The 55852-nt window shown below is 67.9% G+C and carries 55 protein-coding genes, 1 pseudogene and 1 riboswitch (2 of these 57 only partly in view); of the genes and pseudogenes, 38 read left to right on the top strand and 18 right to left on the bottom strand.

Going from position 1 to position 55852, the window contains the following annotated elements:
* The 3 genes in view from MAA8898_RS11440 to MAA8898_RS11430 are tightly spaced (at most 47 nt apart) and all read right to left on the bottom strand, a layout consistent with a single transcriptional unit that may run on beyond the window.
* Positions 1-376 carry the 5' end (the start) of a dimethylsulfoniopropionate demethylase gene (locus tag MAA8898_RS11440; RefSeq protein ID WP_094021143.1) on the bottom strand. The gene continues 728 nt to the left of window position 1, outside the view, so 376 of the gene's 1104 nt are visible here — the first part of the coding sequence; it begins with the start codon at positions 374-376; its stop codon lies off the left edge, out of view.
* A 47-nt stretch (positions 377-423) separates the two neighbouring features.
* The gene (locus tag MAA8898_RS11435; RefSeq protein ID WP_094021142.1) at positions 424-1053 is read right to left on the bottom strand and encodes a DUF1326 domain-containing protein; all 630 of its coding nucleotides are present in this window, start codon (positions 1051-1053) and stop codon (positions 424-426) included.
* 27 nt (positions 1054-1080) lie between these two features.
* Positions 1081-1824, bottom strand: a complete 744-nt coding sequence (locus tag MAA8898_RS11430; RefSeq protein ID WP_094021141.1) for a DUF2182 domain-containing protein — start codon at positions 1822-1824, stop codon at positions 1081-1083.
* An 80-nt stretch (positions 1825-1904) separates the two neighbouring features.
* Here MAA8898_RS11430 and MAA8898_RS11425 point away from each other — a divergent pair, with 80 nt between their 5' ends.
* Complete coding sequence (locus MAA8898_RS11425) at positions 1905-2642, top strand: FadR/GntR family transcriptional regulator (protein ID WP_094021140.1); 738 nt, start codon at positions 1905-1907, stop codon at positions 2640-2642.
* 7 nt (positions 2643-2649) lie between these two features.
* Here the strand turns inward: MAA8898_RS11425 and MAA8898_RS11420 are convergent, their stop codons facing one another.
* On the bottom strand, positions 2650-3294 hold the full coding sequence (locus MAA8898_RS11420) for a TetR/AcrR family transcriptional regulator (RefSeq protein ID WP_094021139.1): 645 nt from the start codon (positions 3292-3294) through the stop codon (positions 2650-2652).
* A 134-nt stretch (positions 3295-3428) separates the two neighbouring features.
* On the opposite strand from MAA8898_RS11420, the gene MAA8898_RS11415 reads away from it, so the two are divergent.
* The 6 genes from MAA8898_RS11415 (at position 3429) to MAA8898_RS11390 (ending at position 10232) form a co-directional block, all read left to right on the top strand.
* Positions 3429-4253 (top strand): FAD binding domain-containing protein, encoded by an 825-nt coding sequence (locus tag MAA8898_RS11415; RefSeq protein WP_094021138.1) that lies wholly within the window; start codon positions 3429-3431, stop codon positions 4251-4253.
* A gap of 4 nt (positions 4254-4257) precedes the next feature.
* Entirely contained in the window at positions 4258-4782 is a 525-nt protein-coding gene (locus tag MAA8898_RS11410; protein WP_094021137.1) for a (2Fe-2S)-binding protein, read from the top strand.
* Complete coding sequence (locus tag MAA8898_RS11405; protein WP_094021136.1) at positions 4779-7160, top strand: xanthine dehydrogenase family protein molybdopterin-binding subunit; 2382 nt, start codon at positions 4779-4781, stop codon at positions 7158-7160. Before MAA8898_RS11410 ends, MAA8898_RS11405 begins: the two co-directional genes overlap by 4 nt.
* Before the next feature lie 44 nt (positions 7161-7204).
* Entirely contained in the window at positions 7205-8257 is a 1053-nt protein-coding gene (locus MAA8898_RS11400; RefSeq protein ID WP_094021135.1) for a C4-dicarboxylate TRAP transporter substrate-binding protein, read from the top strand.
* Positions 8258-8343: 86 nt separating this feature from the next.
* Positions 8344-8907, top strand: coding sequence for a TRAP transporter small permease subunit (locus tag MAA8898_RS11395; protein WP_094021134.1), 564 nt, complete (start codon positions 8344-8346; stop codon positions 8905-8907).
* Positions 8904-10232 carry a TRAP transporter large permease gene (locus tag MAA8898_RS11390; RefSeq protein ID WP_094021133.1) on the top strand — a complete coding sequence of 443 codons (1329 nt, stop codon included), beginning with the start codon at positions 8904-8906 and terminating at the stop codon, positions 10230-10232. Before MAA8898_RS11395 ends, MAA8898_RS11390 begins: the two co-directional genes overlap by 4 nt.
* A gap of 6 nt (positions 10233-10238) precedes the next feature.
* On the opposite strand, the gene MAA8898_RS11385 is transcribed toward MAA8898_RS11390, so the two are convergent.
* The gene (locus MAA8898_RS11385; RefSeq protein ID WP_094021132.1) at positions 10239-11087 is read right to left on the bottom strand and encodes a LysR family transcriptional regulator; all 849 of its coding nucleotides are present in this window, start codon (positions 11085-11087) and stop codon (positions 10239-10241) included.
* A 102-nt stretch (positions 11088-11189) separates the two neighbouring features.
* Between MAA8898_RS11385 and tmpA the strand changes: the two genes are divergently transcribed.
* The 3 genes from tmpA to MAA8898_RS11370 are packed head-to-tail and all read left to right on the top strand — an operon-like array spanning position 11190 to position 13499.
* On the top strand, positions 11190-12338 hold the full coding sequence (gene tmpA / locus MAA8898_RS11380) for a 2-trimethylaminoethylphosphonate dioxygenase (protein ID WP_094021131.1): 1149 nt from the start codon (positions 11190-11192) through the stop codon (positions 12336-12338).
* Positions 12335-12922, top strand: a complete 588-nt coding sequence (gene tmpB, locus MAA8898_RS11375; protein WP_094021130.1) for a (R)-1-hydroxy-2-trimethylaminoethylphosphonate oxygenase — start codon at positions 12335-12337, stop codon at positions 12920-12922. Before tmpA ends, tmpB begins: the two co-directional genes overlap by 4 nt.
* 40 nt (positions 12923-12962) lie before the next feature.
* On the top strand, positions 12963-13499 hold the full coding sequence (locus MAA8898_RS11370; RefSeq protein WP_094021129.1) for an antibiotic biosynthesis monooxygenase family protein: 537 nt from the start codon (positions 12963-12965) through the stop codon (positions 13497-13499).
* 6 nt (positions 13500-13505) lie between these two features.
* On the opposite strand, the gene MAA8898_RS11365 is transcribed toward MAA8898_RS11370, so the two are convergent.
* Together MAA8898_RS11365 and MAA8898_RS11360 are read right to left on the bottom strand one after the other, a co-directional pair.
* A complete protein-coding gene (locus MAA8898_RS11365; RefSeq protein ID WP_094021128.1) occupies positions 13506-14564 on the bottom strand; it encodes an ABC transporter ATP-binding protein in 1059 nt (352 codons plus the stop codon).
* Position 14565: 1 nt separating this feature from the next.
* The gene (locus MAA8898_RS11360) at positions 14566-15378 is read right to left on the bottom strand and encodes an IclR family transcriptional regulator (protein ID WP_094021127.1); all 813 of its coding nucleotides are present in this window, start codon (positions 15376-15378) and stop codon (positions 14566-14568) included.
* 159 nt (positions 15379-15537) lie between these two features.
* Here MAA8898_RS11360 and MAA8898_RS11355 point away from each other — a divergent pair, with 159 nt between their 5' ends.
* The 10 genes from MAA8898_RS11355 to MAA8898_RS11310 all read left to right on the top strand — a co-directional run bounded on the left by MAA8898_RS11355 (position 15538) and on the right by MAA8898_RS11310 (position 28960).
* Complete coding sequence (locus tag MAA8898_RS11355; protein WP_094021126.1) at positions 15538-16776, top strand: ABC transporter substrate-binding protein; 1239 nt, start codon at positions 15538-15540, stop codon at positions 16774-16776.
* Positions 16777-16839: 63 nt separating this feature from the next.
* Positions 16840-17766: a carbohydrate ABC transporter permease gene (locus tag MAA8898_RS11350; protein WP_094021125.1), complete on the top strand. Its 927-nt coding sequence runs from the start codon at positions 16840-16842 to the stop codon at positions 17764-17766.
* Positions 17766-18125, top strand: coding sequence for an MmcQ/YjbR family DNA-binding protein (locus MAA8898_RS11345; protein ID WP_094021124.1), 360 nt, complete (start codon positions 17766-17768; stop codon positions 18123-18125). Before MAA8898_RS11350 ends, MAA8898_RS11345 begins: the two co-directional genes overlap by 1 nt.
* Positions 18126-18128: 3 nt before the next feature.
* Positions 18129-18974 (top strand): carbohydrate ABC transporter permease, encoded by an 846-nt coding sequence (locus tag MAA8898_RS11340; RefSeq protein WP_094021123.1) that lies wholly within the window; start codon positions 18129-18131, stop codon positions 18972-18974.
* On the top strand, positions 18971-21055 hold the full coding sequence (locus MAA8898_RS11335) for an alpha-galactosidase (protein WP_094021122.1): 2085 nt from the start codon (positions 18971-18973) through the stop codon (positions 21053-21055). The genes MAA8898_RS11340 and MAA8898_RS11335 overlap by 4 nt, the downstream gene beginning before the upstream one ends.
* 34 nt (positions 21056-21089) lie before the next feature.
* Positions 21090-23000 (top strand): beta-galactosidase, encoded by a 1911-nt coding sequence (locus tag MAA8898_RS11330; RefSeq protein ID WP_094021121.1) that lies wholly within the window; start codon positions 21090-21092, stop codon positions 22998-23000.
* A 108-nt stretch (positions 23001-23108) separates the two neighbouring features.
* Positions 23109-24560, top strand: coding sequence for a citrate lyase subunit alpha (locus MAA8898_RS11325; protein ID WP_245853372.1), 1452 nt, complete (start codon positions 23109-23111; stop codon positions 24558-24560).
* 9 nt (positions 24561-24569) lie between these two features.
* Positions 24570-26075 (top strand): fumarate hydratase, encoded by a 1506-nt coding sequence (locus tag MAA8898_RS11320; RefSeq protein WP_094021119.1) that lies wholly within the window; start codon positions 24570-24572, stop codon positions 26073-26075.
* Positions 26076-26187: 112 nt separating this feature from the next.
* Complete coding sequence (locus MAA8898_RS11315; RefSeq protein ID WP_370738622.1) at positions 26188-27579, top strand: aspartate aminotransferase family protein; 1392 nt, start codon at positions 26188-26190, stop codon at positions 27577-27579.
* Entirely contained in the window at positions 27572-28960 is a 1389-nt protein-coding gene (locus MAA8898_RS11310) for a glutamine synthetase family protein (protein ID WP_094021117.1), read from the top strand. Before MAA8898_RS11315 ends, MAA8898_RS11310 begins: the two co-directional genes overlap by 8 nt.
* Before the next feature lie 10 nt (positions 28961-28970).
* Here the strand turns inward: MAA8898_RS11310 and MAA8898_RS11305 are convergent, their stop codons facing one another.
* Entirely contained in the window at positions 28971-29840 is an 870-nt protein-coding gene (locus MAA8898_RS11305) for a glycosyltransferase family protein (protein WP_094021116.1), read from the bottom strand.
* Positions 29841-29948: 108 nt separating this feature from the next.
* On the opposite strand from MAA8898_RS11305, the gene miaB reads away from it, so the two are divergent.
* The 12 genes and pseudogenes from miaB to trmB all read left to right on the top strand — a co-directional run bounded on the left by miaB (position 29949) and on the right by trmB (position 40957).
* Positions 29949-31259 (top strand): tRNA (N6-isopentenyl adenosine(37)-C2)-methylthiotransferase MiaB, encoded by a 1311-nt coding sequence (miaB, locus tag MAA8898_RS11300; protein WP_094021115.1) that lies wholly within the window; start codon positions 29949-29951, stop codon positions 31257-31259.
* Positions 31260-31511: 252 nt separating this feature from the next.
* Positions 31512-32075: an OmpA family protein gene (locus MAA8898_RS11295; protein ID WP_094021215.1), complete on the top strand. Its 564-nt coding sequence runs from the start codon at positions 31512-31514 to the stop codon at positions 32073-32075.
* Between the two features lie 19 nt (positions 32076-32094).
* Positions 32095-32409 (top strand): hypothetical protein, encoded by a 315-nt coding sequence (locus tag MAA8898_RS11290; RefSeq protein ID WP_094021114.1) that lies wholly within the window; start codon positions 32095-32097, stop codon positions 32407-32409.
* A 204-nt stretch (positions 32410-32613) separates the two neighbouring features.
* Positions 32614-33594, top strand: coding sequence for a PhoH family protein (locus MAA8898_RS11285; protein ID WP_094021113.1), 981 nt, complete (start codon positions 32614-32616; stop codon positions 33592-33594).
* Positions 33595-33637: 43 nt separating this feature from the next.
* Positions 33638-34165 carry an rRNA maturation RNase YbeY gene (gene ybeY, locus MAA8898_RS11280; protein WP_094021112.1) on the top strand — a complete coding sequence of 176 codons (528 nt, stop codon included), beginning with the start codon at positions 33638-33640 and terminating at the stop codon, positions 34163-34165.
* A 196-nt stretch (positions 34166-34361) separates the two neighbouring features.
* A pseudogene (locus MAA8898_RS11275) lies at positions 34362-35060 on the top strand (hemolysin family protein); the annotation flags it as partial.
* A 166-nt stretch (positions 35061-35226) separates the two neighbouring features.
* Entirely contained in the window at positions 35227-36780 is a 1554-nt protein-coding gene (lnt, locus tag MAA8898_RS11270) for an apolipoprotein N-acyltransferase (RefSeq protein WP_245853369.1), read from the top strand.
* 39 nt (positions 36781-36819) lie between these two features.
* Positions 36820-36866: riboswitch (SAM-SAH riboswitch) on the top strand.
* Positions 36867-36874: 8 nt separating this feature from the next.
* Entirely contained in the window at positions 36875-38041 is a 1167-nt protein-coding gene (metK, locus tag MAA8898_RS11265) for a methionine adenosyltransferase (protein ID WP_094021109.1), read from the top strand.
* 165 nt (positions 38042-38206) lie between these two features.
* Positions 38207-38950 (top strand): dienelactone hydrolase family protein, encoded by a 744-nt coding sequence (locus tag MAA8898_RS11260; RefSeq protein ID WP_094021108.1) that lies wholly within the window; start codon positions 38207-38209, stop codon positions 38948-38950.
* Positions 38947-39495 carry a histidine phosphatase family protein gene (locus MAA8898_RS11255; RefSeq protein ID WP_245853368.1) on the top strand — a complete coding sequence of 183 codons (549 nt, stop codon included), beginning with the start codon at positions 38947-38949 and terminating at the stop codon, positions 39493-39495. The genes MAA8898_RS11260 and MAA8898_RS11255 overlap by 4 nt, the downstream gene beginning before the upstream one ends.
* Positions 39496-39575: 80 nt before the next feature.
* On the top strand, positions 39576-40214 hold the full coding sequence (locus MAA8898_RS11250; protein ID WP_245853367.1) for a COG3904 family protein: 639 nt from the start codon (positions 39576-39578) through the stop codon (positions 40212-40214).
* A gap of 26 nt (positions 40215-40240) precedes the next feature.
* Positions 40241-40957: a tRNA (guanine(46)-N(7))-methyltransferase TrmB gene (gene trmB / locus MAA8898_RS11245; protein WP_094021107.1), complete on the top strand. Its 717-nt coding sequence runs from the start codon at positions 40241-40243 to the stop codon at positions 40955-40957.
* Between the two features lie 23 nt (positions 40958-40980).
* Here trmB and MAA8898_RS11240 read toward each other — a convergent pair whose 3' ends face one another.
* Together MAA8898_RS11240 and MAA8898_RS11235 are read right to left on the bottom strand one after the other, a co-directional pair.
* On the bottom strand, positions 40981-41685 hold the full coding sequence (locus MAA8898_RS11240) for a winged helix-turn-helix domain-containing protein (RefSeq protein ID WP_094021106.1): 705 nt from the start codon (positions 41683-41685) through the stop codon (positions 40981-40983).
* Complete coding sequence (locus tag MAA8898_RS11235; protein ID WP_245853365.1) at positions 41657-41983, bottom strand: hypothetical protein; 327 nt, start codon at positions 41981-41983, stop codon at positions 41657-41659. Before MAA8898_RS11235 ends, MAA8898_RS11240 begins: the two co-directional genes overlap by 29 nt.
* A 178-nt stretch (positions 41984-42161) precedes the next feature.
* On the opposite strand from MAA8898_RS11235, the gene MAA8898_RS11230 reads away from it, so the two are divergent.
* Positions 42162-42461: a hypothetical protein gene (locus MAA8898_RS11230; protein WP_094021105.1), complete on the top strand. Its 300-nt coding sequence runs from the start codon at positions 42162-42164 to the stop codon at positions 42459-42461.
* Between the two features lie 94 nt (positions 42462-42555).
* Here the strand turns inward: MAA8898_RS11230 and MAA8898_RS11225 are convergent, their stop codons facing one another.
* Together MAA8898_RS11225 and puuE are read right to left on the bottom strand one after the other, a co-directional pair.
* The gene (locus tag MAA8898_RS11225) at positions 42556-43050 is read right to left on the bottom strand and encodes an ureidoglycolate lyase (protein ID WP_094021104.1); all 495 of its coding nucleotides are present in this window, start codon (positions 43048-43050) and stop codon (positions 42556-42558) included.
* 93 nt (positions 43051-43143) lie between these two features.
* Positions 43144-44556: an allantoinase PuuE gene (gene puuE, locus MAA8898_RS11220; protein WP_094021103.1), complete on the bottom strand. Its 1413-nt coding sequence runs from the start codon at positions 44554-44556 to the stop codon at positions 43144-43146.
* 157 nt (positions 44557-44713) lie between these two features.
* Here puuE and smpB point away from each other — a divergent pair, with 157 nt between their 5' ends.
* The 4 genes from smpB to MAA8898_RS11200 all read left to right on the top strand — a co-directional run bounded on the left by smpB (position 44714) and on the right by MAA8898_RS11200 (position 48729).
* Positions 44714-45190, top strand: coding sequence for an SsrA-binding protein SmpB (gene smpB / locus MAA8898_RS11215; protein ID WP_094021102.1), 477 nt, complete (start codon positions 44714-44716; stop codon positions 45188-45190).
* An 86-nt stretch (positions 45191-45276) separates the two neighbouring features.
* Positions 45277-46560 (top strand): alpha/beta fold hydrolase, encoded by a 1284-nt coding sequence (locus MAA8898_RS11210; RefSeq protein WP_094021101.1) that lies wholly within the window; start codon positions 45277-45279, stop codon positions 46558-46560.
* A gap of 103 nt (positions 46561-46663) precedes the next feature.
* Positions 46664-47521 (top strand): 3-mercaptopyruvate sulfurtransferase, encoded by an 858-nt coding sequence (gene sseA, locus MAA8898_RS11205; RefSeq protein WP_094021100.1) that lies wholly within the window; start codon positions 46664-46666, stop codon positions 47519-47521.
* 23 nt (positions 47522-47544) lie between these two features.
* Positions 47545-48729 (top strand): amino acid aminotransferase, encoded by a 1185-nt coding sequence (locus tag MAA8898_RS11200; protein ID WP_094021099.1) that lies wholly within the window; start codon positions 47545-47547, stop codon positions 48727-48729.
* 86 nt (positions 48730-48815) lie between these two features.
* Here the strand turns inward: MAA8898_RS11200 and MAA8898_RS11195 are convergent, their stop codons facing one another.
* The 6 genes from MAA8898_RS11195 to fzlA form a co-directional block, all read right to left on the bottom strand.
* Complete coding sequence (locus MAA8898_RS11195; protein ID WP_094021098.1) at positions 48816-51818, bottom strand: error-prone DNA polymerase; 3003 nt, start codon at positions 51816-51818, stop codon at positions 48816-48818.
* Between the two features lie 64 nt (positions 51819-51882).
* Positions 51883-52494 carry a class I SAM-dependent methyltransferase gene (locus MAA8898_RS11190; protein ID WP_094021097.1) on the bottom strand — a complete coding sequence of 204 codons (612 nt, stop codon included), beginning with the start codon at positions 52492-52494 and terminating at the stop codon, positions 51883-51885.
* A gap of 108 nt (positions 52495-52602) precedes the next feature.
* On the bottom strand, positions 52603-53109 hold the full coding sequence (msrA, locus tag MAA8898_RS11185; RefSeq protein WP_094021096.1) for a peptide-methionine (S)-S-oxide reductase MsrA: 507 nt from the start codon (positions 53107-53109) through the stop codon (positions 52603-52605).
* Entirely contained in the window at positions 53106-53555 is a 450-nt protein-coding gene (msrB, locus tag MAA8898_RS11180) for a peptide-methionine (R)-S-oxide reductase MsrB (protein WP_176445131.1), read from the bottom strand. Before msrB ends, msrA begins: the two co-directional genes overlap by 4 nt.
* 218 nt (positions 53556-53773) lie before the next feature.
* Entirely contained in the window at positions 53774-54850 is a 1077-nt protein-coding gene (queG, locus tag MAA8898_RS11175; RefSeq protein WP_094021094.1) for a tRNA epoxyqueuosine(34) reductase QueG, read from the bottom strand.
* A gap of 100 nt (positions 54851-54950) precedes the next feature.
* The gene (gene fzlA / locus MAA8898_RS11170; protein WP_094021093.1) at positions 54951-55616 is read right to left on the bottom strand and encodes an FtsZ-binding protein FzlA; all 666 of its coding nucleotides are present in this window, start codon (positions 55614-55616) and stop codon (positions 54951-54953) included.
* A 142-nt stretch (positions 55617-55758) separates the two neighbouring features.
* On the opposite strand from fzlA, the gene MAA8898_RS11165 reads away from it, so the two are divergent.
* A protein-coding gene (locus MAA8898_RS11165) for a VOC family protein (protein ID WP_094021092.1) crosses the window boundary here: on the top strand, positions 55759-55852 show its start. 308 nt of this gene lie beyond the right edge of the window; the window shows 94 of its 402 coding nt (coding positions 1-94); the start codon lies at positions 55759-55761; the stop codon falls past the right edge of the window.

Genomic DNA, 55852 nt, shown 5'->3' with positions numbered 1-55852 from the left:
GGTCACTGTCGGCGATCGAGATCCACCAGCGGTCTTCGGCCAGCTTGACGGCGACCGGGTCGTTCAGCATGCCGCCGGTCTCGTCCACGATGGGGACATAGAAACACTGCCCGGGCAGCATCCCGCGCATGTCGCGCGGCGTCAGCAGCTGCATCAGGCGGCTGGCGTCGGGTCCGCGCAGTTCGACCTGGCGTTCGCAGGCCACGTCCCAGACCTGCACCGCCTGCTTGAGGTGGTGGTAATCCTCCTGCACCGAGCGGAACACCGTCGGCAGCAGCATGTGGTTGTAGACGGTGTAGGCCTTGACGCCGGCGGCCTCGACGCCTTCGGAAAAGGGCGTGCGGCGCAGCCTGCGCGAGGGAGAGATCAGTGCCATCGGGTGTTGCTCCAGGTCCTCGACACGGTTGCTGTTCAGGGGGGCGCTCAGCGCGGTCCGTGCCAGTCGATCTGGCAGATCTCGGCCGAGCGGCCGTCGAAATCCCAGACCCGGCCAAAGGCGCGCACCTTGCCCTTGGTCGCGGTGCCCACGACGACGTCGGGGCCCATCCAGTAGTCGGTGTTCTTGATCGTGGTCTCGCGGCCCTTGGCGTCCTTGACCGGGATCACCTCGCCCTGGATCTTGCGGCCCACGGTCAGGCGGCGGGTGTCGCCGTCGTTCTCGTAGGTGACAGGGGCGGATTCGGCGCCGAGGAACTCGCTGACCAGCACGCCGAACAGCCCGGTGGTGCCGCGCGCCGCGCCGCTGAAGATGTCGACCAGCGCCTTGTGCGCGGCCTCGCTGGCACGGTCGTCGACAAAGACCGCCGCCTTCCAGTTGCCGCGCCCCATCATGCCGGGGATCTCGATCAGCAGGCCGATGTTCAGCCCCGACAGATCCACGTCGCCAAAGCTGCCCTCGTCGATGCGCACGCCGCCCCAGGTCTGGCAATAGCCTTCGGTCGGCGGGTGCTTGCCCAGCGACACGACGCAGGGGCAGAACACGGTGCAGTTGCAGTTGAGGATCAACTCGCCCTTGATCCTCCAGTCGGGAATGGTGGTCGCGTCCAGGGCCATCGGTGTCTCCTATGGGTTCGGAAGGTGTCAGATAAGGGGGAGCGCGAGGCCGGCGGCAATCAGCGCCACGCCCAGCGGATTTGTCACGTAGCGCCCGAGGTCGGGCAGTTTTTCCAGCGTCATCAGCAGCATCGCCAGCCCCATGAACACCAGGTTCATGGTCCCGCCGACAAAGCCCAGCAGCATCAGCGCCCAGCAGCAGCCGACGCAGTCCAGCCCCATGCGCAACCCGTTGCGGAACGGGCCTTCGTCCCAGTGCTGCATGAAGAAGGTCAGCGGCGCGCGGCAGCGCGACAGGCAGGCGGCCTTGATTGCGCTGAACTGGTAGACCCCTGCGCCGATCAGCAGGGCGGCGGTCAGCGGCACCGACAGGCTTTGCCCCAGCGCGCCGATCAGGCCAAGACGGAACAGCCCCACCTGCATGAGCGCCGCCAGCAGAGAAAAGCCCAGCCAGGCGGCCAGGTAGCCGCCCACCAGCCTGCCGAAGTTGGTGCTGGTCGCATGTGAGAGATCATCGTAGGTGGCCAGCGCGGGCAGGGCCGTCGGCGCCATCATCGCGGCACTCATCAGCGCCCACATGGCAAAGGCCCCGGCGAACCCCTGCGCCCCCAGCGCGCCGCTGCACAGGAAGTCGACGAAGGCCGCGCCATAGGTCGATTCGAGCGCACGCAGGTCCGACGGCACCGACATCGCGAACAGCAGGCCCCAGCACACCAGCAGCACGGCGAAAAAGGCCAGCCAGTGTGTACCGCGAAGGGATCTGATACGCATTGCGAACACGGCGACTCTCCTCTTCCCGAACGCCGATTGGTCCTTGCCATCAAAATGCCTGACATTTAAATGTAAGACAAATGAAAAGAGACAAAGAAAATCAGCAGCCTGATCTGCCGGCCCAGATCGCCAAGGCGATCCGAGACGCCATCCTGGCGGGCGACCTGACGGCGGATGACCGGTTGCCCTCCGAATCGGACCTGGCCGAGACCTTTGCCGTGTCGCGCCCGACCGTGCGCGAGGCGTTGAAACGCCTGGCCGCGCAGTCGCTGATCCGGACCGAGCGGGGGGCCTTTGGCGGGGCATTTGTACGGCGACTGTCCTACGCCGAGGCACAGGGCCAGCACGCGACCACCTCGACCCTGCTGCTGACCATCAACGAGGTTGCCTTCGACGTCGCCTGCGAGGCGCGGTATGCGCTGGAAAAGTCCTGCACCGTTCTGGCGGCGCAGCGGCGCAGCGCCGACGACCTCGCCGCGATGCGGGCCGAGATCCACCGACAGGGCCAGCCTGCGCTCAGCGACGAGGCGTTTTGCGCCTCCGACGTGGCGCTGCACCGGGCGCTGGTGGACGCGGCGGGCAACCCGATCCTGTCCTACCATCTGGCCGGGGCGGTCGAGGCGATGCAGCCCCTGATGAACATGATCACATTCGGCTTGCGCGCACGCGGGCACATCGTCGGGCTGCACACCCGGCTGGCTGACGCCATGGAGGCGCGCGACGCCTCGGCGGCGGACGTGGTGCTGACCGAGTTGGAGCGCTACACGCAGGACCTGGGCGCGCGCTTCATCGCCGCGCGCCGAACGTCGCAGGACTGAACCGCGCTCAGTCCCCGGCCTCGATGCCGAAGAACTCCAGGTACTGGTCGATCGCCCGTGCGATCGCCTGGTCCGGATCCTCGGGGGCGGGCATCCGGTAGATGTGCTGGCGGATGCCGATGTAGACGATCCCGCCGTGCAGGGTCCAGACGTCCTCCATCACCGGGCGCCGGTCACCCCGGGCCAGCGCCTCGGTCTCGGTCAGCAACGGGCGCAGGATCACGTCGCCGAGGTGTTCGAGGTAGCGGTGGTTCAGCGCCGCCCCGGCAAGGCCCGAGAACATGAAGATGCGCATCCACTCGCGTTCGAAGATCAGCGCGCTGTATTGGCGGTAAAAGGCCAGCAGCCGGTCGCGCAGCGGCACGTCGCGGTCGGTCAGCCGTTCGGGCCAGTCCGGCGACAGGCGTCCGATGTAGACCTTTTCGTAGACCGCCTCGATCAGCTCGTCCTTGGTGGCGAAGTAGTTGAACAGCAGGGACTGGGTGACGCCCAGCCGCTTGGCCAGGTCGCGCGTCTTGCCGTCCAGCCCCACCTCGGCAAAGAAACGCACCGCCTCGTCGACGATCTGCTGCCGCCGTTCCTTGGGCGGCAGGCGCCTGCGGGTGGCGCCGTCTTCACCGGGCGTTCCCGAATTGTCCGTCTGTCCGTCCATTGCGCGCCTCCGGTGGATTGCCTGCCCGAAAAAATTTTGTCTTGCAACGACTCGCGTTTTATAGATCATCTGCTCAACACAATTGATCAAGCGATGAATAAGCGCGACGGTCAAGGAAAAATGGGGGGGGAGCCATGAAGGCATCGGCGGGTGGATATGCCCGGGCGACGGACCTGCGTCACGCGCTGGACCTGTTGGCCGGCGCGCAGGGGCAGGGGCGTGTCCTGGCCGGCGGGCAAAGCCTGATCGCGGCGATGAACATGCGCCTGTCGACCGGCGACCTGCTGGTCGACATCTCGCGCCTGACTGAACTGGCGGGCGTCTGCGAGGACGACACGCACCTGCGGATCGGCGCGCTGACGCGGCACGCGCAGATCGGGACCGATGCACTGGTCCGGACCCATGCGCCGCTGCTGGCGCAGGCGGTCGACCACATCGCCCACGCGGCGATCCGCAATCGTGGGACCATCGGCGGGGCGCTGGCCCATGCCGACCCGGCGGCCGAGTTTCCCGCCTGTGCGCTGGCGCTGGGCGCCGAGATCCACGTCGAAGGGCCGGAGGGCGCGCGGGTAATCCCGGTCGAGGACTTTTTCCAGGAGGTGTTCACCACCGCGCTGGAGGAAGGCGAGATCCTCACCGGCCTGTCGGTGCCCAAGGCCGAAGCCGGCGAGGTGCAGGTGATCGAGGAGGTCGCGCGGCGGTCGGGCGATTATGCGTTGGCCGGGCTTTGCCTGGTGAAGCGGGCGGCCGGGCATCGCGTGTCGCTGTTCTCGGTCGGTCCCGTGCCGGTGCTGGCGCGCGGCGCCATGGCGGCGCTGGACGCGGGCGACCTGGACGGCGCGGTGGCGGCCTTGCAGGCCGAGATCGACCCGCCGTCCGACACGCAGGCCACCGCCGCCTACCGGCGGCACCTGGCCGGGGTTCTGTTGCGGCGCGCCGTGGCGCGCACGGGGGAGTGACGAGATGACCGAGATGTTCCGCGACAAGGTGGACGTGGCGCTGACCGTGAACGGAGAGCCGGTCGAGGCGCGCGTTCCCGCAGGCCAGCACCTGATCGATTTCCTGCGGCTGGAGCTGGGCCTGACCGGGGCGCACGCCAGCTGTGAACACGGCGTCTGCGGCGCCTGCACTGTCCGGGTGGACGGCCAGGCGGTGCGCGGCTGCCTGATGCTGGCCGCGCAGGCCGACGGCGCCGAGGTCTGGACTGTCGAAGGCTTGACCGACACCGCCGCGATTGCCGACCTCCAAGAGGCCTTTGTCGCGCGCAATGCGGCGCAATGCGGTTTCTGCACGCCGGGGATGCTGGTCGCGGCCGAGGAACTGCTGTCGCAGGGCGGCGTGCCCAGCCGCGCCGCGATCCGCGAACACCTGTCGGGCAACTATTGCCGTTGCACGGGCTACGAGGCGATCGTGGACGCGGTCGAAGGCGTGGCCCGCGCGAGAGCGCAAGACGCAACCGGCGCGCGCGCCGGAAAGGGGGCGGCATGACCATCGCATTTGGTAACCCGGACCGCCCGAACTCCTACATCGGCAAGACGGTGCCGCGCCCCAACGCGCGCAAGCTGGTCGAGGGGCGCGGACGCTACGTCGACGACATCGTGCTGCCGCGCATGGTACATGTCGCCTTTGCCCGCTCGCCCATGGCACATGCCCGGATCACCGGGATCGACACCGACGCGGCCAAGGCAGTCAAGGGCGTGCTGCGCGTCTTCACCGGCGCGGACCTGGCCGAACATTGCACCCCCTGGGTCGCCGTGCTGGCGCACCTCAAGGGGCTGAAATCCCCGCCGCAGCATCCGATGGCCCTGGACCGCGTCTGCTGGGTCGGCGAGCCGGTGGTCGCCGTCGTCGCCACCACCCGCGCCGCCGCCGAGGAAGGCGCGGCAATGGTCGAGGTGGACTACGACCCGCTGCCCGCCGTCACCGACACGATGACCGCGCTGGACAAGACCACGCCGGTCATCCACCCCGACCTGGGGGACAACCTCGCCTTTCGCCGCCTGCACGAAGAGGGCGACGTGGACGCCGCCATGGCCGCAGCGCACAAGGTGATCTCGGCCAGCTTTCGCACCGCGCGGCACACCGGCGTGACGCTCGAACCGCGCTCGATCCTTGTCGACTGGAACCCGGCCGAAGGCCAGATGACCGCCTATCACGCGACGCAGGCGCCGCACATGATGCAGACGGTCTTTGCCAAGCATCTCGACATTCCCGAAAGCCGGGTGCGGGTGATCTGCGGCGACGTCGGCGGATCCTACGGGATCAAGGTCCACGTCTACCCCGATGAGGTCGCCACCGCGACCATTGCCAAGATCATGGGCCGCCCGGTCAAGTTCATCGCCGACCGGCTGGAAAGCTTTTCCACCGACATCCACGCCCGCGACCACGAGATCGAGGCCAGGATCGCCGTGGATGCCGAGGGCAAAATCCTCGCCATCGACGTGGACGACTGGACGGGGATCGGCCCCTATTCCGTTTATCCCCGCACTTCGGCCATCGAGGGCAACCAGGTGGTGAACCTCTGCGGCGGTCCCTATGATTTCGCCAACTACCGGGCGCAGACCACCGTCGTCTTTCAGAACAAGACGCCGACCTGCCAGTACCGCGCCGTTGGCCATCCCATCGCCGTGGCGATCACCGAGGGGCTGGTCGACTTGGCCGCTGCCGCCATCGGCATGGACCCGGTCGAGATTCGCCGCCGCAACATGTACCGCGATGATGCCTACCCGGTGACCTCGCCCGCCAAGATGCGCTTTGAAGGGTTGTCGCATCATGCCTCCATGGACAAGCTCATGGAGATCATGGACTACGACGCGCTGCGCGCCGACCAGGCCGAGGCGCTGCGGCAGGGCAAGCGACGCGGCATCGGCATCGCGTCCTTCATCGAACTCACCAACCCTTCGCCCTTCATGTACGGCATCGGCGGCGCGCGCATCTCGGCGCAGGATGGCTGCACCGTGCGGATGGACCCCGACGGGTCGGTCGTGGCGCTGTCGGGCGTGACCGAGCAGGGGCAGGGCACCGAGGCGATGCTGTCCCAGGTGGTGGCCGAGGGTGTCGGCGTGACCCCCGACCAGGTCCGCGTCATCACCGGCGACACGCAGGTCACGCCCTACGGCGGCGGCACCTGGGCCTCGCGCGGGGCGGGCATCGGCGGCGAGGCGGCGCTTCAGGCGGCGAAAGCGCTGCGGGATTCGATCCTCGAAGTGGCGGCGGCGATGTTGCAGGCCGACAAGGGCAAGCTGGACATCCGCGCCGGACAGATCGTCGACATGGACAGCGGCGAAGAGCGGATGCCGCTCGAGGAACTGGGCCGCATCGTCTACTTCCGCGGCGACACCCTGCCAAAGGGCTTGCCGCGCGAACTGGTGCAGACCCGTCACTACATCACGATGGACTACCCGTTCGCTTTCACCAACGGCGTGCAGGCCTCCTACGTCGAGGTCGACACCGATACCGGGGTCGTCACCCTGCTGAAACACTGGTGCGTCGAGGACTGCGGCCGGGTCATCAACCCGCAGCTGGTCGACGAGCAGATCCGCGGCGGCATCGTGCAGGGGCTGGGCGGCGCGCTGTTCGAGGAAATCCATTACGACGAGGACGGCCAGCTGCTGAACGGCTCGATGGCGGATTACCTCGTGCCGATGGCGGCCGAAATGCCCGACATGGTCATCGCCCATGTCGAGACGCCCACCATGGAAAGCGAACTGGGTGCCAAGGGCGCAGGCGAGGCCGGCACCGCCGGCGCCCCCGCCGCCGTGATGAACGCCATCAACGACGCGCTGCGCCCGCTGGGGGCGCAGGTGACCGAAATGCCCTTTACCCCCGAACGCATCCTGCGGGCGCTGGGCACGATCCACGACTGAACCAATCGGGCGCACCCAAAGCGCCCTTCCAAGGGAGGACCACCATGAAACTCACGGCCATCACCACGGTCACCGCCATGTTGCTGGGCAGCGCGGCCTTTGCGCAGCAGAGCATCACCGTCAACATCGGCTCGTCGCACCCCGAGGCCAATATCTGGGTCTACGCGATGAAGAACACCTTTCAACCCGAGGTGAACCGCCTGCTGGCCGAGGCCGGCAATGAATACACCGTCAACTGGGTCGAGAACTACGCCGGCACGCTCTACAAGTTCACCGACACGCGCGAGGCGGTGATGGACGGCATCGTCGACGTGGGCATGGTGGGCACGGTCTGGGAAGGCGCGAACATGCCGCTTCAGAACGTGACCTATTTCACGCCCTTCGCCACTGAAGATCACCGCATGATCATCGAAATCTTCGACGAGCTGTCCGAAAGCCTGCCCGAGCTGAAGAACAGCTGGGCCGAGAACGGCATGGTGCACCTGTCGTCGCTGATCACCGACAGCTATGACATCTACGCCACCTTCCCGGTCAACTCGATGGCCGACCTGCAAAACCGCAAGCTGAACGCGCCGGGCACCTCGGCCAACTGGCTGCGCGAAACCGGCGCGACGCCGGTCGATGGCGCGCTGACCACCTATTACACCAACATCCAGACCGGCGTGACCGAGGGCACCCTGTCCTTTGCCTCGGGCATCCTGCCGACCCGCGTTTACGAAGTGGCGCCGGAGCTGACCCGCGTCGGCATCGGTTCGATGTATTTCGGCGGCATCGCGGCCAACAAGGACTTCTACGAAGGCCTGCCCGCCCCGGTGCAGGAGGCGTTCCGCGCCGCGGCCAAGGCGACCTCGATTGCGCACGGCGATTATGTGGGTGATCTCGCCGCCCGCGCCCTGACCGAGATGCAGGCCGCCGGGTTGACCATCCACGACCTTCCGGCCGAGGAAAAGGCCAAGTGGGTCAACGGCCTGCCCAACATCATCGAACCCTGGCTGGAGCAGACCGGCGAGGACGGCAAGACCGTGCTCAAGGCCTACTTCGCCGCCCTGCGCGAGCGTGGCGCGACCCCGCTGCGCAACTGGGACGAAGGTCTCTGATCCAGAGGTGACAGGCTGCTCCCGCCCGGCCATGATGCCGGGCGGGTGTCTCTTTGGATGACGGGAACTTGGACGGCGGACACGGCATGAGCGAAGACAACACGGTTGAGTTCGACGACGGCTACGTGCCGTCCTTTTCCGACGCACCGCTGGGCGCGGCGCTGGGCAGCGTCGCGGCGGCCATGTCGGCGGTCGGCACCGCCGCCATCGGCGCGCTGATGCTGCTGATCGTGGCCGACGTGATCGGGCGCAACTTTCTCGACCTGCCGATTACCGGCGTCTCCGAGATCGCGGCGCGCGCTGTCGTGGCCATCGTCTTTCTCCAGGTGCCCGCCGCCATCCTGCAAAAACGCCTGACCCGCGCCGATTTCCTTGTGCGCCGGATCGAACGCGCCTCGCCTCGCGCTGTGGCGCTGATCGAGGCCGCCTTTTGCCTGTCCGGGGCCGTGGTCTTTGCGCTGATCCTCTGGCCATCCTGGCCCAAGTTCACCGACAGCTGGACCACTGCCGAATTCTTTGGCGTGCAGGGCGTCTGGACCATCCCGACCTGGCCGTTCCGCGGCATCACCGCCCTGGGGGCGTTCATCGCGATCCTCGCAGCACTCTACCGCGCGGGTGAGGAACTCCGCAGCTTCCGAGGTGCTAAATGACCACGCTTGCCATCGGGTTCCTGCTGATTGCGCTGCTGGTGGCGCTGGTGCTCTTGGGGATGCAGATTGCCTATGCACTGTTCGGCGTCGCCTTCCTGGGCATCTGGATCATCCGCGACAACATGGGCCTGGCCTTCCGGATGCTGGAGCTGACCGCCTATTCCGGCATCGCCGACTACCTCTTTGCCACCATCCCGCTGTTTGTCCTGATGGGCCTCTTGGTCAGCGTGTCCAACGTCGGGCGCGACACCTTCGAAGTGGCCGAGGAACTGCTGCGCCGGATGATCTGCGGGCTGGGCGTCGCCACCGTTGCCGCCAACACGATCTTTGCCGCGGTGACCGGCGTCTCCATCGCCTCGGCCGCCGTCTTTACCCGCGTCGCGGTGCCCGAGATGACGCGCCACGGCTACAATCCCGCCTTTTCGGCGGGCACTGTGGCCGGCTCTTCGGTGTTGGGGATGCTGATCCCGCCCAGCCTGCTGCTGATCATCTACGGCGTGTTGGCCGAGGTTTCGATCGGCGGCATGTTCATCGCCGGGATTGTGCCCGGGCTGATGCTGGCGGGCGGCTTTGTCGCCATGCTGATCGCCGTCACCATGCTGTTTCCCGGCTTTGTCCTCAAGGACCCCGAAAGCGCGCGCGAACGCCGGCTGGACCGCGACTACACGCCGATGCCGCCCGGCGAGATGATCCGCAAGCTGATCCCCATCATCCTGCTGGTGATCCTCGTGCTGGGCGGGCTCTACACCGGCTTCTTCACCCCGACCGAGGCGGGCGGCGTCGGCGCCTTCGGCGCGCTGATCGTGGCGCTGTCGCGGCGCAGCCTTGACCGGCACAAGCTGTGGCAGGTGATGAAGCAGACCGGCGTGATCTCGGTCTCGATCCTGCTGCTGCTGATCGCCGCCTCGTTCTATTCGCGGATGCTGGCCATCGCCGGGCTGCCCAACGCCATCGCCGGGCTGGTCAGCGACTCGGGCTTTGGCCCGCTGGGGTTCCTGTTCTTCTACTCGGCGATCATCCTGCTGATGGGCATGATCCTCGACAGCACCTCGATCCTGCTGATCATGGTGCCCATCGCCGCGCCCATCGCGCAGGGCATGGGGATCGACCTGATGCACTTTGGCATCGTCACCGTGCTGGCGGTGGAAATCGGCCTGCTGACGCCGCCCTTCGGGATATCCGTCTTTACCGTGCACAACACGCTGAACGATCCCGACGTGTCGGTCGAACAGATCTTTGCCGCGACGATGCCCTTTGTCGGGGTGATGCTGCTGGTGCTGCTGATCGTGGCGCTGGTGCCCACGACGGCGACACTCTTTCTGTGACCGGCGTCAGGCGATGATCGCGGTCATCGCTTGCCACTGCCGGCGGGACAGCGCCTTGGGACCGGCCAGCAGCCAGTAGCTTTCGTGGTGCGTCAGCGCGCGCGGGTCCAGCCGGACCAGCGCGCCGCTGGCCAGCGCCCCGGCGCACAGCGGCAGCGAGGCCAGCGCGACGCCCAGCCCAGCCCGTGCCGCGCCCAGCGCCGACAGGTGGGTGTCGAACCGCAGTTTCGGGACCGGCGTCGTCGGCGTGCCGAACTCCGCTGCCCAGGCGTGCCAGCCGGGGCGCGGCCCGGCGCAGGCGATGCGCGGCCAGCCGGTCCAGGGATCGGACCGCCGGGCCAGCGACGGCGCGGCCACCGGCGCGATCTCTTCGGCATAGAGCCGGGCGCGGTAGGGGTGCGGCCAGTCGCCCGCACCATAGCGGATGCGGATCACGTCGTCCTGCGGTGCCTCGTGCGCGCCGGTCACCAGCGTCTGGACCGACAGTTCCGCCTCGGTCAGCGTCCGAATCCGGTCAAGCCGGGGCAAGAGCCACAGTTCGATCACCGACAGGCTGGCCGAGAGGGTCAGGCGCCCCCGGCTCTTGCCAAAGACCGCCTCGGTGCTGTCGCGCAACCCGTCCAGCGCCAACCGGACATGCGGCAGCCAGGCCTCGCCCTCGACCGTCAGCGCGATGGTCCGGGCGCGGCGATGAAACAGCGCCACCCCCAGGTCGCGTTCCAGCTGGGCGATGCGCTGGCTGATCGCCGCCTGCGTCAGCCCCGCCTCTTCGGCCGCGGCGGTAAAGCTGCCAAGCCGGGCCGCCGCCTCAAAGGCGCGGATCCATTCCAGCGGGGGCAGGTGATCCTGATACATAAGAGAATCCGCGTCTGGCCCCCTGTATTCCTGATTTGATTTTATGCAGGCTCTCGCGGAAACTCCAGCCCGACCCCTATCCGCAGCAATAAAAGGCCCGCCATGCCCTCCGTCACCGTCGATCCCACAGGCCGCTTCCTGACCCTCACCACGCCTTCGGGCGCGCGGCGCTTTCACGCGGTCTGGCTGCGCGACAACGCGCAGGATCCGGGCACCCGCGCCCCCGGCAACGGCCAGCGGCTGATCACCCTGCGCGACATCCCGCAGGACACGCAGATCGCCGAGGCCGCTGTTGCGCCCGATGGCAGGCTGACCGTCCGCTTCGCCCCCGGCGACAAGCGCGTGACCTTCGATCCCGCCTGGCTGGAGGCGCGCGCTTATGATCGCGCCGTGCCCGCGACACGTGGCTGGCTGCCGCCCGAGGTCCGGACCTGGGATGCCGGGCTGATGGCGGACGTGCCCTGCGGTGATTTCACCGAGTTGCAGGCGGGCGGCGATGCCCTGCGCGACTGGCTGGGCCAGATCGTCCGCCACGGCTTTGCCAAGGTGGTCAACGCGCCCATCCGCCCCGGCGCGCTTTTCGACATCGTCGACCTGTTCGGCTACGTCCGTGAGACGAATTACGGTCGCCATTTCGAGGTGCGGACCGAGGTCAACCCGACCAACCTCGCCTATACCGGGCTGGGTCTTCAGGCCCACACCGACAACCCCTATCGCGACCCGGTGCCCACGGTGCAGGTGCTGCACTGCCTGCAAAGTTCGGCCAAGGGCGGCGAGAACATGGTGGTGGACGGCTTTGCCGCTGCCCTGCGTCTGCGCGCCGAATCGCCCGAGTTCTTTGACCTGCTGGCGGACCACTGCGCGCGCTTCGAATACGCGGGCGAGGCGGGCGTCTGCCTGACCGCGCGCCGCCCGATGATCGAGCTGGCCCCGGATGGCGAGTTGCGCGCGGTGCGGTTCAACAACCGCTCCTTCGCCGCCGTGACCGACGTGCCGTTTGACCGGATGGAGCGCTATTACGCCGCCTATCGCCGCTTTGGCGAGATCATCGACGACACCGCGATGGAGGTCACCTTTCGCCTCGACCCCGGGCAGGCCTTCGTGGTGGACAACACCCGCGTGCTGCACGCCCGCAAGGGCTATTCGGGCGAGGGCACGCGCTGGCTTCAGGGCTGTTACGCCGACATGGACGGCCTGCGGTCGCGCCACGCGGCGATGACGCGCACGGCTCGGCTGGAGGCAGCGGAATGAAACCGGACCTCCAGACCCTGACGCGCGAGACTATCGTCGATTTCCTCGGCTCGATCTTTGACCGGCGCGGCGGCGAGGAATACCTGGGCGAGCCGGTGACCATGGGCGAACACATGCTGCAAGGGGCGACCCTGGCCGAGCGCAACGGCCAGCCCGACGAGATCGTCGTCGGCGCGCTGCTGCACGACATCGGCCATTTCACCAGCGAATTCGGCACCTTCACCATGGACGACACCGAGGACCGCCACCACGAGGATGCCGGCGCCGAGGTGCTGGAGCGTTTCTTTCCCCAGGTTGTCACCGACTGCTGCCGCTACCACGTCGCGGCCAAGCGCTATCTCTGCGCCACCCGGCCCGAGTATTTCCGCCGCCTGTCCGAGGCGTCGGTGCATTCCCTCAGCCTGCAGGGCGGGCCGATGAACCCCGATGAGGTGGCCGCGTTCGAGCAGAACCCCAACCTCGCGGCGATCGTCGCGGTGCGCTACCTCGACGAGGCGGGCAAGCAGCCGGACATGGAAACGCCGGATTTCTGGCACTTTGCGCCCCGGGTGCAGCGGCTGGTGGACAAGCACATGGGCGGGTAGACTTGTCCCCAACCAGTCACCCTGCCGCGAAGGCGACCCTATGCACTGCCTCTTTTTCGACGTCCGCCCGAAACCCGGCCACATGCCGCATTACTTCGAACACGTGGAGCGGCTGAAACCGATCCTCGCGCAGCATCGCGGGCTGCTTTACCTCGAACGGTTCCGCCCTCTGGACGATCCCGAGGCGCTGCTGTCGCACCAGTTGTGGCAGGACGAATCGGCCCTTGCGGCCTGGCGACGTGACGCCACCCACCGCGCCAGCCAGGCGGCCGGGCGCACCACGCATTTCGAGGATTACCGCATCCGGGTCGGGGCGCAGGAAACCACCATCGACGCAGAGGCACGGGACCGGTTCCTGGTGGCCGCCCATGGCACGACCCCGGCCGCCGAAGGCCGCGCCTATGAAAGCGTCACGCGCCCGGGTCGTTTCGTGACGCTGGCCGAGGCGGGGCAGGGGGCGGCGGCGCAGGCGCTGGCGACCCGCGCGCAGGCGGACGGGGCCGAGGAGGTCCGCGTCTTTCGCGTCACGCGCGACTACACCATGACCAACCGGGCCGAGGCCCCGGCCCGCGACTGACCCATCTCAGCGGATCCGCTGTTCCGTCTTTTGGTCAAAGAGATAGGCCCGCGCCGGATCGAGCGTCACGCCGACCTGCGCGCCTTCCTCGACACGCTCGTCGCCGCGTTCCTCGACGATCATCCGCTCGCCCGTCTCGGCGCGCAGGTAGGCGTAGGACACGCCGCCCAGCGCCTCGGTCAGCTCGACCGTGAAGGTCTGGCCATTCGGGTCGATGGCCAGGTGCTCGGGCCGGATGCCCAGCGTCACGGCCGTGCCATCGGCGGGCAGGGTGACCGGCAGGGTCAGCGACCCGCCCAGCGCCGGTGCCTCGACACCGCCGCCCCGCACGGTGGCAGAGAGAAAGTTCATCGCCGGAGAGCCGATGAACCCGGCGACAAAGCGGTTGTCGGGGTTGCGGTACAACTCCAGCGGCGCGCCGACCTGCTCGATCCGCCCGTCGCGCAGCACCACGATCTTGTCCGCCAGGGTCATTGCCTCGACCTGGTCGTGGGTGACGTAGATCATCGTCGCGCCGATCTCCTTGTGCAGGCGCGCGATCTCGACCCGCATCTCGACCCGCAGTTCGGCGTCGAGGTTCGACAGCGGTTCGTCGAACAGGAACACCTCCGGGCCGCGCACGATGGCGCGGCCGATGGCGACGCGCTGGCGCTGCCCGCCGGACAGCGCGGCAGGCTTGCGCGCCAGGTAGTCGTCCAGTTTCAGGATGCGGCTGGCCTCGGCCACCTTGGCGCGGATCTCGGCCTTGGGGTGGCCGTTCATCTTCAGCCCGAAACCCATGTTCTGCTCGACCGTCATGTGCGGGTAGAGCGCGTAGGTCTGGAACACCATCGCCACGCCGCGCTCGGCCGGGTCCAGCCGGGTGACGTCCCGTTCGCCGATGGTGATGCGGCCCTCGGTGGTTTCCTCCAGCCCCGCCACCATCCGCAGCAGGGTCGATTTCCCGCAGCCCGAGGGGCCGACGAAGACGCAGAATTCGCCGTCCTTGATCGCCAGGTCCACTCCGTGGATCACCTGGACGGTGCCGTACCTCTTCACGACGTCGTTGAGTGTCACGCCAGACATGTCATTCGGCCCCCAGTCTTTCGGTTTGACGGATATCGTCGGGAAAGCGCCAGTGATGCGCCTCTGCCGCGATGTCGGTGGCGGCCCGGCGGATGCGCGGGACCAGGTGTTCGAGCGCGTCGAGAGACTTGCGCGTCGTGGAGGAGGTGACCGACAGCGCGCCCAGCAGGCGGCCTTCGGGCGTCAGCACCGGCAGCGCGGCGCAGATGATCCCCGGTTCGTGCTCTTCGCGGTCAAAGGCATAGCCGCGCGAACGGATCTCGCGCAACTCGGCGCGCAGCGCCTCGGGTGTCACCAGCGTGTTCGGTGTAAAGCGGTGAAAGCTTTGCTGGCCGAGGATGGGCTGCAACTCGGCCTCGCCGAGATAGGCCAGCATGGCCTTGCCGACGCCGGTGCAGTAGGCCGGCCCGACCTTGCCGGCCGAGGAATACATCTCGATCGCATTCGCCGGGTTGCGCTTGTCGACATACAGCACCTGGGCGTGGTCCAACTGTGCCAGGTGCACCGTCTCGCCGACATCGGCGGCCAGCGAATCGAGGTGCGGGCGCGCGATGGGCGCCAGCGACGATTGTTTCCACGCGGCATGGGCCAGCCGGACCAGCCGCACGCCCAGCGTATAGGTCTGCCGGTCGCGGTCGTAGGACAGCATCCCCTGGTGCGCCAGCGTCTGCACCAGCCGGTACAGCGTGGCCTTGGGGAACGCCGCCTTTTCAGAGAGTTCCGTGAACCGCACCGGGCGGCCGAAACCGGCCACCAGGTCAAGGACTTCAAGCGCCTTGCCCACCGTTCCGTCACCGGAGCCTGTGCGCGTCATTGGGTCCGTCTCCTCCCGTGTCCGGCGGCGAAAAATGACCCTCGCGCCGCCAGAACTGTTGACAAGCCTAAGCGGTTGGCTGTTAGGATTTCAATATACAAAATCAAGTTCCACTATTCGAAACTCCGGAAAGCCGGTGGAACATCCAGGGAGGACACCATGCGTTTCACAAAACGGGCGTCGGTCGCGACGCTGGCCATCGTTGCAGCCCTTGCATCGACCTCGGCGATGGCGCAGCAGCGCGTCGTCAAGTACTACGCCGACTACGATCCGGCGCCGCTGGCCGCCATGGAGCAGGTCATCGCCAACTTCGAGGCGGCGAACCCGGACATCGACATCCAGCTTCAGAACTTCGACCACGAAGGCTACAAGACCGCGATCCGCAACTTCCTGACCGCGGATGCGCCGGACCTGGCCAACTGGTACGCCGGCAACCGCATGGCGCCGTTCGTCAACTCGGGCCAGTTCATGGACGTGACCGACGTGTGGGAGGCCAACGGCTTCAACGAAAGCCTCGCCTCGGCGGCGGCCTCGATGACCATGGACGGCAAGAAATGGGGGATCCCCTACACCTATTACCAGTGGGGCATCTACTACAACAAGGACGTCTACGCCCAGGTCGGCGTCGAGGTCCCGGCCACCTGGGACGATTTCATTGCCAACTGCGAGAAGTTCGCCGCCGCGGGCATCGACTGCCTGACCACCGGCACCAAGGCGCTGTGGCCCGGGGCAGGGATCTTCGACTACCTGAACCTGCGCACCAATGGCTATGACTACCACATGAAGCTGACCGCCGGCGAGGTCGCCTGGACCGACGAGGGCGTGCGCAACACCTTTGCCGAATGGGCCAAGGTGCAGCCCTACATCACCAAGAACCACGCCGCGATCGACTGGCAGGATGCCGCCGCGCTGCTGGTGCAGGGCAAGGCCGCCAACTACGTGATGGGCAACTTCGCCGTTGCCGTCTTCAAGGAAGGCGGGATGACCAACGACACTCTCGGCTTCATGCCCTTCCCGACGATCAACCCGGACGTGGTCCGCGCCGAAGAGGCGCCGACAGACACCATCCACATCCCGTCGGGCGCGACCAACGTCGAGGACGCCAAGGCCTTCCTGGCCTATGTCGGCGGCGCCGAGGCGCAGACCCTGATCAACAACGCGATGGGCCAGCTGCCGATCAACTCCGGCGCGACGGTGGGCGACGATCCCTTCATCCAGGCGGGATTCGAGCTGCTGTCGACCACCGAAGGCGGCATCGCGCAGTTCTTTGACCGCGACGCACCGGCCGAGATGGCCAAGATGGGCATGGAGGGCTTCCAGCAGTTCATGGTCCAGCCGGATCAGCTGGACAACATCCTTGACCGGCTCGAAAAGGCTCGCGGCCGCATCTACAAGTGACCCAAAGGGGAGGGCGGCCGGGTGCCGCCCTCCGATCCCCGTACGACTGGCACGGAGACCGACATGGCGCAGGCCGACCTGTCCGGACACGCCCCGCGGCGGCGCTCCTGGTGGCGCGAGAACCAGCAGCGCCTGACGCCCTGGCTGTTTTTGGCCCCCGGCATGGTCATGTTCGCCTTCTACGTCATCATGCCGATCTTCGAGAGCTTCCGCCTGTCCTTCTATGACTGGGACGGGCTGGGCCAGAAGGCCTGGCTGGGCTGGGACAACTACGTCGAACTGGCCGACGACGAAGCCTTTTACACCTCGCTCAAGAACAACGTGATCTGGCTGGTGCTGTACCTGCTGTCGGTTCCCGCCGGTCTGGGCATCGCCATCTTCCTCAACCAGACCGTCTTTGGCATCCGGCTGTACAAGTCGCTGTTCTTCTTTCCCTTCGTGATCAGCCAGGTCGTCGTCGGCCTGATGTTCTCGTGGTTCTACGCGCCCAATTTCGGGCTGTTCTACAACCTGATCGAATGGCTGACCGGCACCGGCGTCGCCGTGTTGGCGGACCCGGACCTGGTGACCTACGGCATCATCGCCGCCGGGCTCTGGCCGCAGATCGCCTATTGCATGATCCTATACCTGACCGGCCTGAACAATGTGAACCCGGAACAGATCGAGGCCGCGCGCCTGGACGGGGCCAAGGGCTTTCGCATGCTGTGGTATGTGGTGCTGCCGCAACTGCGCCCGGCGACCTTCATCGCCGTCGTCGTGACGGTGATCGGCGCGCTGCGGTCGTTCGACCTGGTGTCGATCATGACCGACGGCGGGCCGTTCGGCTCGTCCCGCGTGCTCAGCTTCTACATGTACGAACAGGCGCTCAGCGAATACGGCTACCGCATGGGTTACGGCGCGGCCATCGCCGTGGTGCTGTTCCTGATCATGATGGTGTTCATCTCCGGCTTCATCTGGAAGATGATCCGCGACGAGAAGGAGGGGTATTGATGACCCAGGCCTTTCGCGACGCCGTCACCGGGATCTGTGCGCCGCTGCCGGGGGCCGAGGTTTCGGACCCCTGGGGTGGCGGTCATGACGCCTGGAAGGTCGGCGGCAAGATGTTCGCCTGCATCGGCGCGGTCGACCCCGGCGTCGCGGTCAAGACCGCCGACATCGAGACCGCGACCATGCTGATCGACGCCGGGATCGGCGAACGCGCCCCCTATTTCCACCGTAGCTGGATCAAGCTGCCCGAGACCACCGCCCAGGATGAGCTGCGCCACCGCATCCACCTGTCCTACGACATCGTCCGCGGCGGCCTGACGAAAAAGGCGCAGGCCGCGCTGCCCCCCCGGAAGGAGGACTGAGCCATGTTCCCCCGCCCGATCCAGCAGGTCTCGGCCCCGTCCCGCATCGCCTACCAGATCGCGCTGCCGGTCGCGCTTATCCTCTGGCTGCTGCCGCTGCTGGGGGTCGCGCTGACCTCGGTGCGCCCGGCGTCCGACCTCGCCTCCGGCAACTACTTCGGCATGCCCTCGGCCATCGCCTTTTCGAACTACGCGGACGTGTTCAACAACTCGCCCATCGGGCAGTACATCTGGAACTCGTTCAAGGTGACGATCCCGACGATGATCGGCGCGGTGGCGATCAGCTGCATGACCGGCTTTGCGCTGGGCATCTACAAGTTCCGCCTGAACCTGGTGATCTTCTTCCTGTTCGTCGCGGGCAACTTCGTGCCGTTCCAGATCCTCATGGTCCCGGTGCGCGAGATGACGGTGAACATGGGGCTCTACAACACCACCACCGGCCTCGTGCTGTTCCACGTCGCGTTCCAGTCCGGGTTCTGCACGCTGTTCATGCGCAACTTCATCCGTTCGCTGCCGCGCGCGCTGATCGAGGCGGCGCGGGTCGAGGGCGTGCCGGAATGGAAGATCTTCGTCTACATCGTGCTGCCGATCATGCGGCCCGCAATCGCGGCGCTGTCGGTGCTGGTCTTCACCTTCATCTGGAACGATTATTTCTGGGCCACGGTGCTGACCACCTCGTCGTCGACCCAGCCGGTGACGGCGGGGCTGTATTCGCTCAACGGCCAGTGGATCGCCGCCTGGCACCTGGTGTCGGCGGGCTCCATCGTGGCGGCGATGCCGCCGGTGCTGATGTTCTTCCTGATGCAGAAGCATTTCATCGCCGGGCTGACGCTGGGTGCCGTGAAGTGACAGGGACCTGGCGGCTGGACGGTGCGCGTCAGACGCTGGTGCTGGCCTCCGTGGACGGGCGGTTGCCGCAGGTGGTCTACTGGGGCGCGCCCCTGCCGAGGGACGAGGACCTGGCCACCGTGGCGGCGATGCAGGGCATCGACGTCACCGGCGGGATGCTGGACCGCACCCCCGACCTGTCGATCTGCCCGGAGGCATCGGCCAGCTTTCCCGGTCAGCCCGGCCTTGTGGTACAGTCCCAGGACGGCACGCCGATCCTGCCGCGATTTGCCCTCACCGATGCGGCGGAGGGACAGAACAGCCTGTCGCTGACCTGCCGCGACGTGGACAACGGGCTGACCTACCGCGCCGAATTCGCGCTCGACCCTGACACCGGCGTCCTGACGGCGTGGGCCGAAGTGGCCTCTGACGCGCCGGTCCGCCTACACTGGCTGGCCGCCCCCGTCCTGCCCGCACCGCAGCGTGCCGACGAGCTGCTGGATTTCTCGGGCCGCTGGTGTGGCGAGTTCCAGGTCAACCGCGTGCCATGGACGCCGGGAATCCGGACCCGCGAAAGCCGCACGGGTCGGTCGGGGCATGAGCATTTCCCCGGCCTGATCGTCCCCGCGCGCGGGGCGACGAACACGGCTGGAGAGGCTTGGGGCTTTCACTACGGCTGGTCCGGCGGGCACCGCATGGTGGCCGAAGAACTGCCCGACGGCCGCCGCCAAGTCCAGTTTGGCCACGCCACGGGGACCGAGAAAGACGCCGACACGGTCTTTCGCACTGCGCCCCTGTTCTGCACCTATTCCGCCGCGGGGCTCAACGGCCTCGCCATCGCCTTTCAGCGCCACCTGCGCGACCGCGTCGTGACCTGGCCGCAGCCGGACCGCCCGCGCCCGGTGCACTACAACTGCTGGGAAGCGGTCTATTTCGACCACCGGCTGGAAGTCTTGCTGGACAACGCCACGCGGGCGGCAGCACTTGGCGCGGAACGCTTTGTGCTGGACGACGGCTGGTTCGGACGGCGCGACGACGACACCACCTCGCTGGGCGACTGGGTGATCGACGCCCGCAAGTACCCCGAAGGCCTGGACCCGCTGATCGACCACGTCCACGGGCTGGGCATGACGTTCGGCATCTGGTTCGAGCCCGAGATGGTCAACCCCGACTCCGATGTCTACCGGGCGCATCCCGACTGGGCGCTTGGCCCTGCCGACCAGGTGCTGGGGCGGCAGCAGATGGTGCTGGACATGGCCAACACGGAGGTGCGCGATTACCTCCATGACCGCATCGCGGCGGTGCTGTCGGCCTATGCCATCGACTACATCAAGTGGGATCACAACCGCCTGCTGCCCAGCCCGGACGCGGCGCAGACGCGCGGTGCCTATGCCCTGCTGGACCGGCTGCGCGCCGGTTTTCCGCAGGTCGAGATCGAAAGCTGCGCCTCTGGCGGGGGCCGGATCGACACGGGCATCCTCCAGCGCACCCAGCGGGTCTGGCTTTCGGATTCCAACGACGCGCTGGAGCGGCTGCGCATCCAGCACGACGCCGCGCTGTTCCTGCCCGCCGCGATCACCGGCAGCCATGTCGGCCCGCGCACCTGCCACACCTCCGGCCGCGTGTTCGACATCCGCTTTCGCGCCTGGGTCGCCGCGCAGCGCCACATGGGGTTCGAGATGGACCCGCGCGAGCTGACCGAGGATGAGGCCCGCGTCCTGACCGAGGTCACGACCTGGTGGAAGCGCAACCGCGACTGGATGATGGACGCGGATATCCTGCGGCTGGACAGCGCCGACCCGGCGGTGATCGCCGAACAGCAGCTGGCGCGTGATGGCGGGCGCTTTGTCGTCTTCGCGGGCAAGGCTGCGAGTTCCGCCCAGATCGCGCCGCGCCCGCTGTGCCTGACCCGGCTGGACCCGGACGCGCGCTACCGCGTGGAACTGGTCAACCGCGCCGATGGCCCGCGTCTGTCGCGCGGCGCACCGGCGCTGAAGGACGGGCCGCAGACCGTATCGGGGCGCTACCTGATGCAGGCCGGGCTGACACTGCCCTGGTCCTTTCCCGATACCATGTGGGTGGTCGAGGGCACGCGGCTGTGACCTCGCGCGCCCGTTCCCGAATGAGGCGACCGACATGACCCAGAGCCTGGGCGTCTGCTACTATCCCGAACACTGGCCCGAGGACACATGGGCCGAAGACGCGCGGCGCATGGCCGAGGCGGGGCTGACCTGGGTGCGGATCGGCGAATTCGCCTGGTCTCGGATGGAGCCGGAGCCGGGCAAGCTGGATTTCGACTGGCTCGACCGGGCGATCGACACCTTGGGCGCGGCGGGGCTGAAGGTGGTGCTGGGCACCCCCACGGCGACGCCGCCGCGCTGGATGCTGGACCGCCACCCCGACATGCTGGCCGTGGACCGCGAGGGGCGGCCGAGGGGCTTCGGCTCGCGCCGGCACTACTGTTTCAGCCACCTTGGCTATCGCGAGGAATGCAAGCGCATCGCCACCCTGCTGGGCCAGCGCTATGGTCGGCATCCGCATGTGGGTGCCTGGCAGATCGACAACGAATACGCCTGCCACGACACCACGCTCAGCTATTCGCAGGCCGCGCTGCACGGCTTTCGCGGCTGGCTGGCGCGCAAATATCAGTCGCCGCAGGCGCTGAACCGGGCCTGGGGCAATGTCTTCTGGTCGATGGAATACGCCAGCTTTGACGACATCGGCCTGCCGAACCTGACGGTGACCGAGCCGAGCCCGGCGCATGTGCTCGACTTCCGCCGCTATGCGTCGGAGCAGGTGGTCGAGTTCAACCGCGTGCAGACACGGGCGCTGCGACCGCTGACCGACGCGCCGCTGATCCACAACTACATGGGCGCGGCCCCCGGCGTGACGGATTTCGACCACTATGCCGTGGGCGCGGACCTCGACGTCGCCAGCTGGGACAGTTACCCGCTGGGGTTCCTGATCGACCGCGTGCCCGAGGATGGCGCGGGGCACAGGCTGGCCTTTGCCCGACAGGGGGACCCGGATTTCCAGGCCTTTCACCATGACCTCTACCGCGCCGTCGGGCGGGGGCGGCTGTGGGTGATGGAACAACAGCCCGGGCCGGTGAACTGGGCCGCGTGGAACCCCGCGCCGCTGCCCGGCATGGTCCGGCTGTGGTCGTCGGAGGCCTTTGCCCACGGCGCCGAGGTGGTGTCCTACTTCCGCTGGCGGCAGGCGCCCTTTGCGCAGGAACAGCACCACGCCGGCCTGTTGCGCCCCGACAGCGCCGCCGCGCCCGCCTTGGCCGAGGCGCGGCAGGTCGCCGACGAGATCACAGCGCTGGGTCCGCAGACCTGCGGACAGGCGCATGTGGCGCTGGTGTTCGACTACGTCTCGCAATGGGCCTGGGAGGTGCAGCCGCAGGGCCGCGACTTTGACCACATCGGCGCGGTCTTTGCCCTCTATCGCGGATTGCGCAAGCTGGGGCTGGACGTGGACATCCTGCCGCCCGGGGGCGATCCCACGGGCTACCGCCTGATCGTGGCACCGGCGCTGATGCACCTCGATCCGGACTGGGCACGGCAACTGACCTCCTCCGGGGCCACGCTGCTGTTCGGTCCGCGCAGCAATGCCAAGACGCCGGACATGGCGATCCCGGTGCCGCTGCCGCCCAACCTGCCGGGGCTGGAGGCAACGGTCGCGCGGGTCGAGACCTTGCCGCCGGGTCTGACGGTGCCGGTCACGGGCGGCGGCGCGGTGATCCGCTGGCGCGAGGAGATCGAGACCGGGGCCGAGGTGCTGTTGGCCTCGGAGGATGGGTTGCCTGTGTTGATCGCCGCCGGGCGCACGGCCTACCTGGGCGGCTGGCCGGACACTGCCCTGTGTGCCCGCGTGCTGGGCCTGCTGTGCGACAGGGCGGGGGTCAGGACCTGCCCGATGCCCGGCGCGCTGCGCCAGCGCCACACGCGGGAGTCGCGGTTCCTGATCAACTACGGGGCTGAGGCGGTGACCTACGATGGCGTGACGGTGCCCGCCGCCGGGGTTGTCTGGATACCGCGCTGAAGCGCTGAGGCGGGATGTGACCTGCCCATTCCCGACCCTGCAACAGTCGTGTAGCACTCGGGGCAGGAGGATCCTGCGATGGCACATGACGCACCCCGCCCACCCGGCGTGACAAGCACCCCGAAGGCCGCAGGCATCGTCAAGACCTGGTCGCGCCCCGGCAAGCCCGTCCTGCCGGATCTGGATGCGGCCTTTGCCCTGCTGGGCCTGACGGACGGCGCGACGCTGTCCTTTCACCATCACCTGCGCAACGGCGATGCGGTCATGGTCGCGGTGATCGACGCGGCGGCGTGGGCCGGGCTGCGCGGTTTGCACGTCGCAGCCTCGTCGGTCTTTGCCGTCCACGCGCCGCTGGTGGCGCACATCGAAAGCGGGGTGATCGGCAGCCTCTGCACCAACTTCCTGTCCGGCCCGGTGGCCGGGGCGGTGTCGCGCGGCGCGCTGAAGACGCCGGTGGTCCTGCGCACCCATGGTGGCCGCGCCCGCGCCATCGCCAGGGGCGCGTTGACAATTGACGCCGCCTTTGTCGCCGCGCCCAGCGCCGACGCCATGGGCAACATCAGCGGCACCATCGGCCCGCGCGCCTGCGGCGTGCTGGGCTACCCGCAATGCGACGCGACCCACGCCCGGCGGGTGGTGGCGGTGACCGACACGCTGGTGGACTACCCCGCGCAGGACATCCAGATCGCGCAGGACCGGGTGGACATGGTGGCACTTGTGCCCTCGCTGGGCGATGCGGCGGGCATCCTGTCGGGCACCACGCGGCCCAGCGACCGGCCCGAGGACCTGGCGATTGCCGACCTCGCAGCTAGGGTGATCGCCGCCAGCGGGCTGCTGGTCGAGGGGTTTTCGTTGCAGAACGGCGCGGGCGGCACCTCGCTGGCCACGGCGGCGGCGCTGGGGCGGATCATGACGGCGCGCGGCGTCACCGGCAGCTTTGCCAGCGGCGGCATCACCGGCTTTCACGTCGACATGCTGGAGGCCGGGCTGTTCCGCGCCCTGCTGGACGTGCAGTGTTTCGACCACCGGGCCATCGCCTCCTTTCACGGTGACCCGCGCCACCAGGCCATGTCCGCCTCGATGTACGCCAACCCGCACCAGCGCGGCGCGGTGGTGGACCGGCTGGACGCCGTGGTGCTGGGCGCGGCCGAGGTCGATCTCGATTTCAACGTCAATGTCACCACCCGCGCCGACGGCATCATCATGGGCGGATCGGGCGGCCACGCGGACACGGCGGCGGGCGCGAAACTGGCCATTGTCACCACGAAACTGACCGCCGCCGGCTTCCCCAAACTCGTCGACCGCGTCGGCACCCTGACCACGCCGGGGGCCACCATCGACGTGGTGGTGACCGACGCCGGGATCGCGGTGAACCCGGCCCGCGCCGAGCTGGCCGACCGCCTGCACGCCGCCGGCCTGGCGCCCGTGCCCATCGCCGAGCTGCACCGCCTCGCCCTGTCGCGGGCCGAACGCCTGCCGCAGCCCCCCCGCTCCGAAACCGTCGTCGCCCTGTCCGAGTACCGCGACGGCACCGTCACCGATGTCATCCGCCAGGTCTGAGGAGCCGCCATGCCCGCCATCACCGAGGCCCATGTCACCGACAGCATCGCCGACGCGCTGCAATACGTCGCCTGCTACCACCCCGCCGATTTCATCGCCGCCATGGGTGAGGCGTACCAGCGCGAGGAGAACCCCGGCGCAAGAAACGCCATCGGCCAGATCCTCGCCAATTCTCGGATGTGCGCGCTGCGCCACCGGCCGATCTGCCAGGACACAGGCATCGCCAATGTGTTTCTCGAGATCGGGGTCGAGGCGCGGCTGGACTGGAAACGGCCCTTGCAGGATATCGTCGATGACGCAGTGCGCCGCGCCTACCTGCTGGACACGAATCCGCTGCGCGCCTCTGTCGTGCGCAACCCGCTGGGCCCGCGCGAGAACACCCGCGACAACACCCCCGCCATGGTGCAGGTCGAGATGGTCGCCGGGGACAGGGTCGGCATCACCGTTTCGGCCAAGGGCGGCGGGTCCGAGAACAAGACCAGGTTCGCGGTGCTGAACCCCTCGGCCTCGGTTGCCGACTGGGTGGTGGAGACGGTCGAGACGCTGGGCGCGGGCTGGTGCCCGCCGGGGATGCTGGGCATCGGGGTCGGCGGCAGCGTCGACAAGGCCATGACCATGGCCAAGCTGTCGCTGAACGATCCCATCGACATATTCGACCTGCTGGCGCGGGGTCCAAGGGACCGGGCCGAGGAACTGCGGCTGGAGATCTACGAGCGGGTGAACGCGCTGGGCATCGGCGCGCAGGGGCTGGGCGGGCTGACCACGGTGCTGGACGTCAAGCTGCGGCACTTTCCGACGCACGCGGCCTCTCTGCCGGTCGCACTGATTCCGAACTGCGCCGCCACCCGGCATGTTCATTTCACGCTGGACGGCACGGGGCCTGCCACCTTCGACCCGCCCGACCTGTCGCTCTGGCCCGAGGACACGCTGGACACGGCGGCAGGGTCCGCCCGCCGGCTGGACCTTGACGTGCTGGACGCGGCCACGCTGGCCAGCTTGAAACCGGGTGAGACGCTGCTCTTGTCCGGCACGCTCTACACCGGGCGCGACGCCGCGCACAAACGCATGGTCGAGACGCTGGACAGGGGCGAGGTGTTGCCGGTCGACCTGAAAAACCGCGCGATCTACTACGTCGGCCCGGTCGATCCGGTGGGTGACGAGGTGATTGGCCCGGCCGGTCCCACCACCTCGACCCGGATGGACAAGTTCACCCGCCAGGTGCTGGCGCAGACCGGGCTGAAGGTGATGATCGGCAAGGCCGAGCGCGGGCCCGAGGCCATCGCCGCGATCCGCGACCACGGCGCGGTCTACATGATCGCCGTTGGCGGCGCGGCCTTCCTGGTGTCCAAGGCGATCCGCGAGGCGGAACCGGTGGCCTGGCAGGACCTCGGGATGGAGGCGATTTACCGGCTGCGGGTCGAGGACATGCCCGTCACCGTCGCCGTCGATACCCTTGGCAACTCGATCCACGAGACCGGACCCTGGGCCTGGAGGCGGGTGCCGGTGCTGACCTGACCGCGGACCCTGACCAGTGGTCACGCGGACGGCGCGACCGATCGCACCTTGGCGCGGCAGATCGGCCGGACTAATGTCACGCGGCCCTCACATCGGACCGATCATGACCACAATCTCCGCCCTTCCCCCGTCGCAGGACATCGCCGGTCTCGACCCGCTGCGCCTCGAATCCCTTCGCGCCCGCGAGGCGCAGCGCTTTGTCGCCGCGCGGCCGCGCTGCAAGAAGGCGCTGGACAAGGGCGCGGCGCCCTGGCTGAACGGCGTGCCGATGCACTGGATGCGCGACTGGCCCTCGCCCTTTCCTCTGGTGGTGAAACAGGCCGAGGGCGCGCGGCTGACCGATCTGGACGGCCACACGCTGGACGATTTCTGCCTCGGCGACACCGGGTCGATGTTCGGCCATGCGCCCAAGCCGGTGGCGCGGGCGATCCGGCGGCAGGCGAAACGCGGGCTGACCTACATGCTGCCGTCCCGGGCGGCGCTGCGCGCGGGCAAACTGCTGCGCGAGACCTTCGGGCCTTTCGTCTGGCAGATGACGCTCAGCGCGACCGATGCCAACCGCAACGCCCTGCGGGTGGCCCGCGCGGTCACCGGGCGGCGCAAGGTGCTGGTGTTCAACGGCTGCTATCACGGCACGCTGGAGGACACGATGGTCGCGCTTGAGGACGGCCATACGGTGCCGCGCCCGGGTCTTGTCGGGCAGGGCTTCGACCTGACATTGGGCGCGGTCTGCGTCGAGTTCAACGACCTTGCCGGGGTCGAGGCGGCACTGGCGCAGGGTGACGTGGCGGCGATCCTGACCGAGCCGGTGATGACCAATTCCTGCATGGTGCTGCCACAGGACGGGTTCCTGGACGGGCAGCGGCGTCTGGCTGACGCGCATGGCGCGCTGCTGATCCTGGACGAGACGCACACCCAGTCGTCCGGCCTGGGCGGCTATACCCGCGTGCACGGTTTGAAACCGGACATCTTCGTGATCGGCAAATGCGTGGCGGGCGGGATGCCGACCGCGCTCTGGGGCATGACGGACGAGGTCGCACAGCGCTTCCGCGCCTATGACGCCGCGCGCCCGCCGGGGCATTCGGGCATGGGCACCACGCTGGCCGGCAACCCGATGCAGTTTGCCTGCCTCGAGGCGACGTTGTCCGAGGTCGCCACGCCCGAGGCCTTTGCCCACATGGAGGCGGGGGCGGCGCGGCTGGCGCGCGGCCTGACGCAGGTGATCGACACCGCCGGCCTGCCCTGGCACGTCGTCCGCGTCGGCGCGCGGGTGGAGTTCATCTGCGCCCCCGGCCCGCTGCGCAACGGGACCGAGGCCGCCGCCGCGCATCAGCCGGCGGTGGAATCCGCCGTCCACCTGGGCCTGCTCAACCGCGGCTGCCTGATCGCGCCGTTTCACAACATGATGCTGGTCAGCCCGGTTACCACCGACGGCCAGATCGACACGCTGGTCTCGGCCTTTGCCGATGTCGTGGCCGAACTGAAGGACCCTTCCCGTGACTGACACCTGCCCCTCGGGCGCTACCCTGGCCGAGGCCCAGGCCTTTCTCGACGCCCATCCGCAGATCGAGGCGGTCGACATCCTGCTGCACGATTCCAACGGCATCGGGCGCGGCAAGATCATTCGCCGGCATGAGCTGGAAGGGCTCTACACGGGTGGCCGCCACATGCCGATCTCGATTCTGGGCCTCGACGTGGTGGGCGAGGACGTGCATGAAACCGGGCTGATCTGGGATGCCGGCGACGGCGACCTGCGCGCCTGGCCGGTGCCCGGATCGCTGGTGGCGCAGCACGGCACAAACCCCGCGCGGGCCGAACTGTTCCTGTCGCAGTACCATCTGGACGGCACGCCGATGCTGTCCGATCCGCGCCATGCGCTGACCCGCCAGGTCGCCGCGCTGGCCGCGCTGGACCTGCACCCCTCCGCCGCCTTCGAGCTGGAGTTCTTCCTGCTGGACCCGGAGCGCGACGGGCAAGGCCGCGTGCAGCCCGCGCGCGACGTGCTGGACGGGCGCAGGTCCGCCAAGACCGAGGTCTATTCGGTCGACCACCTGATCGGCATGCAGCCGCTGTTCGACGATATCTATGCCGGGGCCAGGCTGGCCGGGATCGTTGCCGAGACGCTGATTTCCGAATACGCGCCCGGCCAGTACGAGCTGACGCTGCACTACCGCGATGACATCATGCAGGCCGCCGACGACTTGGTGCGGCTGAAACGCATTGTGCGCGCACAGGCGCGGCGGCATGGCGTCGTCGCCTGCTTCATGGCCAAGCCGATTGCCGAATACGCAGGGTCAGGCATGCACCTGCACGTCAGCCTGCGTGACGGGCAGGGCCGCAACGCGCTGGCCGAAGCGCCCGGCCAGGGCTGGACCGACACGCTGCGCCACGCCATCGGCGGCACGCTGGCCACGATGGGCGAGTCGATGCTGGTCTTTGCGCCGCACGCCAACAGCTGGCGCCGCTTTGCCAACCAGAGCTATGCGCCCGTCTCGCCGACCTGGGGCGTCAACAACCGCTCCGTCGCGATCCGCATCCCCGAGGGCGACATATGCGCCCGCCGGATCGAGCATCGCCCCGCCGGGGTCGATGCCAACCCCTACCTAGTCGCCGCGACCGTGCTGGCCGCCATGCACAAGGGCATCGTCGAACGGATCGACCCCGGGCCGGAAACCACCGGCAACGGCTACGAGGCCGACACCGGCGGCAGCATCCCGCGCGACTGGAACGCCGCCATCGCGGCGGCGCAGGGCTCGGCGTTCCTGAAGGAGGCGCTGGGCGAGGAAATGCACCGCACCTTCACCGCCGTGAAGGCGGCGGAATACGCCCGCGTCGCCCGCACCGTGCCGGACGTGGACTACGATCTGTACCTGCACCGGATCTGAGGCGCGCGCCTCAGAACCACTGTCCCGGTTCCATCAGGCCGAGGTCCAGCAGCTGCCGCGAATGCCATTCGAACGGCGTCGAGTTGCGCCAGCGAAAGCTGCGGATGTCGAAGGTCGAGCCGGGGTTGTGCTTCAGCGCCTTGGCGGTGCGGAACGAGGCCAGAGCGCAGGTCAGGTTGTTGTGCCAGGGACAGGCGTAGGTGTTGTATTCCTCGTCGGAAAAGGTGTGGTCGTCGCGTAGGCTAAGCCCCGGCTTGGCGCGAAAGATGCTGATGCGGTCGATCTTGCGCCGGTTCTCTGGGACGTGCTCCTCGTAGCGCCAGCGCAGCCCGCCGAAGAAATCCAGCTGCCGTTCCTTGGGGTGGTTGTGGTTGGCCGGGTCGGGCCGGGCCAGCGCGTAATAGCCCGCCCGGTCGATCCATGCATCGTCCAGCGACACGGCATCGGGGCAGCGGTCGAGGTCGCCGGCGTAGAGGTCGACGACATAGGTCAGCATGGCGTCGCGCCGTTCCTCGGTGTGGTAGGTCAGCATCTCGGACACCGTGCGGCTCTCCGAGAAGGGGTAGAACAGGTATTCGGCGTTGTAGCAGTAGAACATCCACTGCCCGGCGGCGCGCGGGATCAGGGCGTTGACCGCCTGTTGCAGCGCCCCCTCCTGCCGCAGGTCATGGGCCACGTGGTGCACCTTGTCCCGCAGGTCGGCCGGCACGGGCAGCGTTTCCTCGCCGAACAGGATCACCGTCCGGAATCCGCAGTTGCGGTGATGGCGCAGCGTGGTGCCCAGCTCCACCGCGTCCTCGGCAAAGATCAGCGCGACAGGTCCGCGCGACACGACATCGCCGGCGCTGTTCAGGAAGGTGGTCAGGTCCTTGTAAAACATGCTCGGCCTCTGGACAGCCTTTTGCGACAGAGTCGGTGAAAATCTCGTGCATTGCAAGGCGGGGGGATTCTGCGGTATCGCAGCCCTTCGAACGGAGGAGCGCGCGCCATGGCCCCGAAGAAGCTGTTTATCAAGACCTACGGCTGTCAGATGAACGTCTACGACAGCGAGCGCATGGCCGAGGCCATGGGTGGCGAGGGCTACGAGCAGACCGAGCGTCCCGAGGACGCCGACCTGATCCTGCTGAACACCTGCCACATCCGCGAAAAGGCGGCGGAAAAGGTCTATTCCGAGCTGGGCCGCTACAAGGGCCTGAAGGCGGCGAACCCCGAGTTGAAGATCGGCGTGACCGGCTGCGTGGCCCAGGCCGAGGGCGCCGAGATCATGCGCCGCCAGCCGATGGTCGATCTCGTGGTCGGCCCGCAGAGCTATCACCGCCTGCCGCAGATGGAGGCAAAGGTCCGTGCCGGGGAAAAGGCGCTGGACACCGAGTTTCCCGAGGAAGACAAGTTCGAACACCTGAAAAGCCGCCCCAAGGCGGCGCGCGGGCCGACGGCATTCCTCACCGTGCAGGAGGGCTGCGACAAGTTCTGCGCCTTCTGTGTGGTGCCCTACACCCGCGGGGCCGAGGTCAGCCGCCCGGCCGAGCGTGTGCTGCGCGAGGCCCGCGACCTGGTCGAGCGCGGCGTGCGCGAGATCACGCTGCTGGGCCAGAACGTCAACGCCTACCACGGCCATGACGGCGGGCTGGCGGGCCTCATCCATGCGCTGGCCGGGATCGACGGGCTGGCGCGCATCCGCTTTACCACCTCGCACCCCAACGACATGGACGAGGCGCTGATCGCCGCCCATGCCGAGTGTGACAAGCTGATGCCCTATCTGCACCTGCCGGTGCAGTCCGGCAGCGATCGCATCCTGAAACGGATGAACCGCCAGCACACCGCCGAAAGCTACCTGAAGTTGATCGACCGGCTGCGCGCCGCGCGGCCGGACCTGCATATGTCGGGCGATTTCATCGTCGGCTTTCCCGAAGAGACCGAGGCCGATTTCCAGGCCACGCTGGACCTGATCGAGGCGGTGCACTACGGCTCGGCCTTTTCGTTCAAGTACTCCGAACGCCCCGGCACCCCCGCCGCCGAGCGCCCGCAGGTGCCCGAGGACGAAAAGGACGACCGGTTGCAGCGGCTCCAGGCCCTGCTGACCCGGCAGCAACGCGAGCTTCAGGGCGCGATGGTCGGGCGCGACGTGCACGTGCTGTTCGAAAAGCCGGGACGGATGCCCGGGCAGATGGTCGGCAAGTCGGAATACCTGCACGCGGTGCATGTCGAGGGGGGCGGCCACCGCCCCGGCGACCTCGCCCGAATCCGAATCGACTCCAGCGGCCCGAACTCGCTCAAAGGGGTGTCCAACCCGCTGTAGGAGGCCCCAGAACTCTTTGTTTCGAAAAAAGGGTTCAGATTATCCACAGCAAACTAAAGCATTTTCGAGAACTGTTTCCGAATTTGGGACAATGAACGTTGCTTTTCACTTCACAGGAAGGGCAACTTTGCTAGTGTGTTGATTATAGTAAATATGCGTGCGCCCGCTGCCAACCGTGGCACACGCATTGGGGGAAACACGAATCTAAAGGACCAGGCTGTGGCGTATCGCATTTCCAAGGCCATCTGCGCGATGGCGCTTGCGGTTGTCGCTGGTCTGTCGGCCACTGCGCCGGCAGTCGCTGACGACGCAGGCAACGCACCTTTCATTTCCACGCAGAACACCCGCACCATCAAGGGTGAGCAGTATATCCCCGGCATCTGGGTCGATCCGGACGGCTGCGAACATTGGGTCATGGACGACGGGGTCGAGGGGTACATGGACATTCACCTCGACCGCAAGGGGATGCCGGTCTGCCGCCGGTCGAACACCTGCGGCGTTCTGAACACCGACCAGTATTTCGCGACCGACAGCTACAAGATCTCCAAGGCGGGCCAGCAGCGCATCGCCGAATTCTTCCGCAGCGCCAGCGCCGTGGGCTACGTGATCGCCGGACACACCGACAGCCGCGCGTCCGACGAATACAACATCAAGTTGAGCTACAACCGTGCGATGGCCGTTGCCAGAGTCGCCGCGGCGGTCGGGGCCAACATCACCGACGTGCGCGGCTACGGCGAACGCATGCCGGTCGCTGCCAACAACACCGCAGATGGCATGGCCAAGAACCGCCGTGTCGAAATCCTCTGCTTCCGGTAATCCTAGGGGGATCTGGACCATGAACTATGCAAAACCGCTCCTCGCGCTCGCGCTGGCGGGGATTGTCTCGGGCTGCGTCGACGTGCCGATCGGCCCGGACAAGAGCCAGGACCGCAACCTGTTTGACCGCGATGACCTGACGCAGATGAAGGCGGGTATCTGGGTCGATCCGAACGGCTGCGACCACTGGATCATCGACGACGGCGTCGAAGGCTACCTGTCGCTGCGGCTGGACAAATACGGCAAGCCGGTCTGCTCGGGCATCGCTCCGCCGACCGTCGTCACCGGCGATTTCAAGGGCGGCTCGACCTCGCTCATCGGCGACCCGCTCTGATCCGGGGCGCCCCGGCCCGGGCCGGGGTCCGTCCACCTGGGCACCAAAGGCCGCGCGACGCCCGTCACGCGGCCTTTTTTCATGGCAATTGCATGACAATTGCACGCGCCACGCGCCCGAGACTTGCGTCACACCGCGCACCCGTGCACCATATCTAGGAGAAACCTGCGGTCGGAATCGCAAGGCACCTTACAGGAGACGGGTTTGACCGCGGGCACACTGACCGAAGCCATCCTAGAATTCCCCGACAATCGATTGCTGATCGACCTCTGCGGCGAATTTGACCGCAACCTCACCGACATCGAAGCCCGCACCGGCGTGCAGATCCTGCGCCGCGGCAATCAGCTGGCGGTGCATGGCCCCGAAGACGTGGTGCCCGCGGCGACCGAGGTGCTGCGCGGGCTCTACCAGCGGCTGGAGCAGGGCCGCGAGGTGGGGCGCGGCGACATCGACCGCTTTTTCCGCATGGCCGACGAAGAATTGCCCGACGAACAGCTCGAGATGTTCGGTGGCCGCGGTCCGGTCGAGATCAAGACCCGCAAGAAGCTGGTCGAGCCGCGCACCGACGCGCAAAAGGCCTATGTCCAGGCGCTGTTCGACAACGAGATGTGCTTTGGGATCGGCCCGGCCGGCACCGGCAAGACCTACCTGGCCGTCGCCGTGGGCGTGCACATGCTGATCACCGGCGAAGTGGACAAGATCATCCTCTGCCGCCCCGCCGTCGAGGCGGGCGAAAGGCTGGGCTTCCTGCCCGGCACGCAGGAGGAAAAGGTCGATCCCTACATGCAGCCGCTCTACGACGCGCTGAACGATTTCCTGCCGGGCAAGCAACTGGCCAAACTGCGCGAGGAAAAGACCGTCGAGATCGCGCCGCTGGCCTTCATGCGCGGCCGCACCCTGTCGAATGCCTTTGTCGTGCTGGACGAGGCGCAGAACGCCACCACCATGCAGATGAAGATGTTCCTGACCCGTCTGGGCGAAGGGTCGCGCATGGTGATCACCGGCGACCGCACCCAGATCGACCTGCCGCGCGGCGTGCCCTCGGGCCTCGCCGACGCCGAGCGCCTGCTGGACCGCATCCCCGGCATCTCGTTCAGCTACTTCACCTCCAGGGACGTGGTGCGCCACCCGCTGGTCGCGGCCATCATCGAGGCCTACGAAAAGGATTTCGAGGGTCTGAAGTGAACCGCCGTCGAGGGTTGATATCAGGTCCGGGACCTGGCCGGAGATGCTGACCGACACCATCCTCGAAGACGACCGCTGGGGCGCGCTGGCGCTTGGGCCGCTGGCGGAGTCCGCGGCGCTGGCCACGCTGAGGCGTCTCTCGCTCGATACGTCTGCTTACGAGATCGCGGTGCTGGGCTGCGACGACACCCGCATCGCCGCGCTCAACACCGATTTTCGCGGCAAGCCCACGCCGACCAACGTGCTCAGCTGGCCGTCCGAGGACCTGTCCGCCGAAACCGAGGGCGACAGCCCCTTGCCGCCCGAGCCGGAGGACGCGGACGACCCCCACCACCTGGGCGACATCGCCCTGGCCTGGGAGACCTGTGCGCGGGAAGCCGCCGATCAGGGCAAGGACATGGCACACCATGTCACACATCTGATCGTTCACGGGGTGTTACATCTGCTGGGATATGACCATATCCGTGACGCAGATGCCACGCTCATGGAGGGGCTTGAGGTCGAAATACTTGGAAAACTCGGCCTGCCAAACCCATATGATGATGACGACACCGGCCCTGAAGGGGCATGACTGGAACGGATTGATGGGCGATAGCGAAGACTCGTCTAAGGCGGCGCACAGCGCGCATGGGACGGGACAGATGACCGGAACGAAGCCCCGCAAGGGCTTGTTGAAGACATTGTTCGGCTGGATCGGCGGATCGGGGCAGGGCGGGACCACCACACCGGCGAATTCCTCCGCCGCGCCGGCCAAGGCCGTGCACGGCATGATGAACCTGCGGCGCATGCGCGTCGAGGACGTGGCCATCCCCAAGGCCGAGATCATCGCCGTCCCCAGCACGATCACCCGCGACGACCTCGTCAAGATCTTCCGGCAAAGCGGCATGACCCGCCTGCCGGTGTTCGAAGGCACGCTCGACACGCCCGTGGGCATGGCGCACCTCAAGGATTTCGCCCTGCAACACGGGTTTGACTCCAGCGGCGGACGCTTCAACCTGAAAAAGATGCTGCGGCCGCTGCTGTTCGTGCCGCCGTCGATGCCGATCGGCGTGCTGTTGCAGAAGATGCAGAGCGAACGGCGGCACATGGCGCTGGTGATCGACGAATACGGCGGCGTCGACGGGCTGGTGACGATCGAGGACCTGATCGAACAGGTCATCGGCGAGATCGAGGACGAGCACGACACCGACGAGGACCAGTACTGGACCCGCGAAAAGAGCGGCTGCTACCTGGCGCAGTCCAAGACCCCGCTGGTGGACTTCGAGTCCGAGCTTGGCTTTCAGCTGACCGACCACGACGACATCGACGGCGAAGAGATCGACACGCTGGGCGGCCTTGTCTTCATGCTGGCGGGCCGCGTCCCTGCGCGGGGCGAGGTGGTGCAGCACCCGGCGGGCCTGGATTTCGAGGTGGTCGACGCAGACCCGCGCCGGATCAAGCGGCTGCGCGTGCGCCTGCCCGACGCCCGGCGGACCGAGACGGCAGCGCTGCCCGCACCCGCACCCGCACCCGCACCCGCACCCGCACCCGCCCCGGCCACGCCGGCCGCCGCGCCGAATGGCGCCACGGCCTCGGCCCCGACTCCCGCAACCCCGGTGCATGAGCCCGAGTCGCAACACTCGGACGCGGGCCGTGCCTGACAACGCGGCGGCCGCGCCCGCGCGGTCCCCGTCGCAGGGGCTGCCGGCCTGGCTGCGCCTGCCGCTGGCCCTGGCGGCGGGTGTGGTCATCGGGCTGGGACAGGCCCCCTACGACCTGTGGTATCTTGCCTTTCCGGGCTATGTCGCGGCGCTCTGGCTGGCGCTGGCTGCGCCGCGCGGGACGCGGCTGGGCCTGACGGGCTGGACCGTCGGCCTGGGCTACTTCGGCTTTTCCATGAACTGGATCGTCGAGCCGTTCATGGTGGATGCCGCGGCGACGGGTTGGATGGCGCCGTTCGGGCTGATCGGTCTGGCCGGCGGGCTGGCGATCTTCTGGGCGCTGGCCTTTGCGCTGGCCGGCCGGGCCGGGCGGCACCGCGCGGCGGTGCTGGTCGTGGGCTGGAGCGTCGTGGAACTGGCCCGCGCCTACCTGCTGACCGGCTTTCCCTGGGCGCTGGTGGCCTATGTCTGGGCGCCGGTTTCGGTGATCCAGTGGGTCAGCGTGATCGGCCCGCATGGGTTGACGCTGGCCACGCTGGGCAGCGCCGCGCTGATCGCCGTGGCGCTGCGCCCCGGTCCGGCGCGCCGCCGTGCCGGGCTGGCCGCGGCAGTCCTGCTGGCGCTGCTGGCGGGCGGCGGGCTGCTGTTGACCCCGCCGCCGCAGGACCTGGCCGGGCGCCCGGTGGTGCGGCTGGTCCAGCCGAACGAGCCGCAGCACCAGAAATGGGACCCGGCGATGATCCCGGTCTTTACCAAGCGCAAGCTGGAGGCCACCGCCGCCCCCGCGGCCGAGGGCCTTGAGGCGCCCGCGCTGATCGTCTGGCCCGAGACCAGCATTCCCGACCTGCTGCACCGCGCCGGCCCCTTCCTTGAGACGGTGGACGAACTGGCCGGACCGGCGCAGGTGATCGTCGGCGTGCAGCGCGCCGACCAGGGCGGCTATTACAACTCATTGGTGGTGATCGCGCCGGATGGCGCGGTCGGCGGTCTCTATGACAAGCATCACCTCGTGCCGTTCGGGGAATACATGCCGGCGGCAGAGTTCTTCGCCCGCTGGAACATCGCCGGCCTCGCCGCGCGGGCCGAGGGTGGCTACAGCCCCGGACCCGGCCCCCAGGTCATTTCGCTGGGCGCGCTGGGCGTGGCGCTGCCGCTGATCTGTTACGAGGCGGTGTTTCCGCAGGACGTGAACGGCGCACCGCTGCGTCCCGACATGCTGGTGCAGATCACCAACGACGCCTGGTTCGGCACCTTTTCCGGGCCGTTCCAGCACCTGGCACAGGCGCGCATCCGCGCCATCGAGCAGGGGCTGCCGATGCTGCGCGCCGCCAATACCGGCGTGTCGGCGGTGATCGACGGGGCGGGGCGGATCCTGGCGCAACTGCCGCTGGGCGTGGCGGGCCACGTCGACGCACCCCTGCCGCCGCCGCTGCGCCGCACGCTCTACAGCCGGACCGGCGACTGGCCCGTCACGATCGCCCTGTTGCTGGCCGTTGCGACACTGTTGCAGGCACGCCGCCGCCCGGCGCGCCCAGAATCCGATTGACCGCGACCGCAACGGGGATTACCCGCAGGCGGACATCAAAACCCGTCACAACGGCTTCCTGGCGTGACGGCGTCATCATTGGAGCACCACACTCATGTCACGACAGAACTACATCTTCACCTCCGAGTCGGTCTCGGAGGGGCATCCCGACAAGCTGTGCGACCGTATTTCGGACGCCGTGCTGGATGCGCTGCTGACCGAGGAGTCCAACGCCCGGGTGGCCTGCGAGACCTTTGCCACCTCCGGCCTGGTCGTGATCGGCGGCGAGGTTGGCCTGTCGAACCAGGAGCGGCTGAAGGACTACATGGGCCGGATCGGCCAGATCGCCCGCGACTGCATCAAGGACATCGGCTACGAGCAGGAAAAGTTCCACTGGAACACCTGCCACGTGCTGAACTTCCTGCACGAACAGTCCGCCCACATCGCGCAGGGCGTCGACAAGGACGGCGCGGGCGACCAGGGCATCATGTTCGGTTACGCCACCAACGAGACGCCCGAGCTGATGCCGGCGCCGATCCAGTATTCGCACGCGATCCTGCGGCGGCTGGCCGAGGTGCGCAAGTCCGGCAAGGAGCCGTCGCTGCGCCCCGACGCCAAGTCGCAGCTGTCGGTCCGCTACGAGGACGGCAAGCCGGTGGGCGTGACCTCGATCGTGCTGTCCACCCAGCACGAGAGCGAGGACCAGTCCAGCGACGACATCCGCGCCATCGTCGAACCCTACATCCGCGACGTGCTGCCGCAGGGCTGGATCACCGAGGAAACCGAATGGTGGGTGAACCCCACCGGCACCTTCGTGATCGGCGGACCGGACGGCGACGCGGGCCTGACCGGGCGCAAGATCATCGTCGACACCTACGGCGGTGCCGCGCCGCACGGCGGCGGCGCCTTCTCGGGCAAGGATCCGACCAAGGTGGACCGTTCCGCCGCCTATGCCGCGCGCTATGTGGCCAAGAACGTGGTCGCGGCGGGCCTGGCCGACAAATGCTCGGTCCAGCTATCCTATGCCATCGGCGTGGCCAAGCCGCTGTCGATCTACGTCGACACCTACGGCACCGAGAAGGTGGACGTGCAGGCGATCGAGCGGGCCATTCCCCGGGCCATGGACCTGACCCCGCGCGGCATCCGCACGCACCTGGACCTGAACAAGCCGATCTACCAGCGCACCGCGGCCTACGGGCACTTTGGCCGCGCGCCCGAGGCGGACGGCGGCTTTTCCTGGGAAAAGACCGACCTGGCCGAGGCGCTGAAGAAGGAAATCTGAAGGCCGGGGGCGCTGCCCCCTCGCCCCGGACTGCGTCCGGGTCTCACCCCCGGGTGTATTTTTCCAGAGAAGAAGCACAAAGGGCGCTCCCCGCGGGGGGCGCCTTTTCTTTTGCGCGGACGGGCTATCCTCTTGCGAGGGAGACACCAGACAGGAGACACCGACATGATCCGCAGCTTTTTCGCCGCCGCCGTGCTGGTGGCGGGCGCCGCCCAGGCCGAGATTCAGGCCGGCTATCACCAGTACACCGTGGGCGACCGCACCTATGAAGGGTATGTCGCCACCAACACCGCCATCACCCCCAAGGGCACAGTGCTGATCGTGCACGATTGGGACGGCATGACCGAGTACGAGGAGCGCCGCGCCGAGATGCTGGCCGCGCTGGGCTACACCGCCTTTGCCATCGACGTCTACGGCGCCGACGTGAACCCGACCACGGTGGACGAGAACCGCGCTTTGTCCGGCGCGCTGTATGGAGACCGCGACGAGTTCCGCGCCCGGCTGATGGGCTCGATCATGGAGGCGGTCAACATCCCCGGCGCGACCGAGGGCGTGGTGATGATGGGCTATTGCTTTGGCGGGGCGGCGGTGCTGGAGGCGGCGCGCGCGGGCGCCGAGCTGGACGGCTTTGTCAGCTTCCACGGCGGGCTGGGCACGCCCGAGGGGCAGGACTACAGCGCCACCAGCGCGCCGGTCATGCTGTTCCATGGCAGCGCGGACCCGGTGTCCGGCATGGCGGACCTGGCGTCGCTGCTGGACCAGTTGCAGGCGGCGGGCGTGCAGCACGGCGCACAGGTCTTTGGCGGGGCGCGGCACAGCTTTACCGTCTACGGCTCGAACGACTATGACCTGACCGCCGACCAGGGCAGCTGGGAAGGGCTGCTGGCGTTCCTGGACGACCGGCTGTGATCCGGGCGCTGCTGCTGGTCCTTGGGCTGCTCTGGCCGGGGGGGATCGCGGCCGCGAACGACTGGGAGGCGCTGGGGCAACCCGGCGCCTTTGTCCTGATGCGGCACGCGCAGGCGCCGGGCACCGGCGATCCGGCGGGTTTTGTGCTGGGCGATTGCGCCACGCAACGCAATCTGGACGATGCAGGCCGGGCGCAGGCGCGGGCCATCGGGGCGGCGTTCCGCGCGCAGGGCATCGTCTTTGACGTGGTGCTGACCAGCCAGTGGTGCCGCTGCCTTGAGACCGCCGAGCTGCTGGACCTCGGCCCGGTGGAGGTGGTGCCGGCCTTCGACTCGTTCTTTGCCGAGTTCAGCGACCGCGAGGCCCGCACCGCCGAGGCGCGGATGGTGCTGGAGGCGCGGCGGGACGAACGGCTGATCGTCGTTACCCACCAGGTCAACATCAGCGCGCTGACCGGGCGCGGCACGCGGTCGGGCGAGGCGCTGGTGGTGCGCCGCGGGGGCGACGGGCTGGAGGTGCTGGGCAGCATCCTGATCGCGCCCTGAGCGGGGCGCATCGGGCTTGCCCCCCGGGCGGGCGCGGGGTTTGATGCGCCGCAGTGACTCGTTGCGATGTGAGGACCCCCATGCTGCTGTGCCGTACCGTTCTGATCTGCCTGGTGCCGGTCCTTGCCATGGCCGAAAGCCAGCAGCAGGAGGCCAGCGGCAAGTTCCGCATCGAGGGCAGCACGCTGTTCTACGACGGCGAGGCGGCGCGCGATCCCAAGAACACCGAGATCGAGTCCGAGGACGTCGACGAGTTGCTGGCGCTGTTGCGCGTCAACGACGGCATCACCGAGCTGTGGCTCAATTCGGTCGGTGGCGGCGTCTGGGCCGGGCAGGAGATGGCCCGCCTGGTCATGGACTTCGAGCTGGACACGCGGGTGACCGGCGAATGCAGTTCGTCCTGCGTGACGGTCTTTCTCGCTGGGGCCCGGCGGACGCTGGAGCGCGGCGGCAAGCTGGGCTTTCACCAGCGCAGCTGGTCGGCGGAAGCGATGCGCACCTATTACGATTCCTGGCGGCAGGACGAGGGCTGGGAGACGCCCTTCGATTTCGCGTCCTGGGTCTATGAGGACACCCAGAGCGAAATCCACAAGGAAATGACCTACATGATCTCCCGCGGGGTCGATCCCGCTTTCGCGATCGAGACGAAACGGATGCGCAGCACCATCTGGTTCCCCTCGCGGGCCGAGCTGCTGGCGGCGGGCGTCTTGCACGAATAGGCGGGAGGCGCTAAAGCCTCGCCGCCATGACCAGTTCGAACAAGCATCCCGACGCGCCGTGGCGCAATTTCTACGGCCGCGTGCGGGGCAAGACCCTGCGCCCGAAGCAGGAAGAGTACCTGCAGGAGGATCTGGACCACCTGTCGCCCGGCCCGGTCGACTGGGAGGTCAACCCGACGCGGCAACCGCTGGACCTGGACGCGCTGTTCGGCGACGCGCCGGTCTGGCTGGAGATCGGCTTTGGCGGCGGCGAACACATGGTGCACCAGGCGGCGCTGTACCCGGGGGTCGGGATCATCGGGGCCGAGGCCTTCATCAACGTCGTGGCCATGCTGCTGGGCAAGATCCGCGAGGCCGGGGTGCAGAACCTCCGGGTCTACCCGGGCGACGTGCGCAACCTGTTCGACGTGCTGCCGGAGGGGTCGATCGACAAGGCCTTTCTGCTGTATCCGGACCCATGGCCCAAGAAGAAGCACCACAAGCGGCGCTTCGTGACGCCCGAGCACCTGGCGCCGCTGGCGCGCGCGATGCGGCCGGGGGCCGAGTTCCGCGTGGCGACCGACATCCCGGACTACGTTCGCCAGACGCTGGTCGAAGTGCCCAAGGCCGGGTTCCGCTGGACCGCCGAGCGCCCCGCCGACTGGCGCAGGCCCTGGGACGACTGGACCTCGACCCGCTACGAACAGAAGGCGCTGCGCGAGGGCCGGGTGCCGCATTACCTGACCTTTGTCAGGGAAGGGTAAGGGGCGGCTCTTGGGAGTCTCGCTCAGACCACCTCGATCACGCCCTTGTCGATGGCCAGCATGTAACCGCGCCGGGCGATGTTCTTGACCAGCAGCTCGCTGACGATCTGGTTGCCCAGCCCGTCGCGCAGCCGCTTGATCCGGGTAGCACCTGCGGCCTCGTCGCAATCCGCCTCCGAGCGGCCCGAGATCACCGCCTCGATCTGTGCGCCGGTCAGCATCTCGTCGTCCAGCCGCGCCTCGGCCAGAACGGCCAGCGTCTCCATCATCGCCTCGGTCAGCTTGAAGCCCATGGTGTTGAGATAGACGGTGTTTTCCTCGCGCGAGATGATCAGCGAGCTGACCTGGATGCCCGAGCGTTCCACCTGCGCCATGCGCCGGTTGAGCGAGATCAGCAGCACCAGGAAGACCAGCGCCGCCACCAGCAGCGCGGTGGCAAAGACCAGCAGGACAAAGATCACCACCCGGTAACTGGCCAGCGTGTCGGAAAAGGCGGTGCCGGACTGCGCGAGGATCTCCAGCAGCTTGACCTCGGCCTGGCTGGTCAGGTTGTCGTTCTCGACAAAGATCCGCTCGACCCGCGCGTTGAAGGCGTTGGCGTCGGGCAGGGTCAGCATCAGCAGACCGCCGGCCAGCGCGAGGATGGCGACGATGGCGGCGATTCCGGCCGCGACGATGCGCGTGCCGGAGCGGCGGCTGTCAGTAACGGAGATAGAATTGGCCGGCATTCGCTCGTTCTGAACTGGAGGGCGGACTGGTCGACATCCTGACCACATTCAAGAGGGTCCAGCCGCCGGATGCAAGGCGGCTTGCGGCGATGTTGGCGGCCTGCCCGCCGGAGGGGCAACTGCCGCCGATCACCAGCACGCCGTAATGCAGGCGCAGCGGCTGGTCCTGCTTGGCCTTGTAGGAGACGTAGCAGTCGGCGGCGGCGGCCCCGGGCAAGGCCAACGCAAGCACCAGCAGCAGCGGGCCAAGAAGGCGGGCGAGTGTCCGGGACATGATGATGATGACCTGTGAACGCATGCCGCCAACCTGCGCCCTGCGTCCGGGAAATTCAATAACCGTAAAGGGCTGGCAGGGCGGTTATCGGATAACCGGGGCTTGATATTGCGCCGCAGGGCGGGGCGGGACCAGGCTGAACCCCTGCCGCCCCGCGCGGGACGGCTGTGACCCGGAGGTCAATTCAGAGAGGATCCACCTTATGTCTGCACGATTCATCACTGCCGTTCTTGCCGCCGGCGCCCTGATTGCCACGCTGTCCACGGCCGCGCCCGCACAGGCGGGCCATGACAGGGAATTCAAGCGCTTCCTCGGCGCCGCCGTCGGTCTCTACATCCTTGGCCAGGCCATCGAGCACCACAACTACCGGGGCCGGGTGATGCACCACAAGCAATACCGCCAGCAGCATCACAAGCCGTGGCGGCAGAAGCAATGGAACCGCAACCCCTGCGGCAATGCCCATTGGGACCGCCGCACCAACACCTGCTACCGCTACCGCTGATTCCCGCCCGAGCAGTCCCCGCCCCGGCGGGGAAGACCGCGATGCGTCCAGGCATTGCGGCAGGAAGGGGTCCCCGTCGGGGGCCCCTTTTTCGTCAGGGGGTGTCGGGCGCGACGATCGTCAGCGGGGTGTCCAGCATGTGTTCCGTCAGGTTCGCGGTGTCGCCGATGCGGTCCACCACGGCAAAGAGGCCGGGCGCGGCCAGCGGCGTCAGCACTCCGTGCCAGGTGCCGCGATGCAGGTTCACCCCTTGGCCGGGCGCGGCGAGGAAGGCATGCACCGGCCCGGGGATGTCGCCCGCCTCGGCGACGATCACCAGCCAGGGGTTGCGGTGCATCGGCAGAAAGGCCTGGCTGCCCTCGGGGTGGCGTTCGACCATGTCGAGCAGGTAGGGCAGGGCGCGCGGTTCGGCGTCGAACAGGCTGATGCCCGCCCGCCCGCCGGGGCCGAAGTCCAGCCGCGCGCGGTCATGGTAACGGCCGCATTTGCCGGCGTTGATGATCCGGTCGGGGGCACCCTGGGTGTCGAGCACCTCGCCGAAGGGGGCAAAGGCGGCCTGGGTCAGCGGTTGGGCGATGATCTGCGGCATGGTCTGTCCTGTTTGGCGGGGGAGGGGGGCGCTGCCCCCGTCGCGCGGCGCGCGACTCCCCCGGAGGTATTTGGAGAGAGAAGAAACACGGGGTCAGAGAGCGGCTTCGAGGCGCAGGCGCGCGATGCGTTCCACCTGGCGGCAGGCCTCGGTGAATTCGGTTTCGCTGTCGTTGCAGAGGCGCCGTTCGAAGGCGGCGAGGATGCCGTGTTTGTCATGGTCGCGCACGGCGATGATGAAGGGAAAGCCGTGTTTGGCGGTGTAGGCGTCGTTCAGTTCGGTAAAGCGGGTGCGCTCGGCGTCGGTCAGGGCGTCGAGGCCGGCGCTGGCCTGTTCGGCGGTCGACTCGGTCGTCAGGCGGCGCGCGGCGGCGAGCTTGCCGGCAAGGTCGGGGTGGGCCTTGAGCACCTCCAGGCGTTCGGCCGGCGTGGCGCGGCGAAAGGCGCGGGCCAGCGCATTGGCCAGCCCGGCGGGACGGTCGTGCGCCGGACCCAACTCCAGGTCAAACGCGCGCTCGGCCACCCAGGCGCTGTGTTCGTAGATGCCGCCAAAGCGGGTGACAAAGGTCTCGCGGTCCATGCTTGACGGGCGCTCGGCCGTCACGGGCGGATGGGTGGCGGCCCAGTGTTCGGCGATCTGCAACCGCGTGGGGGTCCAGACGCCTTCATGTCCGGCGATATGGTCGAGAAAGCGCTTCAGCCCGGCGATCTTGCCCGGGCGGCCGACCAGGCGGCAGTGCAATCCGACGCTCATCATCGCCGGCCGGCCCTCCTGCCCTTCGGCGTAGAGCGTGTCGAAGGCGTCGCAGAGGTACTGGCCAAAGTCCTGCCCGGTGACCCAGCCGGGCGCCCCGGCAAAGCGCATGTCGTTGGCTTCCAGCGTGTAGGGGATGATCAGCTGCGGCCTGCCGCCGAAGTCGCGCCAGTAGGGCAGGTCATCGTCGTAGGTGTCCGACACATAGGCCATCTGCCCGGTTTCGGCCACCAGACGCAGGGTGTTCATCGAGCAGCGCCCGGTGTACCAGCCGCGCGGCGGCGTGCCCGTCACCTCGGTGTGCAGGCGGATCGCCTCCTGGATCTGGGCGCGCTCCTCGTCCTCGGGCATGTTGCGGTGTTCGATCCATTTCAGCCCGTGGCTGGCGATTTCCCAGCCGGCATCCGACATCGCCTCGACCTGTTCGGGAGAGCGCGCCAGCGCCGTGGCGACGCCGTAGATCGTCAGCGGCACGCCCGCGCCGGTGAACAGCCGGTGCAGCCGCCAGAACCCGGCCCGCGCGCCGTATTCGTAGATCGATTCCATGTTCCAGTGCCGCTCGCCCGGCCAGGGCGCGGCGCCGGGGATGTCCGACAGAAAGCCTTCGGAGGCGCCATCGCCGTGCAGCAGGCAGTTCTCGCCGCCTTCCTCGTAGTTCAGCACGAATTGCACGGCCACGCGGGCGCCGCCGGGCCACTGCGGGTCGGGGCGGTCGGGGCCGTGGCCGATCATGTCGCGGGTGTAGCGGTGCATCCTGGGCCTGCCTTTCCTTGGGCGATTGCCCTAGAGGCACTGTGCCGAGGCGCGATTGTCAAGGGTCGCGAGCGGCAAAATCGCCCGCCGCCGATCTGGCGGCGACAGGTGCGCAAGACATGGACAGGGCGCGATGCAGTGACTATCTAGGCGCACCATGGCCAAGAAACCCGACAGCAACCCGAACTACAAGGTGATCGCCGACAACCGGCGCGCGCGCTTTGACTACGCCATCGAGGACGATCTCGAATGCGGGATCATCCTGACCGGGTCCGAGGTGAAGTCGCTGCGCGAGAACACCTCGAACATCGCCGAAAGCTATGCCGAGGTGAAGGACGGCGAGCTGTGGCTGGTGAACGGCTACATCGCGCCCTACGACCGCGCCATGTTCGGCCACGAGGAGCGGCGGCGGCGCAAGTTGCTGGCGTCGAAGCGCGAGCTGGCCCGCCTGTGGAACGCCACCCAGCGCGAGGGCATGACGCTGGTGCCGCTGGTGATGTACTTCAACCACAAGGGCAAGGTGAAGCTGAAGATCGGCATCGCCAAGGGCAAGAAGATCCACGACAAGCGCGAATCCGAGGCCAAGCGCGACTGGAACCGCCAGAAGCAGCGCCTGCTGAAACAGGGCGGCTGAGGGCCCCGGCGCCAAGCCGCTTGACCTGGGCGCACCGGTCGTCCGATCCTTTGCCGTGACGGCCACGGCAGGGAAGGGCGGCGCGCATGGGTCTGCGGGGGATACTGGCGGCGCTCTGCGTCCTGCTGGCCATGTTGCCGGGCGGCCCGGTCCAGGCGCTGGACGAAACGACCGTGCTGGACCGGATCACCGCCTACCTGGCCCGCGACGCCGATTGCGCCGAGGCCGGGGACCTGCCCGGCTGGGAGCGCCGGGTGATCGCCGTGCCGCAGGATGGCTACCGGCTGCGCTACAGCCGTTTCGGCTGTGAACCGGGCGCGCGCGGGGCGCTGGTGATCGCGCCCGGCCGCAGCGAGCCGTCCTATGAGTACGCCGAGACGGCGATCGACTTCATCGCGCGCGACTTTGGCCCGGTCTACGTCGTGGATCATCGCGGGCAGGGGATGTCGCCTCGGCTGCTGCCCGACACCGACAAGAGCCATATCGAGGATTTCGACGATTACGTCACCGATTTTGCCGCCTTTGTCGACGCGGTGCAGGCGGACATGGCCGCGCTGGGCGCGCCGGACGCGCCCTTGTACTTGACGTCCAACTCGATGGGTGGGGCGATCGCGATCGGCTATTTCCAGCAGATGGGACCTGACAACCCGTTCCGCGCCGCCGCCCTGGTCAGCGCGATGATCCATGTGAACTACATCAGCTTCACCGACAAGCAGAACAGCTGGCTGAACCTGCGGATCTATTCGGAAACCGGGGTGGCGCTGCAATCCTGGTGGCGCTGCGACGTGGCCTGGCTGTGGGACGACACGCGTTGCGACGGCTACGCCGCGCCGCGCACCTTTGGCGACTACCAGCCCGACAGCCGCAGCTTCGAGGATGGCGAAGAGCCGATGATGACCCAGAGCCGCGCGCGCTACGACCTGCGCACCTACATGTGGGACACCTTTGATTGGGGCCCGATCCGCGCGGCGGACTACGCCGGGGAAAACTGGGTCGGGCCGCAGGTCGGCGGATCGACGACGAACTGGACGCGGGAATCCGTGCGCTTTGTCCGCGAGATGCGCCGCGCCGAGAACCTGGCGCGGATGGTGGACGTGCCGGTCATGCTGGTCAGCGGCACGCGCGACCTGCGCGCCTACCAGCCCTATGCGCAATGGCGCGACGTGCCGGCGGACCTGTCGCGGCACACCCGTTTCTGCGACCGTCTGAACGCCGCCAGCCTCAAGGCGCGCGGCGACTATGTCTGCGAGTTCGTGGCGATCAACGGCGCCTTTCACGAGATGTACAAGGAGCGCGACGCCGAGCGGCAGGTGGCGCTGGACACCGTCGACTGGTTCTTTGCCCGTCACGCGACCCCCCGTGCCGACTGAGCGCCGGGTTTTCCCGCCGCTCGGGCCGGGCGCGACACCTCTCGCGCTTGCAAGCGGCGGCCCTCTTGCCTAAGCACGTTCCCAGGACTGCCGAGGGGGCCCCATGTTCGTCGACGATCCCAGGACGCTTGTCTCCACCGACTGGCTGGCACAGCATCTCAACGACCCTGACCTGAGGGTGCTGGACGCCAGCTATTACCTGCCCGACATGGGCCGGAACGGCCGCTCGGAATACGACGCGGCCCACATTCCCGGTGCGCGCTTTTTCGACATCGACGATGTGTCCGACGCCCGCTCCGAACTGCCGCACATGGCGCCGCCGCCGGAAAAGTTCATGTCGCGGATGCGCGCCATGGGCGTGGGCGACGGGCACCAGGTGGTGGTCTACGACGGCGCGGGGCTGTTTTCGGCGGCGCGCGTCTGGTGGCTGTTCAAGCTGATGGGCAAGGACGACATCGCCGTGCTGGACGGCGGTTTCCCGAAATGGCTGGCCGAGGGTCGCGAGGTCGAGGACATGGCGCCCATCGTGCGCGACCGGCACATGACCGTGCGGCGGCAGGCGCACCTGGTGCGCGACGTGACGCAGGTCTCGGCCGCGGCCAAGCTGAAGAACACCGAGGTGATCGACGCCCGTTCACCCGGCCGCTTTCGCGGCGAAGAGCCGGAGCCGCGCGCGGGCCTGCGCCCGGGCCGCATCCCCGGATCGAAGAACGTGCATTACAAGACGCTGCTGAACGCCGATGGCACGCTGAAGGACGCGGCCGGCCTGCGCGCCGCCTTCGAGGCGGCGGGCGTGGACCTGTCCAGGCCGGCGATCACCACCTGCGGGTCGGGTGTGACGGCGGCGATCCTCAGCCTGGCGATGGAACGCCTGGGCAAGACGGATCATTCCCTCTACGACGGCTCGTGGTCCGAATGGGGCGCCTTTGCGACGCTGCCCGTGGCCACGGGCGCCGACTGACATCCGAAGAACCGGAGACGACAATGTTCGAGACCATCAAGGAACAACCCGCCGACAAGATCCTGATGCTGATGCAGGCCTATCGCGAGGACCCGCGCAGCGACAAGATCGACCTCGGCGTCGGCGTCTACAAGGACGCCGAGGGCCACACGCCGATCATGCGCGCGATCAAGGCCGCCGAGAAGAAGCTGTGGGAAACCGAGACCACCAAGAGCTACACCGGCCTGGCCGGCGACCCGGGCTTTGCCGATGCCATGGTGGCGCTGGTGCTGGGCGACGCGGTGGCGCGGGGCAACGTGGCGGCGGCGGCGACGCCGGGCGGCACCGGGGCTGTGCGCCAGGCCTTTGACATGGCCAAGATGGCCAACCCCGACGTGCGCGTCTTTGTCAGCGATCCGACCTGGCCGAACCATTTGTCGATCCTCAAGCACATGAAGATCGAGACGGTGATGTACCGCTACTTCGACGCGGACTCGCGCGGGGTGGATTTCGAGGGGATGCTGGCCGACCTCGCGCAGGTGCGCAAGGGCGACCTGGTGCTGCTGCACGGCTGCTGCCACAACCCCACGGGTGCCAACCTGAACACGACCCAGTGGCAGGCGGTGATCGACCTGCTGCTCAAGACCGGCGCGACGCCGATGGTGGACCTCGCCTACCAGGGCTTTGGCGACGGGCTGGAAGAGGACGCGGCGGCGGTGCGGATGATCGCCGCGTCGGTGCCGGAATGCCTGATTGCGGCATCCTGCTCGAAGAACTTCGGCATCTACCGCGAGCGCACCGGCCTGCTGATGGCGGTGGCGCAGGACGCGGGCGCGCAGAAGTTGAACCAGGGCACGCTGAACTACCTCAACCGGCAGAACTTTTCCTTTCCGCCGGACCATGGCGCGCGGCTGGTGACCATGGTGCTGACCGATCCGGAGCTGCGCGCAGACTGGGCGGCGGAACTGGAAGAGATGCGGGGCGGGATGCTGGACCTGCGGCAGCAGCTGGCGGACGAGTTGCAGCGGCTGTCCGGTTCGGACCGCTTCGGATTCATCGCGCAGCACCGCGGCATGTTCTCGCGCATCGGTGCGGCCCCGGAGCAGGTCGAGACGCTGCGCCGCGATCACGGCGTCTACATGGTGGGCGATTCGCGCATGAACATCGCCGGTCTGAACGCCAAGACCGTGCCGATCCTGGCGGACGCCATCGTCAAGTCCGGCGTCTGACCCCTGATCCAGCGGTGCGGGCCCCTGCGGGCCCGCGCTGCCTGTCTCGTCGTCGGCCTCCGGCCTCCTCCTCGGGGTGACGCCTCTCAGTCCGGGGGCGCGCGTGTGACCGGGCTTGGCACATCGCGCGGGTGGCGCGGCCGCGCGGCGGCCAGCTGGCGGCGCAGGTCGGCGGCCTCGGGCGCGGGCGGCTGCCCCGGCGCGGACCCGCTTTCGGGCGTCAGGATGTGCCGCAGCAGCGCCACGGGATGCGCCCGCAGCGTCAGGCGCATGGCGACGTAATCCTCGACCACCTGTTCGCCCAGCGTCATCTGCGGCAGATGCGCCGCCGCCTCGGCAATCGCCTCGCCGTCGATGTCGCGTGAGAACAGCGGCAGCTCGCCGCCTTTCATCAGCGCCTTGGCCTCCCACAGCGCCTCGCGCCGGGCGAGGCCGAGCGAGGCAAAGACATCCGCCTCGGCCAACCGCGCCAGCACCGAGGGTTGCAGGCCGGCCCTTCGCCAGACGTCGCGCACGTCCAGATAGCCGTTGCCGCGCGCGGCCGTCAGCCAGGCGGCGTCCTCTTCGCTCAGGCCCTTGATCTGGCGAAACCCCAGCCGCAGCGCCAGCCCGCCGCGCCCGTCCGGCTCCATCACGTTGTCCCAGTAGCTGTGGTTGACGCAGACCGGGCGCACCGTCACCCCATGTTCGCGCGCGTCCCGCACGATCTGCGAGGGCGCGTAGAAGCCCATCGGCTGGGAGTTCAGCAGCGCGCAGGCAAAGATGCCGGGGTGATGGCATTTCAGCCAGGCGGAGGCATAGACCAGCAGGGCAAAGCTGGCGGCGTGCGATTCCGGAAAGCCGTAGGAGCCGAAGCCCTCGATCTGGCTGAAACAGCGTTCGGCAAAGTCGCGGTCATAGCCCTTGTCCGCCATGCCGCGCAGGAACAATGAGCGGAATTCGCTGACCGAGCCATGTTTCTTGAACGTCGCCAGCGAGCGGCGCAGCCGGTCCGCCTGTTCGGGGGTAAAGCCCGCGCCGACGATGGCGATCTGCATCGCCTGTTCCTGGAACAGCGGCACGCCCAGCGTCTTGCCCAGCACCTCGCCCAGCTCGTCCGAAGGGAATTCGACCCGCTCCGCCCCGTTGCGGCGGCGGATGTAGGGGTGGACCATGTCGCCCTGGATCGGGCCGGGGCGGATGATGGCGACCTCGATCACCAGGTCGTAAAAGCAGCGCGGCCGCATCCGCGGCAGAAAGTTCATCTGCGCGCGGGATTCGACCTGGAAGACGCCCACGCTGTCGGCCTTGCACAGCATGTCGTAGACCACCGGATCCTCGGGTGGCAGGCTGGCCAGCGTGTGGCGCGGCCCGTGGTGCATGGCGATCAGGTCAAACGCCTTGCGGATGCAGGTCAGCATCCCCAGGCTGAGGACGTCGACCTTGAGGATGCCCAGCGCGTCGATGTCGTCCTTGTCCCAGCAGATCACCGTCCGCCCCTCCATGGCGGCGTTCTCGACCGGCACCAGCTCATCGAGCCGCCCCTCGGTGATGATGAAGCCGCCGACATGCTGCGACAGGTGGCGGGGAAAGCCGATGATCTCGTAGATCAGCTCCATCGTCAGTTGCAGGCGGCGGTCGTCCGGGTCCAGCCCGATCTCGGCCATGCGCTCGCGCTCCAGCCCCTTGGTCGAGAAGAAGCCCCAGAGCTGCGAAGACAGCGCGCCGATGGTGTCCTGGGACAGGCCCATGGCGGCGCCGACCTCGCGGATCGCGCGTTTGCCGCGATAGTGGATGACGGTGGCGCAGAGCCCGGCGCGGTGGCGGCCGTAGCGTTCGTAGATGTGCTGGATCACCTCCTCGCGCCGCTCGTGTTCGAAATCCACGTCGATGTCGGGCGGCTCGTCCCGCGCCTCGGACACGAAGCGTTCAAAGACCATGGTGCCGATCTCGGGCGAGACGGAGGTCACGCCAAGGCAGTAGCAGACCACGGAATTGGCGGCCGAGCCGCGCCCCTGGCAGAGGATCCCGCGCGTGCGGGCGAAATCGACGATGTCGCGCACGGTCAGGAAATAGGGCTCGTATTTCAGCTTGGCGATCAGGGCCAACTCATGCGCCAGCATCTTCTGCACCTTTTCTGGTGCGCCCTGCGGGTAGCGCCATCGCAACCCCTCGTGCGCGAGGCGGGACAGGCGCGACTGCGCCGTTTCACCCTGCGCGATCTCCGAGGGGTATTCGTAGCGCAGCGACGCGATGTCGAAGGTGCAGCGCTCCGCAAGTGCTGCGGCGGCCTCCAGCGCCCCGGCGTGCGGCCCCAGCAGGCGGCGCATCTCGGGCTCTGCGCGCATCCTTTGCTCGGCATTGGCAAGGGCTGCGCGGCCCAGCCGGTCGACCCGCGTGCCGGTGCGGATCGCGGTCAGCACGTCGGCCAGCTTGCGGCGGCGGCCGTGGTGCAGCATCGGCGCGGCGGTGGCGACCAGCGGCAGCCCCAGCCGCGCGGCCAGCCGCGCCACAGCGTCGAACCGCGCCGTATCCTCGCCGTCATAGCGCGGCGCCAGCGCCAGGTGCATGCGCGCGCGGTGCGTGTCGGCCAGCGCCTGCGCGTGGCGCATCCAGTCGCGCGAGGGGCGGCGCGGGACGTGCAGGATCAGCTCCAGCCCCTCGGGGGTGTCGGGCAGGTCGGGCAGGTGCAACAGGCAGTCGCCCTTGGCTACCCGCAGCCGCCCGGCCGACAGCATCCGGCAGAGCCGCGCCCAGCCGTCGCGGCTGGCGGCCAGCGCGGTGATCTCCACCCCCTCGGCAAAGACCAGCCGCGCGGCGGGGATCAGCCGGGGCACGTTGCGCACCGGCGCGCGCGGCGGGTCGGGCAGGTGCGGCGGTTTCGGCGGGCCGATGAACCCGCCGTCCTGCTCCAGCCGTTCCAGTTCCGCCACCTGCCGGGCAATCTCGCGCCCCGCCGAATGCGCCCGCACGATCCCGGCGACCGAGTTCACGTCGGCAATCGCGATGGCCGACAGCCCCATGAGCGCGGCGCGCTCCATGTATTCCTCGGGGTGCGAGGCCCCGGTGAGAAAGGTGAAATTGGAGGTGATGCACAGCTCGGCGAACATGCGGGGCAGTATATTCCCGTTTTGTTCCTCTTTCGAGTCCCGTTGTGCCGGGGGCTGCGCGGTCTCAGACCGCGCGCGCCACCACGAAATGATTGGGCAGCTTTTTCGGATAGTCGCCCGTTTCGACCACCTCGAACCCGGCCGCGACGATCTGCGCCTCCAGTTGCGCAGGCCGCAGGAAATGCACCGGCCCCGGCGCCTTGCCGATCTTCTGAAGCGCCCAGATCAGTGGCTTGAACCACGGCTTGCCCCCCAGGCAGGGCGTCTTGGTGATGAACAGCCCGCCCTCGGGCAAACGCGCGCGCACCTCGTGCAGCACCGCCGGCAGGTCCTCCACCAGGTGCAGCAGGTTGAAGGCCAGCACGGCGTCAAACGGCTCCCCGGCCCCGGCGTCCCCCGCCCCGGCCCGCGCAAAATGCACGTTGGGCGCCCCGGCCGCCTTGCCTTCGGCAATCCGCACCATCCCGGCCGAAATGTCGGTGCCCAGATAGCGCGCCACCTGACCGGCCAGCCGCAGCGCCGTGCTGCCTGTGCCGCAGCCGATCTCCATCACCGACATCTGCGGTGCCAGCCAGTGCGACACCCGCGCCAGCGTGGCCTCATAGGCCTCGACGTTGCCGATCGGCCGCGTGGCATAGCGCTCCGCGATGTTGTCCCAGAATCCTGCTTGTGTCATCGTCCCGCTCCTTCGCTGGTCGGGACGGATATAGCCCCGCCCGGTCCCGCAGGGGATTGTCGGAAAACGCAAGGGACCCATGCGCAACCGCATGGATCCCCATGGAGCTTATTCCGCGGCGGCGCGCTTGGGCAGCACCCAGTCGGCGCGCGGGAAATGGCAGGTGTAGCCGCCGGGAAAGCGTTGCAGGTAATCCTGGTGCTCGGGCTCGGCCTCCCAGAAATCGCCCACCGGCTCGACCTCGGTCACCACCTTGCCGGGCCAGTGCCCACTGGCCTCGACATCGGCGATGGTGTCCAGCGCGCATTGCCGCTGCGCCTCGTCGACGTAGTAGATCGCCGAGCGATAGCTCAGGCCGCGGTCGTTTCCCTGCCGGTTCGGCGTGGTCGGGTCGTGAATCTGGAAGAACACCTCCAGCAGCCGCCGGTACGAGATCTTCTGCGGATCGAACAGGATCTCGATCCCCTCCGCATGGGTCCCGTGATTGCGGTAGGTGGCATTCTTCACGTCGCCCCCGGTATAGCCCACGCGGGTTTTCTCCACCCCGGGCAGCTTGCGGATCAGCTCCTGCATGCCCCAGAAGCAGCCTCCGGCCAGTACGGCACGTTCGGTCATTCGATCTCCTCCACCAAATCGATGTAATCGGCGTAACCCTCGGCGGCCATGTCGTCGCGATGGATGAACCGCAGCGAGGCCGAGTTGATGCAGTAGCGCAGCCCGCCCTTGTCGCGCGGCCCGTCCGGGAACACGTGGCCCAGGTGGCTGTCGCCATGGCGCGACCGGACCTCGACGCGGACCATCCCGTGCGAGGTGTCGCGCAGTTCGACAATGTTGTCCGGTTCGATCGGCTTGACGAAGCTGGGCCAGCCACAGCCCGATTCGTATTTCGCGGCCGAGGCGAACAGCGGTTCGCCCGAAACCACGTCCACGTAGATGCCCGGCGCCTTGGTGTGCAGATATTCGCCGGTGCCCGGACGCTCGGTCCCGCTCTGCTGGGTGACGCGGTACTGCTCGGGCGTCAGGCTGTGGATAACCTCCGGTCTTCGTTCATATTTCGCCACGTTTGTCCTCCATGCGGTTCGCGCTCTCCGAGTGTGCCACAATACATGGGGCGGCGGGCCGGAAATCAAAGCCATGTGTCAGGCCGTTCACCTGTACTTGTGCGCCTCTTGCGTGATGCAGGCCCGACTGCCATGTACGGCGGGAGTGACATTTGAGCTATCTCCCAAGAAGCATGAAGGTCACTCCGGGCGCCGGGATGGCAGCCTGGCGCCCGACCCTAGTTTGCCAGACGCGACACGGCCCAGCGGGCCGCATCCCGCACCGCCGGGTCGGCATCCTCGCACAGCGCCTGCACCACCGGCCGCAATGCCGCGCTGCCGGAATTGCCGATCGCATAGCAGACGTTGCGCACCAGGCGGTCACGCCCGATCCGCTTGATCGGCGAGCCGGAGAACCGCGCGCGAAACGCGGCGTCGTCCAGCCCGGCCAGCTCCGCCAGCGGCGGCGCGCGCAGGTCGTCGCGGGCGTGGTACTTCACCTCCTCGGCGCGGCGGGCGAACTTGTTCCAGGGGCAGACCGCCAGGCAATCGTCGCAGCCGTAAATGCGGTTGCCCAAGCGCGGGCGCAGAGCCTCGTCCACCGGCCCCTTGTGCTCGATGGTCAGGTAGGAAATGCAGCGCCGCACGTCCAGCTGGTAGGGCGCCGGAAAGGCCTCCGTCGGGCAGATGTCCAGGCAGGCCCGGCACGATCCGCAGTGATCCCGCTCGGCGCCGTCCACCGCCAGTTCCAGCGTGGTGAAGATGCAGCCGAGAAACAGCCACGATCCCAGCTCACGGCTCACCAGGTTGGTATGCTTGCCCTGCCAGCCCAGGCCGGCCGCCTGCGCCAGCGGCTTTTCCGGCACCGGCGCGGTGTCGACAAACACCTTGACCTGCGGCGTGCCCAGGGTGTCCGGGTCCACGGCCTTGCCGTGCCGGGCGCCGCCGCCCTCGGCGATCAGCCAGCGCGCCAGCCGCTTGAGCTTTTTCTTGACCACGTCGTGATAGTCGCGGTTCTGCGCATAGACGCTGATCGCGGCGCGGTCGCGCGCCTCCAGCACCGCCAGCGGATCTTCATCCGGCCCGTAGTTCTCGGCCAGCATCACGACTGACCGCGCCTCGGGCCACAGCACCTGCGGCGCGCCGCGCCACTGCACCCGCTCCGCCATCCAGCCCATCTGCCCGTGGTATCCGCGCGCCAGAAAATTCTCCAGCCGCTCCATCACCTGCGGCACATCCCCGGGCCGGCAGACACGGCAGGCGGCAAAACCCACCTCCGCCGCCTCGCGTTTCAGACGCTCCGTCAGATCCTGCACGACCCCGCCCCGGCTTCTTTGGTTTTGAAAATACCTCGGGGGAGCCCCGCAGGGGCGGGGGCGGAGCCCCCTGCCACCTTTCGGGAAAGCGCGACCCCGCTCAGAAATCCAGGTCCGTGTAATGCGGCGGCGGCGGGAATCCCGGCACCTGGTCGGCCAGGATCGACCGGAACGCCGGGCGCGACTTGATCTTGGCGTACCAGTCCTTGACGCTTTCCTGCCGGTTCCAGTCCACGTCCGAGATGTAGTCGAGCGATGACAGGTGTGCCGCGGCGGCAAAATCGGCCAGCGTCATGTTGTCCCCGGCCAGCCAGCGGCGGTGGTCCAGCAGCCAGGCCAGGTAATCCAGGTGGTACTTGATCGCCTTTGCGCCCGACTTGACGTTGCCGCTGTCGGGAAAACCGGCCTTCATGACCTTCTTGTTCACCCGCTCGTACAGCAGCTTGGACGTCACCTCGTTGTGGAACTTGTCGTCGAACCAGGCCACCAGCCGCCGCACCTCGTAGCGCGCATCGGCCGACCGCGGCATCAGCGGCGGATCGGGGTATTTTTCCTCCAGCCATTCGCAGATCGCGGCGCTTTCGGCCATGGTCTTGCCGTCGATCTTCAGCACCGGCACCTTGGCCGCCGGGTTGCGGCGCAGGAAATCGGGGTCCTTCTCCCAGTACCGCTCTTCGACCAGCTCGCATTCGATCTTCTTCTCGGCCAGGCTCAGCCGCACCTTGCGGCAGAACGGAGACAGGGGAACGTGGTAGAGCTTGGCCATGGGCTTCCGGAATTCTTCGCGGGAATGTGCCCCTGTTTGCCGCGAAACCTCGCCGGGTTCAATGTCTTTGGCGGCGATCCGCGCAAGGCTCGACAGACCGCGCCCCACCTGCCACTCTCGGGGCACGTATCAAGGGGGTCCCATGCCGCACCTCAGGCTTCACCACGTCTCGCTGCCCGTCCGCGACCTCGCCCGCGCCGCCGCCTTCTACGAGGGCGCGCTGGGGCTGGAGCGGC

This window comes from Antarctobacter aquimaris, assembly GCF_900184945.1.
Lineage (GTDB): Bacteria > Pseudomonadota > Alphaproteobacteria > Rhodobacterales > Rhodobacteraceae > Maliponia > Maliponia aquimaris.
This window is presented reverse-complemented; position numbering and strand designations above follow the sequence as displayed.

What these genes read in the sequence shown, in the direction of transcription:
- MAA8898_RS11435 (WP_094021142.1), bottom strand. Translation starts at nt 1,053, where the DNA reads ATGGCCCTGGACGCGACCACCATTCCCGACTGGAGGATCAAGGGCGAG.
- MAA8898_RS11430 (WP_094021141.1), bottom strand. Translation starts at nt 1,824, where the DNA reads ATGCGTATCAGATCCCTTCGCGGTACACACTGGCTGGCCTTTTTCGCC.
- MAA8898_RS11425 (WP_094021140.1), top strand. Translation starts at nt 1,905, where the DNA reads ATGAAAAGAGACAAAGAAAATCAGCAGCCTGATCTGCCGGCCCAGATC.
- MAA8898_RS11420 (WP_094021139.1), bottom strand. Translation starts at nt 3,294, where the DNA reads ATGGACGGACAGACGGACAATTCGGGAACGCCCGGTGAAGACGGCGCC.
- MAA8898_RS11415 (WP_094021138.1), top strand. Translation starts at nt 3,429, where the DNA reads ATGAAGGCATCGGCGGGTGGATATGCCCGGGCGACGGACCTGCGTCAC.
- MAA8898_RS11410 (WP_094021137.1), top strand. Translation starts at nt 4,258, where the DNA reads ATGACCGAGATGTTCCGCGACAAGGTGGACGTGGCGCTGACCGTGAAC.
- MAA8898_RS11405 (WP_094021136.1), top strand. Translation starts at nt 4,779, where the DNA reads ATGACCATCGCATTTGGTAACCCGGACCGCCCGAACTCCTACATCGGC.
- MAA8898_RS11400 (WP_094021135.1), top strand. Translation starts at nt 7,205, where the DNA reads ATGAAACTCACGGCCATCACCACGGTCACCGCCATGTTGCTGGGCAGC.
- MAA8898_RS11395 (WP_094021134.1), top strand. Translation starts at nt 8,344, where the DNA reads ATGAGCGAAGACAACACGGTTGAGTTCGACGACGGCTACGTGCCGTCC.
- MAA8898_RS11390 (WP_094021133.1), top strand. Translation starts at nt 8,904, where the DNA reads ATGACCACGCTTGCCATCGGGTTCCTGCTGATTGCGCTGCTGGTGGCG.
- MAA8898_RS11385 (WP_094021132.1), bottom strand. Translation starts at nt 11,087, where the DNA reads ATGTATCAGGATCACCTGCCCCCGCTGGAATGGATCCGCGCCTTTGAG.
- tmpA (WP_094021131.1), top strand. Translation starts at nt 11,190, where the DNA reads ATGCCCTCCGTCACCGTCGATCCCACAGGCCGCTTCCTGACCCTCACC.
- tmpB (WP_094021130.1), top strand. Translation starts at nt 12,335, where the DNA reads ATGAAACCGGACCTCCAGACCCTGACGCGCGAGACTATCGTCGATTTC.
- MAA8898_RS11370 (WP_094021129.1), top strand. Translation starts at nt 12,963, where the DNA reads ATGCACTGCCTCTTTTTCGACGTCCGCCCGAAACCCGGCCACATGCCG.
- MAA8898_RS11365 (WP_094021128.1), bottom strand. Translation starts at nt 14,564, where the DNA reads ATGTCTGGCGTGACACTCAACGACGTCGTGAAGAGGTACGGCACCGTC.
- MAA8898_RS11360 (WP_094021127.1), bottom strand. Translation starts at nt 15,378, where the DNA reads ATGACGCGCACAGGCTCCGGTGACGGAACGGTGGGCAAGGCGCTTGAA.
- MAA8898_RS11355 (WP_094021126.1), top strand. Translation starts at nt 15,538, where the DNA reads ATGCGTTTCACAAAACGGGCGTCGGTCGCGACGCTGGCCATCGTTGCA.
- MAA8898_RS11350 (WP_094021125.1), top strand. Translation starts at nt 16,840, where the DNA reads ATGGCGCAGGCCGACCTGTCCGGACACGCCCCGCGGCGGCGCTCCTGG.
- MAA8898_RS11345 (WP_094021124.1), top strand. Translation starts at nt 17,766, where the DNA reads ATGACCCAGGCCTTTCGCGACGCCGTCACCGGGATCTGTGCGCCGCTG.
- MAA8898_RS11340 (WP_094021123.1), top strand. Translation starts at nt 18,129, where the DNA reads ATGTTCCCCCGCCCGATCCAGCAGGTCTCGGCCCCGTCCCGCATCGCC.
- MAA8898_RS11330 (WP_094021121.1), top strand. Translation starts at nt 21,090, where the DNA reads ATGACCCAGAGCCTGGGCGTCTGCTACTATCCCGAACACTGGCCCGAG.
- MAA8898_RS11320 (WP_094021119.1), top strand. Translation starts at nt 24,570, where the DNA reads ATGCCCGCCATCACCGAGGCCCATGTCACCGACAGCATCGCCGACGCG.
- MAA8898_RS11305 (WP_094021116.1), bottom strand. Translation starts at nt 29,840, where the DNA reads ATGTTTTACAAGGACCTGACCACCTTCCTGAACAGCGCCGGCGATGTC.
- miaB (WP_094021115.1), top strand. Translation starts at nt 29,949, where the DNA reads ATGGCCCCGAAGAAGCTGTTTATCAAGACCTACGGCTGTCAGATGAAC.
- MAA8898_RS11295 (WP_094021215.1), top strand. Translation starts at nt 31,512, where the DNA reads ATGGCGCTTGCGGTTGTCGCTGGTCTGTCGGCCACTGCGCCGGCAGTC.
- MAA8898_RS11290 (WP_094021114.1), top strand. Translation starts at nt 32,095, where the DNA reads ATGAACTATGCAAAACCGCTCCTCGCGCTCGCGCTGGCGGGGATTGTC.
- ybeY (WP_094021112.1), top strand. Translation starts at nt 33,638, where the DNA reads ATGCTGACCGACACCATCCTCGAAGACGACCGCTGGGGCGCGCTGGCG.
- metK (WP_094021109.1), top strand. Translation starts at nt 36,875, where the DNA reads ATGTCACGACAGAACTACATCTTCACCTCCGAGTCGGTCTCGGAGGGG.
- MAA8898_RS11260 (WP_094021108.1), top strand. Translation starts at nt 38,207, where the DNA reads ATGATCCGCAGCTTTTTCGCCGCCGCCGTGCTGGTGGCGGGCGCCGCC.
- MAA8898_RS11250 (WP_245853367.1), top strand. Translation starts at nt 39,576, where the DNA reads ATGCTGCTGTGCCGTACCGTTCTGATCTGCCTGGTGCCGGTCCTTGCC.
- trmB (WP_094021107.1), top strand. Translation starts at nt 40,241, where the DNA reads ATGACCAGTTCGAACAAGCATCCCGACGCGCCGTGGCGCAATTTCTAC.
- MAA8898_RS11240 (WP_094021106.1), bottom strand. Translation starts at nt 41,685, where the DNA reads ATGCCGGCCAATTCTATCTCCGTTACTGACAGCCGCCGCTCCGGCACG.
- MAA8898_RS11235 (WP_245853365.1), bottom strand. Translation starts at nt 41,983, where the DNA reads ATGCGTTCACAGGTCATCATCATCATGTCCCGGACACTCGCCCGCCTT.
- MAA8898_RS11230 (WP_094021105.1), top strand. Translation starts at nt 42,162, where the DNA reads ATGTCTGCACGATTCATCACTGCCGTTCTTGCCGCCGGCGCCCTGATT.
- MAA8898_RS11225 (WP_094021104.1), bottom strand. Translation starts at nt 43,050, where the DNA reads ATGCCGCAGATCATCGCCCAACCGCTGACCCAGGCCGCCTTTGCCCCC.
- puuE (WP_094021103.1), bottom strand. Translation starts at nt 44,556, where the DNA reads ATGCACCGCTACACCCGCGACATGATCGGCCACGGCCCCGACCGCCCC.
- smpB (WP_094021102.1), top strand. Translation starts at nt 44,714, where the DNA reads ATGGCCAAGAAACCCGACAGCAACCCGAACTACAAGGTGATCGCCGAC.
- MAA8898_RS11210 (WP_094021101.1), top strand. Translation starts at nt 45,277, where the DNA reads ATGGGTCTGCGGGGGATACTGGCGGCGCTCTGCGTCCTGCTGGCCATG.
- sseA (WP_094021100.1), top strand. Translation starts at nt 46,664, where the DNA reads ATGTTCGTCGACGATCCCAGGACGCTTGTCTCCACCGACTGGCTGGCA.
- MAA8898_RS11200 (WP_094021099.1), top strand. Translation starts at nt 47,545, where the DNA reads ATGTTCGAGACCATCAAGGAACAACCCGCCGACAAGATCCTGATGCTG.
- MAA8898_RS11195 (WP_094021098.1), bottom strand. Translation starts at nt 51,818, where the DNA reads ATGTTCGCCGAGCTGTGCATCACCTCCAATTTCACCTTTCTCACCGGG.
- MAA8898_RS11190 (WP_094021097.1), bottom strand. Translation starts at nt 52,494, where the DNA reads ATGACACAAGCAGGATTCTGGGACAACATCGCGGAGCGCTATGCCACG.
- msrA (WP_094021096.1), bottom strand. Translation starts at nt 53,109, where the DNA reads ATGACCGAACGTGCCGTACTGGCCGGAGGCTGCTTCTGGGGCATGCAG.
- fzlA (WP_094021093.1), bottom strand. Translation starts at nt 55,616, where the DNA reads ATGGCCAAGCTCTACCACGTTCCCCTGTCTCCGTTCTGCCGCAAGGTG.